Source organism: Methanobrevibacter filiformis (assembly GCF_001639265.1).
Classification (GTDB): Archaea; Methanobacteriota; Methanobacteria; order Methanobacteriales; family Methanobacteriaceae; genus Methanacia; species Methanacia filiformis.
In genome coordinates, this window is record NZ_LWMT01000265.1 from 1 (window position 1) to 40,537 (window position 40,537).

At 27.8% G+C, this 40,537-nt stretch carries 45 protein-coding genes; 40 read left to right on the forward strand and 5 right to left on the reverse strand.

Translation table 11 applies throughout. From position 1 onward, the window contains the following. The first annotated feature begins 360 nt into the window (after positions 1-360). Positions 361-717, forward strand: coding sequence for an OapC/ArvC family zinc-ribbon domain-containing protein (locus MBFIL_RS08320; protein ID WP_066973468.1), 357 nt, complete (start codon positions 361-363; stop codon positions 715-717). A gap of 119 nt (positions 718-836) precedes the next feature. Here the strand turns inward: MBFIL_RS08320 and rqcH are convergent, their stop codons facing one another. After that, the gene (rqcH, locus tag MBFIL_RS08325; protein ID WP_066973470.1) at positions 837-2,933 is read right to left on the reverse strand and encodes a ribosome rescue protein RqcH; all 2,097 of its coding nucleotides are present in this window, start codon (positions 2,931-2,933) and stop codon (positions 837-839) included. A 356-nt stretch (positions 2,934-3,289) separates the two neighbouring features. On the opposite strand from rqcH, the gene MBFIL_RS08330 reads away from it, so the two are divergent. Continuing rightward, positions 3,290-3,580 (forward strand): EMC6-like membrane protein, encoded by a 291-nt coding sequence (locus tag MBFIL_RS08330; protein WP_066973472.1) that lies wholly within the window; start codon positions 3,290-3,292, stop codon positions 3,578-3,580. Between the two features lie 147 nt (positions 3,581-3,727). On the opposite strand, the gene MBFIL_RS08335 is transcribed toward MBFIL_RS08330, so the two are convergent. Next, positions 3,728-5,578 carry a DUF2070 family protein gene (locus tag MBFIL_RS08335; protein ID WP_066973474.1) on the reverse strand — a complete coding sequence of 617 codons (1,851 nt, stop codon included), beginning with the start codon at positions 5,576-5,578 and terminating at the stop codon, positions 3,728-3,730. A 440-nt stretch (positions 5,579-6,018) separates the two neighbouring features. Here MBFIL_RS08335 and MBFIL_RS08340 point away from each other — a divergent pair, with 440 nt between their 5' ends. The 4 genes from MBFIL_RS08340 (at position 6,019) to MBFIL_RS08355 (ending at position 9,351) form a co-directional block, all read left to right on the forward strand. Further along, a complete protein-coding gene (locus MBFIL_RS08340; protein ID WP_066973476.1) occupies positions 6,019-6,594 on the forward strand; it encodes a FumA C-terminus/TtdB family hydratase beta subunit in 576 nt (191 codons plus the stop codon). Between the two features lie 461 nt (positions 6,595-7,055). After that, a complete protein-coding gene (locus MBFIL_RS08345) occupies positions 7,056-7,370 on the forward strand; it encodes a hypothetical protein (protein ID WP_066973478.1) in 315 nt (104 codons plus the stop codon). A gap of 240 nt (positions 7,371-7,610) precedes the next feature. After that, positions 7,611-8,786 (forward strand): TIGR03576 family pyridoxal phosphate-dependent enzyme, encoded by a 1,176-nt coding sequence (locus MBFIL_RS08350; RefSeq protein ID WP_066973480.1) that lies wholly within the window; start codon positions 7,611-7,613, stop codon positions 8,784-8,786. Between the two features lie 235 nt (positions 8,787-9,021). Continuing rightward, positions 9,022-9,351, forward strand: coding sequence for a PRC-barrel domain-containing protein (locus MBFIL_RS08355; protein WP_066973482.1), 330 nt, complete (start codon positions 9,022-9,024; stop codon positions 9,349-9,351). Positions 9,352-9,567: 216 nt separating this feature from the next. Here MBFIL_RS08355 and MBFIL_RS08360 read toward each other — a convergent pair whose 3' ends face one another. After that, positions 9,568-10,479, reverse strand: a complete 912-nt coding sequence (locus MBFIL_RS08360) for a biotin--[acetyl-CoA-carboxylase] ligase (RefSeq protein WP_066973484.1) — start codon at positions 10,477-10,479, stop codon at positions 9,568-9,570. A 309-nt stretch (positions 10,480-10,788) separates the two neighbouring features. Further along, entirely contained in the window at positions 10,789-12,273 is a 1,485-nt protein-coding gene (locus tag MBFIL_RS08365; RefSeq protein ID WP_066973485.1) for an acetyl-CoA carboxylase biotin carboxylase subunit, read from the reverse strand. A 517-nt stretch (positions 12,274-12,790) separates the two neighbouring features. Here MBFIL_RS08365 and MBFIL_RS08370 point away from each other — a divergent pair. The 34 genes from MBFIL_RS08370 to MBFIL_RS08535 all read left to right on the forward strand — a co-directional run bounded on the left by MBFIL_RS08370 (position 12,791) and on the right by MBFIL_RS08535 (position 37,665). Beyond that, the gene (locus tag MBFIL_RS08370) at positions 12,791-13,477 is read left to right on the forward strand and encodes an METTL5 family protein (RefSeq protein ID WP_394328422.1); all 687 of its coding nucleotides are present in this window, start codon (positions 12,791-12,793) and stop codon (positions 13,475-13,477) included. A 293-nt stretch (positions 13,478-13,770) separates the two neighbouring features. Then, positions 13,771-14,589 (forward strand): putative RNA uridine N3 methyltransferase, encoded by an 819-nt coding sequence (locus tag MBFIL_RS08375; protein WP_066973487.1) that lies wholly within the window; start codon positions 13,771-13,773, stop codon positions 14,587-14,589. An 876-nt stretch (positions 14,590-15,465) separates the two neighbouring features. Further along, positions 15,466-16,476: a 50S ribosomal protein L3 gene (gene rpl3p, locus MBFIL_RS08380; protein WP_066973489.1), complete on the forward strand. Its 1,011-nt coding sequence runs from the start codon at positions 15,466-15,468 to the stop codon at positions 16,474-16,476. 18 nt (positions 16,477-16,494) lie between these two features. Then, positions 16,495-17,259, forward strand: a complete 765-nt coding sequence (gene rpl4p, locus MBFIL_RS08385) for a 50S ribosomal protein L4 (protein WP_066973491.1) — start codon at positions 16,495-16,497, stop codon at positions 17,257-17,259. A 27-nt stretch (positions 17,260-17,286) separates the two neighbouring features. Then, on the forward strand, positions 17,287-17,547 hold the full coding sequence (locus tag MBFIL_RS08390; protein WP_066973494.1) for a 50S ribosomal protein L23: 261 nt from the start codon (positions 17,287-17,289) through the stop codon (positions 17,545-17,547). Between the two features lie 12 nt (positions 17,548-17,559). Beyond that, the gene (locus tag MBFIL_RS08395; protein ID WP_066973496.1) at positions 17,560-18,285 is read left to right on the forward strand and encodes a 50S ribosomal protein L2; all 726 of its coding nucleotides are present in this window, start codon (positions 17,560-17,562) and stop codon (positions 18,283-18,285) included. A 21-nt stretch (positions 18,286-18,306) separates the two neighbouring features. Next, on the forward strand, positions 18,307-18,723 hold the full coding sequence (rpsS, locus tag MBFIL_RS08400) for a 30S ribosomal protein S19 (RefSeq protein WP_066973498.1): 417 nt from the start codon (positions 18,307-18,309) through the stop codon (positions 18,721-18,723). 13 nt (positions 18,724-18,736) lie between these two features. Further along, positions 18,737-19,210: a 50S ribosomal protein L22 gene (locus MBFIL_RS08405; RefSeq protein ID WP_066973500.1), complete on the forward strand. Its 474-nt coding sequence runs from the start codon at positions 18,737-18,739 to the stop codon at positions 19,208-19,210. A 2-nt stretch (positions 19,211-19,212) separates the two neighbouring features. After that, on the forward strand, positions 19,213-20,031 hold the full coding sequence (locus MBFIL_RS08410; RefSeq protein WP_066973502.1) for a 30S ribosomal protein S3: 819 nt from the start codon (positions 19,213-19,215) through the stop codon (positions 20,029-20,031). A 127-nt stretch (positions 20,032-20,158) separates the two neighbouring features. Continuing rightward, positions 20,159-20,365 carry a 50S ribosomal protein L29 gene (gene rpmC, locus MBFIL_RS08415; RefSeq protein WP_066973504.1) on the forward strand — a complete coding sequence of 69 codons (207 nt, stop codon included), beginning with the start codon at positions 20,159-20,161 and terminating at the stop codon, positions 20,363-20,365. Then, positions 20,366-20,707: a stress response translation initiation inhibitor YciH gene (yciH, locus tag MBFIL_RS08420; RefSeq protein WP_066973506.1), complete on the forward strand. Its 342-nt coding sequence runs from the start codon at positions 20,366-20,368 to the stop codon at positions 20,705-20,707. It begins immediately after the preceding gene. A gap of 138 nt (positions 20,708-20,845) precedes the next feature. After that, positions 20,846-21,178, forward strand: coding sequence for a ribonuclease P protein component 1 (locus tag MBFIL_RS08425; protein ID WP_066973508.1), 333 nt, complete (start codon positions 20,846-20,848; stop codon positions 21,176-21,178). Between the two features lie 11 nt (positions 21,179-21,189). Continuing rightward, on the forward strand, positions 21,190-21,510 hold the full coding sequence (locus MBFIL_RS08430) for a 30S ribosomal protein S17 (protein WP_066973510.1): 321 nt from the start codon (positions 21,190-21,192) through the stop codon (positions 21,508-21,510). After that, entirely contained in the window at positions 21,510-21,908 is a 399-nt protein-coding gene (locus tag MBFIL_RS08435; RefSeq protein ID WP_066973512.1) for a 50S ribosomal protein L14, read from the forward strand. The genes MBFIL_RS08430 and MBFIL_RS08435 overlap by 1 nt, the downstream gene beginning before the upstream one ends. A gap of 10 nt (positions 21,909-21,918) precedes the next feature. Continuing rightward, entirely contained in the window at positions 21,919-22,272 is a 354-nt protein-coding gene (gene rplX / locus MBFIL_RS08440; RefSeq protein ID WP_066973514.1) for a 50S ribosomal protein L24, read from the forward strand. A gap of 1 nt (position 22,273) precedes the next feature. Continuing rightward, on the forward strand, positions 22,274-23,002 hold the full coding sequence (locus MBFIL_RS08445; protein ID WP_066973516.1) for a 30S ribosomal protein S4e: 729 nt from the start codon (positions 22,274-22,276) through the stop codon (positions 23,000-23,002). Then, on the forward strand, positions 23,003-23,515 hold the full coding sequence (locus MBFIL_RS08450; RefSeq protein WP_066973518.1) for a 50S ribosomal protein L5: 513 nt from the start codon (positions 23,003-23,005) through the stop codon (positions 23,513-23,515). It abuts the gene before it with no gap. Between the two features lie 9 nt (positions 23,516-23,524). Beyond that, on the forward strand, positions 23,525-23,668 hold the full coding sequence (locus MBFIL_RS08455; RefSeq protein ID WP_066973520.1) for a 30S ribosomal protein S14: 144 nt from the start codon (positions 23,525-23,527) through the stop codon (positions 23,666-23,668). 11 nt (positions 23,669-23,679) lie between these two features. Next, the gene (locus MBFIL_RS08460) at positions 23,680-24,072 is read left to right on the forward strand and encodes a 30S ribosomal protein S8 (protein WP_066973522.1); all 393 of its coding nucleotides are present in this window, start codon (positions 23,680-23,682) and stop codon (positions 24,070-24,072) included. Between the two features lie 8 nt (positions 24,073-24,080). After that, a complete protein-coding gene (locus tag MBFIL_RS08465) occupies positions 24,081-24,614 on the forward strand; it encodes a 50S ribosomal protein L6 (RefSeq protein WP_066973524.1) in 534 nt (177 codons plus the stop codon). A 23-nt stretch (positions 24,615-24,637) separates the two neighbouring features. Beyond that, complete coding sequence (locus tag MBFIL_RS08470) at positions 24,638-24,970, forward strand: 50S ribosomal protein L32e (protein ID WP_066973526.1); 333 nt, start codon at positions 24,638-24,640, stop codon at positions 24,968-24,970. Between the two features lie 427 nt (positions 24,971-25,397). After that, complete coding sequence (locus MBFIL_RS08475; RefSeq protein WP_066973528.1) at positions 25,398-25,844, forward strand: 50S ribosomal protein L19e; 447 nt, start codon at positions 25,398-25,400, stop codon at positions 25,842-25,844. Between the two features lie 11 nt (positions 25,845-25,855). Further along, the gene (locus MBFIL_RS08480) at positions 25,856-26,434 is read left to right on the forward strand and encodes a 50S ribosomal protein L18 (RefSeq protein WP_066973530.1); all 579 of its coding nucleotides are present in this window, start codon (positions 25,856-25,858) and stop codon (positions 26,432-26,434) included. Between the two features lie 2 nt (positions 26,435-26,436). Then, positions 26,437-27,081 (forward strand): 30S ribosomal protein S5, encoded by a 645-nt coding sequence (gene rpsE, locus MBFIL_RS08485; RefSeq protein WP_066973533.1) that lies wholly within the window; start codon positions 26,437-26,439, stop codon positions 27,079-27,081. Positions 27,082-27,098: 17 nt separating this feature from the next. Further along, on the forward strand, positions 27,099-27,557 hold the full coding sequence (locus MBFIL_RS08490; protein WP_066973535.1) for a 50S ribosomal protein L30: 459 nt from the start codon (positions 27,099-27,101) through the stop codon (positions 27,555-27,557). Between the two features lie 30 nt (positions 27,558-27,587). Continuing rightward, a complete protein-coding gene (locus MBFIL_RS08495; protein WP_066973538.1) occupies positions 27,588-28,025 on the forward strand; it encodes an uL15m family ribosomal protein in 438 nt (145 codons plus the stop codon). Positions 28,026-28,705: 680 nt separating this feature from the next. Then, on the forward strand, positions 28,706-30,067 hold the full coding sequence (secY, locus tag MBFIL_RS08500) for a preprotein translocase subunit SecY (RefSeq protein ID WP_066973540.1): 1,362 nt from the start codon (positions 28,706-28,708) through the stop codon (positions 30,065-30,067). 426 nt (positions 30,068-30,493) lie between these two features. After that, on the forward strand, positions 30,494-31,054 hold the full coding sequence (locus MBFIL_RS08505; protein WP_066973542.1) for an adenylate kinase: 561 nt from the start codon (positions 30,494-30,496) through the stop codon (positions 31,052-31,054). Positions 31,055-31,347: 293 nt separating this feature from the next. Next, the gene (locus MBFIL_RS08510) at positions 31,348-31,926 is read left to right on the forward strand and encodes an EMC3/TMCO1 family protein (protein WP_066973544.1); all 579 of its coding nucleotides are present in this window, start codon (positions 31,348-31,350) and stop codon (positions 31,924-31,926) included. A gap of 514 nt (positions 31,927-32,440) precedes the next feature. Next, the gene (locus MBFIL_RS08515) at positions 32,441-32,707 is read left to right on the forward strand and encodes a 50S ribosomal protein L34e (RefSeq protein ID WP_066973546.1); all 267 of its coding nucleotides are present in this window, start codon (positions 32,441-32,443) and stop codon (positions 32,705-32,707) included. Continuing rightward, on the forward strand, positions 32,707-33,237 hold the full coding sequence (gene cmk, locus MBFIL_RS08520; protein WP_066973547.1) for a (d)CMP kinase: 531 nt from the start codon (positions 32,707-32,709) through the stop codon (positions 33,235-33,237). The genes MBFIL_RS08515 and cmk overlap by 1 nt, the downstream gene beginning before the upstream one ends. Continuing rightward, on the forward strand, positions 33,237-33,461 hold the full coding sequence (locus MBFIL_RS08525; protein WP_066973549.1) for a 50S ribosomal protein L14e: 225 nt from the start codon (positions 33,237-33,239) through the stop codon (positions 33,459-33,461). The genes cmk and MBFIL_RS08525 overlap by 1 nt, the downstream gene beginning before the upstream one ends. 338 nt (positions 33,462-33,799) lie before the next feature. Next, the gene (locus MBFIL_RS08530; protein WP_066973551.1) at positions 33,800-34,762 is read left to right on the forward strand and encodes an RNA-guided pseudouridylation complex pseudouridine synthase subunit Cbf5; all 963 of its coding nucleotides are present in this window, start codon (positions 33,800-33,802) and stop codon (positions 34,760-34,762) included. A gap of 1,247 nt (positions 34,763-36,009) precedes the next feature. Next, a complete protein-coding gene (locus MBFIL_RS08535; protein WP_066973554.1) occupies positions 36,010-37,665 on the forward strand; it encodes an ATP-binding protein in 1,656 nt (551 codons plus the stop codon). A gap of 162 nt (positions 37,666-37,827) precedes the next feature. On the opposite strand, the gene MBFIL_RS08540 is transcribed toward MBFIL_RS08535, so the two are convergent. Then, positions 37,828-39,267 (reverse strand): ATP-binding protein, encoded by a 1,440-nt coding sequence (locus MBFIL_RS08540; RefSeq protein ID WP_066973559.1) that lies wholly within the window; start codon positions 39,265-39,267, stop codon positions 37,828-37,830. Positions 39,268-40,537: the final 1,270 nt, after the last annotated feature.

Sequence of the window (40,537 nt, forward strand, 5' to 3'; positions counted from 1 at the left end):
ACTATGGAGAACTATGAAAAATATACTACATAGAAACCCCATTCCAGATATTGAATACCTAAAAAAGGAAGTGGTTAAATTATACTACGAATTAGTTGATGAAATATCTTTTGTCGAAAATTGGATAGATGAATATATTGTCAAAAAATAGGTATCATACTATATATTAATTGTTTATTCAATGATTTATCCATAATATGGTTTTTAAATAGATATATTGGATAATATATCTAATCTTTATATAGTATTACAACTAATATAATAAATACTATTCTTTAATGAGCTAATCATTTAATGGTATTTGTTTTATTACTTAAATTTCTTGATAATAATTTGAGCTGCTGAAAACTGGTGATATAATTGAATGTATGTAATAACTGTGGTACGGAGTTACATGGGGAAGATGTTCTTAATGGATGTCCTAAATGTGGCAGTAAATATTTTAAATTTGTAAATAAAGAATCAATAACTAAAACAAAAACAAAGAGTACAATTACTAATAAAATTAATAATAAGGTTAATAAGAGAGAATTAGATGAATTCATTAATGAAAGTTCTATTGAAAGTGTGAAAGTAGAGGATAGGGGAGTTTATCAATTAAACATAAAACACATGTTAGATGGCGAACCTGAAGTATTTTCAGATAGTGAAGGTAATTATGCAATAAATATTAATGCTCTCCTTAAAAAAGGTAGAAAAGACATTAGTGAGAAATAGCTAAATCTATGCAAATTTAAATTAATTTTAATAATTTTTATTTATTAATTTTTTAATATCCTTACTTTATTTACTTTATTTACTTTATTTACTTTATTTACTTTCTTGTGCATGATCTTTTATTTATTTATTCTTTTTTTATATGTTGGTTCCTTAACTATTTCACATTTTCCAGATGGTAGAACTCTTACAACATCATCAAGTGTAAGTATATTATCTTTATTTATTTTATGTAAAATTTCTTTAGCTATTTTTTCTTTTTTATCATAACCAGGTTTTATAATTACATATTCTTCACAATGTTTTTTTATTGCATCAATTGGTCCTGCCATTATTCTCGGTCCTTCGTAATCTACAATTCCAATAGCTATTTTTAAATTTGATCCTCTGATGTAATTTCTTTTTCCTCTAATTATGAATGCACCTTTTGCTACAAACTCTCCACTTTCTGGTGTTTTTGAAACTTGGTCTGGATGAACCCAATATACATCTTGTGTTCCGTAACCTTTTGACCAAGCAGTTGAAAATGATGCTGCAAAGACACAAGATTCTTTAAGAGTATTCTCATCTATTTCATCACCTTGAGTTTTAATAGCTATTGATGGTGCGCCATGTATATCTGCATGCAAATAAATGTCATTATTATCTAAATATTTCCGAACTATGGTTTCATTTGTGTTTGCATCTCGTCCACCAATAACTAAATGGTCATCTGAACTTAAAAACCATCTAAGTTTTTCAAACCATTTTAGTTCTTTTTTAATTCTTTTTTGTGGAACCATAATTTTTTTCATAGCTATTTCTTTTTTAGCTTCCATTTCTGCTAGCTGTTTTTTTGTGTTTTCAATAGCTATTTTCGCACCTTTGATTTTTCTTTTAGCTTTTTTAGCTTTTTCATAAAATAATTCAGCATTTTCTGGAATAGATTTTTTACTATCAATAGCTATTTTAATATCTTCAATATCCAACACCACATTTCCAAGTTTATCTACAGATTCTACAATTTTAGCATCACCTATAGAATCTTTTCTAGCTTTTTTAAATATTCTACCTATTTCTATCCATGAATATTCTTTTAAACGAGCATTATGTATAACATTTAATATATTTTCGACTTGGGAGTAATTAGTATATAATAATTCACCTTTCTTTTTAGAAACCTCAATTGTTTTTCCAAATCCATCTAATGTGTCTGTCTGGAGTTTCAATCGTTTACTATATTTTTTTACTTTTTTATTCCATGTTGTTTCTTGTTCTGATGTAATAACTTTTTTAACTTTTTCTGAGAAAAATTCATCAGCTGCGTGATTGAAATTATCAAAATATTCCTTTTTATATTCAGTGTAAAGTTTTAAATCAATAGGTAATACATCTTTTTCAGCTATTTTATCCTTATCTTCATTATTTTTTTCATTGTCTTCATTATCTTCTTCATTTTCATTATTTTTTTCATCATTTTCAAATTTTTTATCTTCAACAAGTTTTTTATCTTCTAATATAATATTAGGTTTAAATTCATGTTTTTTTAATGGTTCAAATGTATTGATTAGTGATTCATATACAATAACTATTTCATCATCAGTTAATTGTGAGCTTGGTGTTTTTTTATCAATATTTGTTTTTAAAATAATTTCTTCAGAATAAACACTTCCAAATCCATTTTTTGCAAGTGTTCTAACTAAATCCTCCTCTGAATTTTTTAAAAGCTCTTTTAATTCTTCTTTTTCAACTTCAAGAGGATTTATTCCTTTTTTTGGAGGATATTTATATTCTTTTTTAGAACTTATGTCTCTGTCACTCCAATGTTTTCTTTTTAATGGAGAGATTATGTTTTTATCCTGATCCAGAAGTATAATATTTCCTTTTGAGAATAGTTCAATGATTAATGTATATGTTTCTGCCTTTTGCATTGTTATTTCTATGATTCTATCAAAATGATGTTGTTTAATGGATACAACATTAGCTCCTTTTAGTTTCTTTCTAAGAAGCATAGGAAATGATGGTGGAATTGTTGGATTGTCAAGAGGATACTGTGTTGTGTGTGTTCTAATTCCTGCCTGGAAAACTACATCAACTCTTCCAGTTCCAGCTACATGGAATCTCATAATAACAGTGTCTTTAGTTGGTTGGAATGATTTATCCACTCTTGCTCCTTTTAAAAGTTCATTTAATTCATAACATACTGTAAATATATCTACATTGGACATAGTTTTCATTAAAACACCTGTTATTTAAAATAATTAATAATTTATGGGATAATAATAAATTAATAAAGTAGTAATTGTAATAATACATTAATAAAAATAATTTAATTTATATATTATAGTTTTTAAATTACATATATACATAACATTTTTTATTAATTTAAAATGTTGATTTAGAAAAAATAGCGAGAAATCTTCGATTTTTCTGAGCTTAAAAATCAAAGATTTTTAAACTAAAAAATTTTTTCAAAATCCTTTTAACATTAAAGTTGATTATAATTGATTTTGATGAGATTTTGCAAAATTTTTTTATTTTGCGAAATCAATGTCTAAATCATGGATTTATTAGTTAATTATGGAGAATATTTATGGAGACAGGTCTTAAAGTATGTTTAATACATGTTGTAGCAGCTATTTTAGCCTCTATTGCCTCTGCAGCTCTTTCATTAGGGTGGCTTAGCTTTTTTGGAGAAAATATGGTTTTTGCTTCTTTAATAGGATTAGTTGTTTTATATGTTGTTGGGCAGTTGTGTGAAAGGATATTTGGAAAAGAAGAAGTCGGTGGATTTAGAAGATGGTTAAGTGATGGTATAATTCCATTTGGACTTGTATGGTTTGTTGTTTGGACTCTTCTCTTTAATTATTTAGGACCTTTTTAATAACATATCACTAACAATTTATGTATGATGGCATGAAAAATCTTGATTACTTTTTCTTTATTTTTCAATTTTTTCATGTTTACTTTTTCTCTACCTCTTTAATTCATTATATATAATAGCTATTTTCTCTTTAGGATTTAGTTAATCCTATAAATAGAATATCCAAATAAATACTAGTATAATAGCTAATATAAATATTAATGGTGCTGTTATTTTACTTACTGCAACAATAGAACTTATTGTTGAGACAAGTTCAATTGAGTTATTTGGACCGAATGTGTTTATATTTCTTATTCTTTTTACAATTGCTCCTGCTTCGACTGGTTCTAAATCGTCTATAGCTTTTTTTACAGTATCTTTTGTATATTCTATTATTTTATCTTGTTCACTAAGACCTATTGGATTATATCCATTTGAGAGGGTGTTTACTGAATGTGTATCTGTTGTCATGACTTCTACTTCATTTAAATCTAAATCTTCTATTTCTTTTATTATTTTTTCTCTAAATCCTCTTTTCATATTATTTGAGTCAAATAGGATATAACCAGTTCTTTGATTTTGAACTTCGATAACCATAACTTTAACTCCAGTATCTCCAACACCATTATGTTTATTTAATGTTTTCATTAAGTTGCTATGGCACCCTACTTTAATTCCAGAATTTTGTTCTTCTTTTTTAATCTTATTTATTGCATCTAACATTTGAAAGACTTCGGGATTTCCTGGAAGTACTCTTCCGCTTTCTTCATCAAAGGAATTATGACAATCTACAATAATACTATTTTTAACATTATATTTTGCTTTACTTTCAAGCATCATTGATAAACCAATTCCAAATTCAATATCGTCACTACCGTGGGGTGCAAATGTACTTAATAAAATCATACTGTCGTTAAAGAATTGAACTCCTATTTTTGCTTTCTTTTCACTGTATCTTATGAATTTACTTGCATTTTCACTGTATTCAATTTCTTCAATTCCTTCTTTTACAGTAGATTCTATTTTATCGATTTCTTTTGATGAAACAGGATTAAAATCATGGGTGGATGGACCATGGGCAACCATTGTAAAGTTATTAAATCTTTCAGGTAAAATTGATGGCATATTTGCCCCACCAATTACTCCAAGTGGTCCAGGATGGACGCATGGGCTTATAAATAATGTTTTTATTTCATCAGCATTGTTTTTTGTATTTGTGTTTTTTTCTTTATCTTTAACTTTAAAACTAATAATTCCAACTAAAGTATCAATAGGTTCACCGATTTCTTCAAATAATTTTTCAACAGAGTTTGATCCATCGTTAATATGGGCTATAAAAAGACTTAATAGTTCTAAAAGTCCAATTCCTAAATTTTTCTTCAATGGGGATTCTATTACCTTAATAAATGAGAAAATGGCTAAACCAAAAATTATATTAGCTATTATGACCTTTAATAAAAGTGAAATAATTCCAAATTGAGGTATTTTTCCTGCATAGCCTAAAACTGTAATAACAATAAGCATGCATATGGTTAAAATTGGTTGAAAACATGCAACAATTCCTGATTTGAAAAAGCCAATACTTGAAGTACTCCATAAAACAAGTATTATGAATGCATAGATTAAAACAGATCCAAAAATAATAGAGTTTATTATGAGGTCTATTTTAAATATTGCACTTATTATTGCTCCAATAATCATTATTATAGCTAATATTATCATTGAAAGCAGTGAAAGAAACATTGAATGTTTATTTTTAAGATTTATTCCTTTCATTGAACTAACCCATTGTTGAACAATTGCTCCACTCATTATTGAGCTTATGCCTAAAAGTCCAAACCCAAATGTTCCACCATATATTATTTTTTCTAAAAAACTGATTTTTGAAGTAGGATCTATAAGAAACACAATTGTTCCAGCAATAAAACTGATAAATATCATACTGAATGTTGATATTTTTGTATTAGGTAAAGTTTTTAGGTATTTTGACAATCCTGCCACACTACTCATACTTGACATTAATTAACCTCATATATGGCTTAAATAAAAATATGGTTTCACGATTTTAAAAATAAATATTTCATTTTACAATAGAAACAGTTAATATATTTTAAAAACTAACATACTATATAATACATTATATTTTATTATATATTATTATATCTTACTTAATTATCTAAAATTTTCATTTATCTAAAATTTTCATCTAAACTTAGTTTGGAAATTTATAATAATAAAGTTTATAGGAAATAATAACTTTATCTAATTTATTTAACTAATTTTGATACTTAATTAATATTTAATAATGAATTTTAATAATAATTTCATTGATTTATGGGATTATGATATAATTGTAATATACAAATAGTGTAAATCTATATTTATAATATTCAAGTGTGTATTTCATAATATTAATCCATATTACTTATTTAATTATTAGTTATTTAGAAGTGGTTACTATGGGTCGTGAAAATATTAAATATTTAAAAACTCCGCTTGATCATTTAAATGTGATAAATGATTTAAGAGCAGGAGATGTTGTTTTCATATCTGGAAAAATATTCACAGCAAGAGATCAAGCTCATAAACGTATTATTGAAGAAGGATCTCCTTTTGATTTAAAGGGTTCAGCTATTTTTCATGCAGGTCCCATAATAAAGAAAAAAAATTTTATTAACACAGGAACTAATGATAAATTAGATTTTCAAAGTCAATTTAAAGTAGTAGCTATTGGTCCAACAACAAGTATGCGTATGAATCCTTACGAAACTAAAGTTATTGATAATGGAGCTAAAATAATCATTGGTAAAGGTGGTATGGATAATAATGTTGCAGAAGCGTTGAAACGAAATAATGCTGTTTATGCTGTGGCTGTTGGAGGATGTGCTGCACTTTATGTTGATTCTATAAAAAAGATTAATAATGTTTATTGGCTAGATTTGGGTATTCCTGAAGCTATTTGGGATTTAACCGTTGAAAATTTCGGTCCTTTGATAATAGCTATGGATTCTAAAGGTAATAGTCTTTTTAAATAGCTATTTCATTATTTAAGCGAATTTAACTATTTTTCTTACTTGTTTTTTATTATACAGTGATTTCATCTTGAATTTATTTTTAATGTAGTTAAATATTTCAAAACTTAGTGTTCTTTTAATAATTTTATAGATTAATATTAATAAAATTATAAAGATTTATATATGATAGGATATTAAAAGAATTATTGAATTTAAAATTATCTATAATTATCTAAAATACAAATTTATAAACTTCTATTAATTTAAACTTAAAATTCATAACTAATTAAACTAATTAATATTTAAATTAATAATTAAACTAAGTAATAACTTTTTAATACTTAAATAATTAGTTTACTAAAATAATATAGTTTAGATAGTTTATATAATATAATTTATTATATTCATTTGTTTGATGATTTTTTCATTGACGGATTGGCTCGTTGGATTATTTAATGTAAATAAAACATTTTGGTGATAGTATGGCTGGAGATATTAATGAATTAGCAGAAAAGAAATTTAAATCAAGAATAAGAAAACTAAAAAAAGTATTAAAAAGTGAGGAAGAAAAAGAGAAATTTTTTGATCAGCTTGGAGCTTCAGTAGAAATATATTTGCCTTCAAAAAAGCCTGAAGAAGAAGGAGATAGTGTTATATTTTATACTACTATTGAAGGTAAAATTATTGATGCAGAATACTCTTATAATCAAGGGGAAGAAGTTACATCTATTCCTGTATCTGATAAAGATCTTGATGTAATAAGGGATGTTTTTGGAAATGGATTTAAATTAGAATAATTTTCATTATATGGCTTCATTTTTGATTATTCATACATTTTTCTTAATTATTTTAAAACTTTTTATTATTGTAATTTATTTATAAATATTTTTTTAATTTTTTATAAATATTTTTTATTTAATTTTGTTCAATTTTTATTAGTTGTTTTTATATTTTCATGGTTCGTTGTATATTTGTGTTTTTATTGTTAATTTATCATATGTATGTTATAATTTTGTATTATGCTAAAAGTGGATATTATGCTTATTAAAAATTCTCAAGATGAAGTAAAAAAACGCGAATCATCATTTAAAATAATTAAATCAATTTTAAATGAGAAGGGGCGTCGAGATTTGTATGATTTAACTGGTCTGTCTGGAGGATTTATAGCTAGTGAAAATGATTTAAATCTTTTAGAGACTTATGTTGGTCCAGCTATTTTTGAAGAGGAACTTGAAACACTTGGAAAAGAGCATCTTGGAGGTGAAAAAGTATTGGCAGTTAATCGAACAAGTTCGGGGATTCTTGCAACTATTTTATCACTTGTTTGTGAAAATAGCTATATTATTCATTATCTTCCAGAGTTTCCAGCTCATCCTTCAATTACAAGGAGTGCTAAGTTAATAGGGGCAAACTACATCGAATTTGATAATTTAGATGATTTTCATATTCCTGAAAACACTTCTTTAATTATTATAACTGGTTCAACAATGGATCATAAAGTTATAGATGAAGATATTTTTAAAGAAGTAATTAATCGGGCTAAAATGAGAAAAATTCCAGTTTTTGTAGATGATGCTTCTGGAGCACGCCTTAGAACTATATTGTTTAACCAAAAGAAAGCTATCGATCTTGGAGCAGATTTAGTAGTTACAAGTACAGATAAATTAATGTTCGGACCTCGTGGAGGATTAATGGCAGGTAAAAAAGAATTAATAAACAAAATAAAATCTAAAGCTCATCAATTTGGGCTGGAAGCACAACCTCCATCAATACTAGCAATGGTAAATGGGCTCAAATCATTTAATGGTGAAAACATTAAAAATTCCATAGAAAAGAAACAGGAATTAATTAATTTGCTAAACAATAAATCATCAGGAACCTTAGGGAATGTCTTTGAAGAAACACCTACAGGAGTAATGATATCTGAAGAATCCTTAAAAAATGAGTTGAAATCTCATAGGCTCTTGGATAACATATCTTCAAAGGATTGCTGCTTTTTATTAGCTATGAATTTACTTAAAAATGAAGGAATCATTACAATACCTGCAGTTTCAATGCCTGGAGCATCTCCAACTATACGTTTTGATTTATCTTCCCACGATTGTGAAAAATTAAAGATGGAAACACTTGCAGATAAAATATTCAATTCATTTAATAGCTTTTTAGAAATAGTGAATGATTATGATAAATCTGAGGAACTTCTATTTTCATAACCTTTAATTATAAATTTAATAAGGTATTGATTAACTACTAGTTGCAATAATATTAATACTAATTAAATTATATAATATTGCTGATAGTATATTGCTACAACTTTGAATAAAACAATAATATTACTGCAGCTTAAACAATATATTTTACATTAAATAATTTAGTATATAACTCAATTTGGATAAATTATACTTATTTTATTTTTAAACACAAGGAATTTACTAATGGATTGGGAAAATGATTAATATTGATAAACTTAAAGGTTTAGCTATTTACACAGTTGAAGGTACTTATGTTGGTTTAATTAAAGAAATTGTTCTTAATATGCGAACTGGAACAATATCTAAAATTCAGATAAATAATAAACTTATAGAAGAAGAGGAAATTATCAATTTTAGTATTGTGGATGTTTTAAACCATTGGTTCTCTTTGTCAGAAAACTCTATTTCAAAAAATAGTAATTATTTCATTGAATATGATAATATAATAGCTATTGGTGATATAGTTATAGTAGATATTAATAATGTTAAAACAAAAGAAGAAGACTCACAATCAACCTACATATAATATTGCTGATAATGAATATTAATTGAGAAAATAATGCTTAATTTTATAAAATCCTTTTTATCCCAAATTTATTTCATGAAACAAATTGATCAAACTTTTATTTTGTGATGGAAATTTAGAGAAATCTTTAGTTTCTCGTTTTTAAAAGTTTGTCTTGTATGCTTACAAAAAATAGAATTTAGTAAACAACATGATTTCTTATCTGTTGTTTTGTTTTTAGTTTGTTTTTATTGCACATTCTCCAGAAATAACTTTTGTTAGTTCTCCATTTTCTGATTCAATAATAAGTGCTCCACTGTTAGTAATTCCAACAGCATGACCTTTTAAAATCTTTCCAAAAGGCTGTTTTATTTCTACATAACTTCCAATTGTTTGAGTCAATAATCTCCATTCATTAAGTATATCTTCAAACTTTTCTTTCTGGAATTTTTCATACATTAATTCAAATTCATTTAAAAAAGTATAGATGATTTCATTGTCATCAATGTCTTTTTTAAGTTCTTTTTTAAGTGAAGTTGTTCCTTCTTTAATAATTGGAGGTAATATGTCTAGGTTTAAATTTGTATCGATCCCTATTCCCACAATCACATAATCCACGCTTTTGTAATTAGCATGGGCTTCTGTAAGTATTCCACAAACTTTCTTGTTGTTTATCAATATATCATTTGGCCATTTTATTTTAGCATCTACTCCCATAGCTTTTAGGGTTTTTGCTACCACTACTCCTGTTGCTAAGGTTATTAAAGATGCTTTGGATGGTGAAATTTTTGGTTTCAATATAATTGATAGCCAGACTCCTCCAGATGGAGATTCCCATTTTTTACCTCTTCTTCCTTTTCCATTAAGTTGAACTTCTGATAAAACGACTGCACCATCATCAGTTCCATTTTTAGCTAAGAACTTAGCAACTGAATTTGTAGAATTTACTTCTTTAAAATAAAAAATTTCCTTCCCAATTGTTTCAGTTTTTAAACAATCTTTTATATTACTATCTTTTATGGTGTGGATGTTACCTATTTCTTTAATGATTAATGCAACCTCTTTTTCATCAATATCTGAAATAGAATCTGCATATTTAGTTACTTTATCTTCATGTTTAGATAGGATTTCTAACATATCTTTATTCATTTGATCCCTTCATTGGATTATAAATTTCATATGGCTTCAACTTTTATTTGATATTCAGTTATTCAGTATGTTTAAATTTCTTAATTTTTTTTTAATTAATCTTATTTATAATTAAGTATTTAATTTTATTTTTACTTAATCTTTATTTCTAATCTTTGGAAATATCATGATATATATAACATATATTATTAATATCTTAATAATTTATACTAATTAGATGATATTATATTATCTAGATAATATTATGTTAGTTATACTTTATATTGTTTTAATAACAATAAACTTTTAAAGTAATCAATTTGGCTCTACTTATTTTTTATTATTTTGTGCAGTGTTTAAATATGATCCAACTGCTACAGAAATTGCAGCTATTTTCTTTCCAGGCATAAATGTGGATTTTAAACGGTTCATTCGCTCTAAATCTTCATTTCTCACTTGTTCCATTTCATCATCAATTCCTTTTTTATGTTGGTCTACAAAATGGGTATGAAGATCTGCATTTTGGAAATAAGGATTTCTCATAATTGCTTTATGGAAAGGAATTGTTGTTTCAACTCCAAGTATTATGTACTCACTTAAAGCTCGTTTCATTCTACAAATAGCTTCATTTCTATTTTTTCCCCATGTAATTAACTTAGAAATCATAGAATCATAATATGGGGGTATAACATAGTTTGTATGAACTCCACTATCTAAACGAACTCCAGGACCTCCTGGTGAACGGTATGCTGTGATTTTTCCAGGGTCAGGTATAAAATCACTTAAAGGATCTTCGGCATTTATTCTACATTCAATAGCATGACCTCTAACAACCACATCTTTTTGGGTGTAGCTGAGTTCAGCACCAGAAGCTATTTTTATTTGTTCTTTGATTAAATCAATGTTGGTAATAATTTCAGTAATAGGATGCTCTACTTGTATACGTGTGTTCATTTCAAGGAAATAGTATTCTCCTTTATTATATAAGAATTCTACAGTGCCTGCATTTGTATAATTAATATGCTCCGCTGCTTTAATAGCACTGTCACCCATTTCTTTTCTTAATTCTTTGGTCATTATTGGGGATGGGGCTTCTTCAATTAACTTCTGATGTCTTCTTTGGATTGAGCATTCTCTGTCTGCAGCATGAATTGTGTTTCCATGTTCATCACCTATTATCTGAAATTCAATATGTCTTGGTTTTTCAAGATATTTCTCAATATATACTGTGGAATCTCCAAAATTTGTTGAAGCTACTGACTGGGTTGATTTGATTGCTTTTATTAATTCCTCTTCATCATAAGCAGTGCGCATTCCAATTCCACCACCACCTGCTGAAGCTTTAACAATAACTGGATATCCAATATTATCTGCAATTTTAACGCCTTGATCAATATCAGATATTGCTTTATCAGTTCCTTCAACAACAGGAACTCCAGCTTTTCTCATCATTTTCTTTGATGTAATTTTATCTCCCATTGCTTCAATTACAGAACCTTTTGGACCAATTAATGTAATTCCATTTTTTTCACATTCTTTTCCAAATCTGGAATTTTCAGCTAAGAATCCGTATCCTGGATGTATTGCATCAGCTCCAGAGTCAATAGCTATATCAATTATTTTTTCAATGTTTAAATAGCTTTTTGATGGTGAAGGATCTCCTAATGGGTAATGTTCATCAGCATAATTGGTATAGATTGAAGTTTTATCAGCATCAGAATAAATCGCAACACTTTTAACATCTAATTCTCGACATGCTCTCATTATTCTGATAGCTATTTCTCCTCTATTTGCAATTAATATTTTTTCAAACATATAATCCCTCAAGTAAGTTTATTAATATATTATTAAGTTAAATTCATTAATTAGCTACTTTTATTAATTTATATTAAATATAATTAAAATATATCTAGTATTAATTTTATTATAATTAAAATATATCTAGTATTAATTAAAATTAATTATTATTAATAATTAAAATAATATGCAGTATTAATTAAGTATAATTTAGTATTAATTAAAATTAATTTTATAATTAAAATAATATTGCAGTATTAATTAAAATTAATTATTATTATAATTAAAATAATATTGCAGTATTAATTAAAATTAATTATTATTATAATTAAAATAATATGCAGTATTAATTAAATATAAGTTAGTATTAATTAAAGTTAAATTCTATATTGATTAATTTAATAGTATATTATTAATTAATTAAATATTTTATTATATTTTTTGTATTTTACATAGATATTTTAATTAATATTTAAAAGTTAAATATTAGCTTGATTTAATTAAGTTTATATAATTCAATAGGGAGTTTATTTTATTGACGATTTTTAAGAAAAAGCATTTGGAAATAGCTATTCAATCAATACCTCCCCATCCTAAACCTAAAGTTGAGCTTGAACAGTATTCAACTCCTGCTTCAATAGCTGCTGATGTTTTATGGAATGCTTTTAATTTAGGAGATATCGGGGGTAAAAAAATTGCAGATCTTGGGTGTGGGACTGGTATGTTTGCAATCTCTTCACTTCTTCTTGGAGCTAAAAAAGCTGTTGGTGTGGATATAGATGAATATTCTATTGAAATAGCTAAAAAAACAGCTAATATTATGGGTATATCTAATTATCATTTTTTGACTGAAGATGTTAATGTACTGTTGGAAATAATGGATAATGTATTTTCATATTTAAACAATAATTTAAATGAAAACTGTAGCTATTTTAATAATGTTGATACTGTTATTCAAAATCCTCCCTTTGGCTCTCAACTTAAATCTAAAAAAAACCTTGATCGTCCTTTTATGGAATTAGCTAGCTTAATAGCTGAAGTAACTTATTCTTTTCATATGAAATCTAGTGAAAATTTTGTTATTAATTATTTTAATGATTTAGGTGGAGAAATAACTCATAAATTTTATTATAAATTTCCAATACCTAATATATACAAATTTCATGAGATGGAATCTAAAAATATTGACGTGGTATTATTAAGGGTTGAATCTGTAGATTAATGGCACATTATTTGAAATTTTGTCATTTTTTAATCTATGGTCTTTATAATTAATTCAGTATAGTAAGTATAATAGCTTTATAAAAAATATTAGTTTTACAAAAAACAATAGATTTATATATAATTTTATAAATATAATTTATATATAATATAAATTTATATACTATTATTTATATTATTATTTTAATCGTAGCTTGTGCTACCAGTATTATAATTGATATAATGCTGTGTTTGTAATTTAATTAGTGATAGCTATAACAATGTTTATATGTAAATAAATATATACATTTTTAAATGCAAAAACAAACGGTATCAATATTTATTCCTGATTCATTACTTTCGGAAACTAGTGACTATAAACTTAAGACTAATAAAATTGGTCTTATTGGAAGAGCATTAGCTATTTTTAGGGTAAATCAGGTAGTTATTTATAAAGATAATTCTACTAATAAAGATTATTCAAATGAAGGTGATTTCATTGCTGAAATCCTTGATTATATGGATAGTCCTCAATATCTTCGTAAACGAGCTTTTCCGATTAAATCGGAACTTAAGCATGTAGGGATACTTCCTCCTTTAAGAACTCCTCATCATCCAACAGATGTTCCTGAAGTTGGTGATTATAGGCAAGGTTTTACAGTTAAACGAAATAAAAAGGGGACTTATGTAGATATTGGTATTGATGAGTTAGTTTTTTGCAAAGAACAACTTAGTGTCAATAAAATATTTAGTTTTAAGGTTACTAAGTTTGCTAAAGAGATAATTGTCACACCTGATGAACCAGATGACATGTACTGGGGGTATAAGACTTTATCTACCCACAAAACTCTTAAAAATAGCTTAAAATTAATTAAACCTCAACTTGTAATTGAAACTACAAGGTTTGGAGAGGAAATAAATACTATTTTTAATGAATTAAAATCTAAGGTAAAGGATTCTAATAATGTTGCTATATTATTTGGAGGTCCTTATTCAGGTATCGCTGAAAATATGGATGATCCTTCATGGGACTTACTTAGCATAAATTTTGTTCCATTACAAGGGGCTAAAACTGTAAGGACTGAAGAGGCAATTTATTCAACTTTATCTATATTTAACGTCTTAAATCTTTAAATTTATGCTTAATGTTGCTTGAATAATTTATAATTATTTACAATAATTTATAATTATTTACAATAATTTATAATGATCTTATTGTGATATTTATTAGGGTATTGCAGTATTATCATGTTTTTAGCTATTATGATGTAATTTTAATGAGTGATATTGGGTTATATATTTTAATTTGATGTGATTATTTGTAAAATCATTTATAAAGTGTAAATCATTTATAAAATAGTTACAGTGTACTATTACATTCAGTCTCATTGATAATGCTATTATTTTCAATAAATGTTATTTTAAAGGATTTACTTTGAGTTTCATTTAATAATTCATATTTCTATTATTAATTAGCTATTTTATTATAACTTAAATTCTTAATAGATATTTTGATTTAATAGTATTGTTTAATAAGATATGGTTTAATTAAGAGAATATTTAGCAAATAATTGTTAATTTATTGATTATTTTCAATAATTATTTTGTTTAGTTTCTTATGTTACCATATATTTCCTATTCATGTTTGATAATAATTTATTCGCCATGTTATGTCATTTTTTGAACTAACTAATTGGTTAAACATGATTTAAAAATTTAATTCGCATTTAATAGAGTATTTGTATCTATTACGTGTTTAATTTAAATATATATTCTTATTTAAGAAATATATATTCTTATTTAAGAATATCTTTAATTAAACTTGAGAGTTATGAATTTCATGCTAATTTGCATTTAAACTACATTTATATTTAATATTGTATTGATTAAATATTAAATTTCAGTAGTTCAGTGTTTAATTTAGTAGTTTGATTTAATAATTTTGAAGTGTAATTCACATTAATTAATTAATGGAAATTTAATAAATTTAAATAATAAGGAGGTAAATTAATGGCAAGACATCATCAGCCAAGGAAAGGATCAGTTGCATTTAGTCCTAGAAAAAGAGCTGCTAAGGAAACCCCTAGAATTAAATCATGGCCTGTAGAAGATGAGCCAAAGCTTTTAGGTTTTTCTGGATATAAAGTGGGCATGACTCATGTTATGCTTGTGGACAATGATAAAAACTCTCCAACTTTTGGCATGGAAATTTTCACACCTGTAACTGTCTTAGAAGCACCCCCTATTGTGGTAATGGGTGTAAGAGCATACGAAAAAACAACTTATGGATTAAAAGTTATTACTGAGGTTCTTGCAGATAATTTAGATAGTGAACTTTCAAGGAAGATTTCTCTTCCTAAGGATTACGATAAATCTAAAGCTATTGCAAACATACAAGGTGAATTAGAAAATATTGAAGAAGTTAGACTTTTAATTCACACTAATCCAAAGTTAGTCAGTATACCTAAGAAAAAACCTGAAATATTTGAATCTGGTATTGGTGGAAAAACTCCTGAAGAACAATTAAATGCAGCTATTGAACTACTTGGTCAAGAAGTTAAAGCAAATGATGTTTTCTCTGAAGGGCAAGTTGTAGATTCTATTGCTACTACAAAAGGTAAAGGTTTCCAAGGACCAGTTAAACGATTCGGTATTAGAATTCAATATGGTAAAGCTGCTAGAAGTAGTAAAGGAAGACATGTTGGTTCTATTGGACCATGGACTCCATCAAGAACTATGTGGACTGTTGCACAAGCTGGACAAATGGGATATCATAAAAGAACCGAAGTTAATAAGAAAATATTGAAAATCGGGGATGTTTCTGAAGTTGATTTAGTTAATCCAGATGGTGGATTCATAAAGTATGGGCTTGTTAAAAATGATTTCATTTTAGTTAAAGGATCTCTTCCAGGTCCAAGTAAAAGATTAATTATTCTCAGGAAAGCTATTAGGGCACATGGTAAATCTAATGATGCACCTCAAATTAATCACATAAGTACTAAGTCTAAACAAGGCGTTTAAACATAAAAAGTGATTGTAATGAAAGTTAATGTTTATTCAATAAAAGGAGAAGTCAAAGAAGAAGTTGAACTTCCAGCTATTTTCAATGAAGCCTTTAGACCAGATCTTATCAAAAGAGCTGTTATATCTTCACAAACAGCGAGAGTACAACCATGGGGAACTGATCCTATGGCAGGTAAGAGAACTTCTGCTGAATCTTGGGGTTCAGGTAGGGGTGCAGCTATGGTTCCAAGAATTAAAAATGGTTCTAAAGCAGCTTTTATTCCACAAGCTATTGGTGGTAGAAGAGCTCACCCACCTAGAGCTGCGAAAAATCATCATGAAAAAATCAATAAAAAGGAAAGAAGATTCGCTATCAGATCAGCTCTTGCAGCAGTTGTAAATAAAGATATAGTTGCAAAAAGAGGTCATAAAATAGAAAATATTCCTCAAATACCTTTAGTGGTAGATGATGAATTAGCCTCTATTAAAACAGCTAAAGAAACTAGAGAAATCTTCAAAACTTTAGGTATTTATGATGATGTTATTAGAGCAAAAAGTGGAAAGAAAATCAGAGCAGGTAAAGGTAAACTAAGAGGTAGAAAATATAAAACTACTAAAGGACCTTTAATTGTTGTAGCAAAAGATCAGGGTATTGGTTTAGGTGCTAGAAACCATGCTGGTGTTGATATTGTTGCTGCTAATAATTTAAATACTGAATTATTGGCTCCTGGAACTCACCCTGGACGTTTAACTGTTTTTACTAAATCTGCTATTGAGATGTTGGGAGGATTATTCCAATAATCTGGAATGATTTAGAAGGTGAAATTTATGGATCCATATGCAGTTATTATAAAACCTCATGTTACTGAGAAAACTATGAATCTAATTGATCAGAATAATGAACTTGCTTTTGTTGTTCTTAGGCAAAGTAAGAAGGCAGCTATTCAAAGAGCTTTTGAAAAACTTTTTGAAGAAGAAGTTGTTAGAGTAAATACTCATATTACTTCTAAAGGGATTAAAGTTGCTTATATAAAGCTTGCTGAAGAAAACAAAGCTGAAGATATTGCTGTTCGTATAGGAGTATTCTAAGGGGGATTTTTAATGGGAAAACGATTAATACACCAAAGACGTGGTAGAGGAACCCCAACATATCGTAGTGCTTCTCACAGATTTAAAGATAAAATCCAATATAGGGTTTATGATGCTTTAGAAAAAGAAGGAAGCTTAAAAGGAAAAGTTATTGAAATTATTCACGATCCTGGAAGAACTGCACCTATTGCAAATGTTAAATTTGATAATGGTGAGAAAAGGTATATATTAGCTCCAGAAAGTATTCAAGTTGGGGATGATATAGCCTGTGGTATTTCTGCTCCAATTAGCTTTGGAAATACTTTGCCTCTTGCGGAAATTCCTGAAGGTACTCCTGTATACAATATAGAAAACAGACCTGGTGATGGTGGACGATTTGTAAGGTCTTCTGGAACTTATGCTTCTTTAATTACACATGATGTAGGTAAAACAGTTATAGAGTTACCTTCTGGTGAATTAAAAACTTTTAACTCTGCATGCCGTGCAAGTATAGGTGTTGTAGCTGGCGGAGGAAGAAAAGAAAAACCATTCCTTAAAGCAGGTCTTAGATGGCATGCTTTTAAAGCTAAAGGTAAGAAATCAATGACTGTTAGAGGAGTTGCAATGAACGCTATTGATCACCCTCACGGTGGAGGTAATAGACAACACCCTGGTCGACCAACTACTGTTTCAAGACATGCTCCTCCAGGAAGGAAGGTTGGTTCTATTGCAGCAAGAAGAACAGGAAGAAGAAGATAATTTACACTAGGAGGTGACTTATTGGCAAGAAAAATTTTTAAGTATCACGGGTATACAATAGAAGAATTAAAGGAAATGTCTTTAGAAGATTTAATAAAATTATTACCTTCAAGGCAAAGAAGATCTTTAAAAAGAGGATTTTTACCAAGACAACAAATTGTTCTTGATAAAATGAGAAAATTAAAAAAGAATGAGGATAAAAACAAAAGTGGGAAACCTATAGTCATTAAAACTCATTGTAGGGACATGATAGTCCTTCCAGAAATGGTTGGCACTATATTTGGCATATACAATGGTAAAGTGTTTGTTGAAGTAGAGTTTACTCCTGAAATGATAGGTTCTTACTTTGGTGAATTTGCACCTACAAGACAAAAAGTTCAGCATGGAGACCCAGGTATGGGAGCTACAAGATCATCTATGTTCGTACCACTTAAGTAAGGAGATTTTTAAGATGTCAAAAGTTAAATATGCTTATAATGAAAAAGAAAATTCTAAGGAAGATTCTAAAATTGCACGTGCAATGGGCAGATCTCTTGTAATTTCTCCAAAACATTCTTATGAAATTTGTAGAGAATTACGTGGTATGGAAGTAGAAAAAGCTAAAAACTATTTAAATGAAGTAATAGAATTAAAAAAGCCTATTCCATTTAAAAGGCATAACAAAAAAGTAGGTCATAGGAAAGGTCTTAAAGGTACTTCAAGTGGTAGATATCCTGTTAAAGCAGCTACTCAAATTTTAAAAGTTCTTAACAATGCTGAAGCTAATGCTGAATACCATGGTCTAGATTCTGAAAATCTTGTAATATCTCATATATCTAGCCATCGAGGTAAAATCATACCTGGTGGTCGTCCAAGAGCTTTTGGTAGAGCAACTCCATTCAATACTCCTACAACTCATGTACAAATTGTTTTAGGAGAGGATTAATTATGATAGAAAAAGATTTTGTTACAGAAGGTCTTAAAAGAACAAAAATCGATGAATATCTTGAAAGCAAGCTTGAAAGAGCTGGATATGGTGGAATGGATGTTCAAGTTAGTCCTCTTGGAACCATGATTGTTGTATATGCTGAAAGACCAGGAATGGTTATTGGTCGTGGTGGAAAAACAGTTCGTTCTATTACTCAAACTCTTAAAAACAATTTTGATCTTGATAATCCTCAAGTTGAAGTTAAAGAGGTAGATGTTCCTGAACTTAATCCAAAAATCATGGCTTCTAAAATTGCTTCAATGTTACAAAGAGGAATGCATTTTAGAAGAGTAGCATATTCTACTATTCGTAGAATCATGGGTTCTGGAGCACAAGGTGTAGAAGTTACAATATCTGGTAAAATCAGAGGGTCTCGTTCTGCAACAGCAAAATTTGTTGAAGGATACATTAAAAAATGTGGTGAACCTTCAATACGCTTTGTTAAGGAAGGATTTGCTACAGTTCAGTTAAAACCAGGTGTTTTAGGTGTTTTTGTAAGAATTATGCCTCCTGATGCAGTCTTACCTGATAAGGTTGACATCTACCCTCCAGTAATTGAAGAAACATCTGAAGAAGAAACTGTTTCTGAAAATGTAGCTATCTCTGAAGATATAGCTATCTCTGAAGATGTGGAAACTCTAACTGAAGAAATTGAAGATGTTATTGAGGAATTAGACGAAATTGAGGATGAAGCTGAAGAACTTGAAAATCTTGAAGATGCTATTGAAGAAGAAGTTTTAGAAGATTCAAATGATTCTAAAACAGAATCTGAAGAATGATTCAGATTCTTATCATTTATTCATGTCTTAATTTAAATGCATTAATTTAATTTTGCGGAATAATGATATTAATAATTCAAAATAGCTATCTTTGAATTCAATTTAATATAATCAAGGTTGAATAATAATGGCAATTTTAAGAAGTAAAGAACTTTGGGAAATGGAAATTGAGGATATTCGAGAAAAATTGGATGAACTCAAAGTAGAATTGGCTAAAAACGTTTCTAAAAGTGCTGCTGCAGGTGTTAATGAAAACCCTGGCAAAATTAGAGAACTTAAAAGAACTATCGCTCGTGTTTTAACAATTATGAGTCAAAAACAGAAGGAGAACTAAATGAAAATTTGTGATGTATGCGGTCTTCCAGAAGAACTTTGTGTTTGTGAAGAAATTGCAAGAGAAGTTCAAACTGTCAAGGTATTCACAGTTAGAAGACGATTTGGAAAACTTATGACAATTGTAGAAGGTATTGACGAACATGACATTGACATTAAAGAGCTTACTAAAGAATTGAAAGCTCGGTGTGCCTGCGGAGGTACTGCCAAAAAAGGTCAAATTGAACTTCAAGGAGATCATAAACGAAAAGTTAAAGAAGTTTTATCTGATATTGGTTTCTCTTCAGATACTATTGAAATTCGTGATGCTGATAAGAAGTTTAATAGAAGAAAAAGGAGATAATTGTCGTGCTTAGTTAAGTTTCTAGAATGTAATTTTAAGACTCTAAGGATAATTTACATTTATTGAAATATTATCTATGCAATTGTTAAGCTATTCAAATAGCATAATAATCATAAATAATTTTAACCAAAGATTACTATGATAACTTCAGAAAATATTTTTCGCCATGAATTAATTGGATTATATCTTGAAGTTGTTTATAGTAAAAACAACTCCATTATAGGTTTATGTGGATATGTTATAGATGAAACTAAAAAAACCTTAACTATTAAATTAGAGTCTAATTTGAGTTATGGTAAATCTTTAGAGAAAATAATTTCAGGGAAGAGAATAGTTTCAGAAAAAATAATCTCCAAAGATATATCTGTCTTCCATTTTAAACTTCCAAATGGTGAATGGGTTGAAATTGATGGGAAAATTTTAGTTAATCGTCCTGAAGATAGAATAAAAAAGAAATATAAAAAAGTTTAGTTGGTGATAGTATGGTTGGTCTTAATGTCCAAGAACCAGAAACTGAATGTAATGATCCTAACTGCCCTTTTCATGGAAATTTGCCTGTTAGGGGGCAAATTCTTGAAGGAATTGTCTCTAGTAATAAAGCAGAAAGGACAATTACGGTGGAAAGAAGTTTTTACAAGTTCATAAAGAAATATGAAAGATATGAAAAAAGAAAATCAAAAATTAGTGTACATAAACCTGATTGTCTTAGTGTAAATGTGGGAGATACTGTTAAAGTAGCAGAATGTCGACCTTTAAGTAAGACCAAACACTTTGTTTTAGTTGAAGTTAAAGGTGATGAATAATGAAGGCAATAACATCTAATGTTTCTAAAGCATTACCTATTGGAGCTAATTTACAATGTGTTGACAATACTGGAGCTCGTGAAATCGAAATCATATCTGTTAAAGGATTTAAAGGAGTTCGTAGAAGATTGGATGTTGCAGGTGTTGGAGATATCATTGTTGCGTCTGTTAAAAAAGGAACTGCTGATATGAGAAGAGAAGTTGTCAATGCAGTTGTTGTAAGACAAAAAAAAGAATATCGTCGTGCTGATGGATTGCGTGTTAAGTTTGAAGATAATGCTGCAGTTATTATCTCTCCAGAAGGTGTTCTTAAAGGTTCTGAAATAAGGGGTCCTGTTGCTAAGGAAGCAGCAGATAAATGGCCAAGTGTTGGTAGTGCAGCAAGTATCTTGATTTAAAGGTGATTTAATGTCAAAACAACCAAGAAAACAAAGGAAATTTTTATACACTGCACCTAAACATACACGTCGGAAAATGATGGGTGTAAGCTTAAGTGAAAAATTACGAGAAGATTATGGTAGAAGATCTTTACCAATTAAAATTGGAGACACTGTTGAAATTGTTCGTGGTGACTTCAAAGACACTAAAGGTAAAGTAGAAAGTATAGACAGTAAAAACTATAAAGTTTACATTGAAGGAGTAACTATTAATAAAGTTGATAGTACTCCAGTGTTTGTACCTATTCATCCATCTAATCTTGTACTTATTGAAGCAGATATGAAAGACGATATGAGATATAAACTTATTGAGAGGAAGGAATAATATGGCAAATATGGGATCAAGAAAGCATTTAAAAAGATTCAAAGCACCTAGAACCTGGCCAATTCATCCTAAAGTCGATAAATGGACAGTCAAACCTGCTGCAGGTTCTCATGCTATTGAATATTCTTTACCATTGCTTGTGGTTATTAGGGATATTTTAAAATTATCAGATAATTCTAGAGAAGCTAAAAGAATCATAAATACTGGAAATGTTTTAGTTGATGGAAGAGCTCGTAAAGACTATAAATTCCCTGTTGGATTTATGGATGTTATTCAAATTCCAAAAACTGAAGGTACATACAGAGTTCTTCCTGATGCAAAAGGTAGATTAACTCTTCACAATATTCCAGATGAAAATGCAAATTTTAAATTATGTAAAGTTATTAACAAAACAACTATCAAAGAAGGTAAGAATCAATTAAATCTTCATGATGGTCGGAATGTTACTACTGAAGAAGATATATCTGCTGGAGATGTTATTAGTTTAAAAGTTCCAGATCAAGAAATCGCTGAAGTTTATGAATTTAGCAAAGGATCTCTTGTTTTAGTTACTGGTGGTAAACATACTGGTGAAATTGGAAAAATTAATGATATAGTTATTAATGATTCATCTAAACCAAACACTGTTGTAATTGAAAATGATAAGAAAGACACTTTCATTACATTAAAAGATTATGCTTTTGTTATTGGTAGTGATGAACCTGTTATTTCTCTTCCTGGAGGTAAATAGATGAATCCAATGGAACAAGTAACTATAGCGAAAGCTACTTTAAATATTGGTGTTGGTGATGCTGGAGAAAGATTATCTCGTGCAATCAACCTTTTAACTAATTTAACTGGTCAACAACCAGTAAAAACTTTCTCTAAAGTAACTAATCCTGAGTGGGGTATTAGAAAACACCAACCTATTGCATGTAAAGTAACTCTCAGAGGTCAAAAAGCATATGATGCTATAAAATTAGTTTTAGATGGTATTGGTAATCATTTAAATGAAAAACAATTTGATGCTCAAGGAAATGTTTCTTTTGGTATAGCAGAACATATTGATATGCCTGGAATTAAATATGATCCAGATATAGGTATTTTTGGTCTTAATGTTTCTATAACCTTTGAAAAACCAGGGTATAGAATTAAACGTAGAAAAATTCAAAGAAAAAGAATTCCAAGTAAACATACTGTTACTAAAGAAGAAACCATTGGTTTTATGGAAGATACTTTTGAAATTGAAATTGATAAAGAATAAGGTGATATATTGCCAAGAAAATACGGGAAAGCAGCTAAAAAATGTAGTAGGTGTGGTGACCACTCTGCTATGATTAGTAGGTATGGGCTTATGCTTTGCAGACAATGTTTTAGAGAAGTTGCTCCTAAAATAGGATTTAAAAAATATAATTAGAGGTGTTTAATATGACTCTTATGGATCCTCTTGCTAATGCTCTTACAAATATAAGAAATAATGAATTACAGGTCAATGACTCCTGTTACATCAATCCTGCCTCAAATTTAATTGGGGAAGTTTTAAGCACAATGCAAAAAGAAAATTACATTGGTGAGTTTGAATATGTGGATGATGGAAAAGCAGGAAAGTTCTTTGTTGAACTTGGTGGTAACATCAATCAATGTGGTGTTATTAAACCTCGTCATTCTGTTAAGAAAGATGAATTTGAAAAATTCGAGAAAAGATATTTACCAGCAGAAAATTTCGGAATTTTAATCGTGACAACTCCTGAAGGAATCATGACTCATTATGAGGCAAAAGAGAAGGGAATTGGGGGTCGTTTGCTGGCTTACATGTATTAAGTGATATTATGGTTTTAAGTGCTAATATTATTGAAGAAATTGAAGTTCCGGATGATGTTGATGTTATAATTGATAAAGATGTAAAAGTCAAAGGTCCTAAAGGCGAAATTTCCAGGACTTTTAATTATCCAAGTATTTCTCTGGAACAAATCGAAGATAAACTTGTTCTAACCACAAATTTTCCTAAGAAAAAAGATAAATCCATGATTGGTACTACCAGAGCTCATTTAACTAATATGATAACTGGTGTAACTGAAGGATTTACTTATCACATGAAAATTGTCTTTGCTCATTTTCCAATGACTGTTAAAGTAAATGGAAATAAAGTAGTTATTGATAATTTCCTTGGTGAAAGACATCCTAGGACTGCTAATGTTGTAGGTGGTGCTAAAGTTAATGTTAAAGGTGATGAAGTTACCATCACTGGTATTAACAAAGAAGATGTTGGTCAAACAATGGCTAATTTAGAACAAGCTACAAAAATTAAAGGAAGAGACCCAAGAGTATTCCAAGATGGAATATATTTAGTTAGTAAAAACTGATATTTAGCTATTTGGTGATTTATATGAAAAAGAAGTTTAAACGACAAGAATATGCTAGGTATAAAAAACTTGGAGTAAAATGGAGACGTCCAAGAGGAAAAACTAGTAAAATGAGGAGATATGAAGCAGGCAAACCTGATATGCCTTCTATAGGATACAGAACTCCTCGTGATATTAGAGGTCTTCATCCTTCTGGCTATAAAGATATACTAGTATGTAATATGCAAGATTTAGAAAAGTTAGATCCTGCAACTGATGCTGGAAGAATAAGTGCTACTATTGGTAAAAGAAAAAAAGTTGAAATGCTTAAAAAAGCATCTGAACTTGGAATTAAGATATTAAATAAAAATATTTAAATTAAAGTAATTTAGTTAAAATACTTATTAAAGATATTTAAATTAAAGTAATTTAGTTAAAATACTTATTAAAGATATTTAAATTAAAGTAACTTGATTAAAATACTTATTAAATAAAGTTTAATTAAACTTTTATCAATACAATATTTAATAATTACAATAATTTAATAATTAGTATTAATGACAAGAATAAATTATTATTCAAGGGTTTGAAATTTTAGAACATTAAAATGTAATTATGCAATATGTGGTATTTAATTAGTCATTAATATAATATGATAAAATAGCTATTTTAAACAGCTATTATAGAATAGCTATCTGCCTTAAGATGTTATTTATCATAATTTCTGATATATATTACAAAAATATAATATTGGAAATAGGGGACTTGTTTAAAATAAGTTTATTAATTAAATGGAGGTTTATTATGAATCTTACTACTCAAAAAAGATTAGCTGCGAGTGTGCTTAAAGTAGGGGTTAACCGGGTATGGATAGATCCCAATGAATCAGAAGAAGTATCACGAGCTATTACAAGAGGAAATATAAAGCAGCTAATAAATCAAGGTATTATAAAAGCTAAGCCTAAAACTGGTATAAGTAGTTACAGGTCAAAAAAATTAGCTGAGCAGAAGAGAAAAGGGAAAAGAAAAGGTAGAGGTAGTGTTAAAGGAGCTAAAAAGGCTCGTACACCTAAAAAGAAAGCTTGGATGACTACAATCAGAGCTTTAAGGAAAGATTTAAAATCTATGCGTACTAATAATGAAATAGACCCTACCACTTACAGAAAATTGTACAGAATGGCTAAGGGTGGTGCCTTTAGAAGTAAATCATACATGAAAACCTATGCAAGGGATCATGACTTGATTAAATAGGAGTTGATTTAATGGCGCACGGATCAAAATATAAAGTAGCATTTAGAAGAAGAAGAGAAGGAAAAACTAATTATGCTAATAGAATTAAATTAATTGATTTAGATACTTATAGATTAGTTGTTAGACTTTCTAATGCTAATGTTATTGTTCAAATTATAGGTGTTGGAACAAATGGTGATGAAACTCTTGTTTCTGCACATTCAAAAGACTTACAAAAAATAGGATGGTTAGGTGGATTGAAAAATACCAGTGCTGCATATTTAACAGCATACCTTTGTGCTAAAAGAGCTTTAAAACAAGGTATTGAAGATGCAGTTCTTGATATTGGTTTAAAATCTTCCACTAAAGGATCTAAAGTTTTCGCTGCCCTTAAAGGTGCTGTGGATGCAGGATTAAATGTTCCTCATGGCGAATCAGTTCTTCCTGATGAAGATAGGATAACTGGTGTGCATATTGTAGAGTATGCAAAGCTGTTAGATGAAGAAGGACTTAAAAAGCAATTTTCTCAATATTTAAGCAAAGGACTTCAACCTGTAGATTTACCTGATCACTTTGAGACAATAAAAAACAAAATTAATAATGAGGCATAATTATGAGTTTTAATATGGAAGAATGGGAGCCTAAAACAAAGCTTGGTGATCTGGTTAAAGAAGGAAAAATCACAGATATTGATGAGATTTTTGAAAAAGGTCTTCCAGTAATGGAATTAGAAATTATCGATGCTTTACTTCCAGACTTAGAAGAAGAAGTAATGGATGTAAACTTAGTTCAAAGAATGCATAAATCTGGTAGAAAAGTAAACTTCAGAGTAATTGTTGCAGTAGGCAATAAAAATGGATACGTTGGATTAGGTCAAGGTAAAGCTCGTGAAGTAGGTCCAGCTATCAGAAAAGCTGTTGATGATGCTAAATATAACATTATTAAGCTAAGAAGAGGCTGTGGAGATTGGGGTTGTGTTTGTGGAAGAGAACACACAGTTCCATTTAAAGTCGATGGTAAAACTGGAAGTGTTAAAGTCACATTAATGCCAGCTCCTGCAGGAGTTGGTCTTGTTGTTGGTAATGTAGGTAAAACTATAATGAAACTTGCAGGAATTAAAGATGTATGGTCTCAAACAAGTGGTCAGACTCAAACTACTGTTAATTTTGCCAATGCAACTTTTGATGCTTTGAAAAACCTAAGTAAGGTTAAAATTAGTGATAAAAACCTTAAAAAATTAGGTGTATGTTCTAAATAATTAAACTGGTGATTTTAATGTTTTTAGTTATTAGAGTTAGAGGCACTACTGGTGTTAATAGGGACATTGCAGAGACTTTAAAGATGTTGAGGCTTACTAGAATTAATCATGCCGTTCTTATTGAAGAAAATCCAAGTTTTAATGGAATGCTTCAAAAAGCTAAGGATTACATTACTTGGGGAGAAATTGATTCTGAAACTTTAGTTAAAATAATAGCTAAAAGAGGAAGAATTGTTGGTGGAGATAAAATCACTGATGAATACCTCTTAGAAAATTCAGATTATTCTTCAATTGATGAGCTAGCTAATGGACTTTTAAATTCGGAAATTAAAGCTCAAGATATTGATATGAAACCCGTATTTAGATTACATCCTCCAAGAAAAGGTTATGAGTCCATAAGACTTTCTTTTAATGAAGGCGGTTCTTTAGGTTTCAGAGGAGATCTTATTAAAGATCTTGCGAAGAAAATGATTTAATTAATTTTTCACTTAATTCAGGTTGATATTATGATTAGAAGAAAAAGAAAAATCAATAAAATGAGAGGCTCACGATCTATTGGTGGAGGTTGTACTAAAAAACGTCGTGGTGCAGGTCATAAAGGTGGAAAAGGTAAAGCAGGTGGGAAAAAACACCACTGGACATGGATTGTCAAATTCGACCCTGATCACTATGGTAAACATGGTTTTAAAAGACCTCAAAGCATGATTAAAAAATCAAGCCCCGTTAACTTAGATTACCTCCAAGATAAAACAGAACAGCTACTCAAAAAAGGTATTGCTATTAAAGAAGGCGATTCCATTGTAATAGATGTTACTAAATTAGGATTTAATAAAGTTTTAGGTAATGGTAAACTTTTATCTCCTTTAACAATCAAATCTCCTAAATTTTCTGCATCTGCTGAAGAGAAAATCCAATCTGCAGGTGGAGAAGCTATAAAATTGTAATTTATTTAAATTACTTTAAATTTATTTTTTATATTCTTTTTAAACTCTATACAGTCTTTACATTTATTTGCAGTATAAACTTATTTTTTTGATTTAATACAATTTAATATAAATTAATACAATTGATTATATCCTATCAAACTTTTAAAAAATCTGATCAAAACTTATTTTATATAAAATCTTCAATTCATAAATGAGGCTCTTCATCGCCTTTAAATTTAAAAATTCATGACTATATTTTAGTTTAAATATCTAAAGTCCTTATTCATTGACTAAAATAATTATTGCACATGCTCATATATTTATTTAGCAGGTTAATATTTTTAATCATAGTTATATATTTTTTAATTATAGTTATCAATAAAATATTAAATAGTCTATATTTTAAGATTTTAATTTTATATTATATTTATAGTATAACAGTATTATAATATATATTTATATAGTATGGTTCTTATAATATAAGTATAAACTATAATTATATTCTTAATTGTTTATTAATAAATTCATTTTTATATGGATTTATATCATTATCCTATTTTGAAATTTTACTGAAATTGGTTATAAAAGGATTATTCCATTTTAATTTAATAAATAATCTATTATTTATAAATATTGTTTATTTTACATATGTTCTTATAGTTAAATCCAATAATTAATATTTTATTGAGGAAATAGAAATGTTCTTGGAAAAATTAAAACCTTTATACTCTTTATTGCCTGAGGTTAGGGCTCCAACACACAGACAAGGTTTCAAGGAGAAACTTAAGTGGTTAGCTATTGTTTTGGTCTTATATTACTTTTTGGCAGAAATTCCGTTGTATGGATTAAGTCCTAATGCAGTTGATCAATTTGCTCAATTAAGAGCAGTTTTAGCAGGTAGTTTTGGTTCAATTCTGACTTTGGGAATTGGTCCAATTGTAACATCATCAATTGTACTTCAAGTTCTTGTTGGTGCTAAAATACTGAATTTGGATTTATCAAAACATGAACATAAATCATTATTCCAATCTACTCAAAAAGTCTTAGCAATTGTTTTCACAGTTTTTGAAGCAGGAGTTTTAGTATTCACTGGAAGTTTGATTCCTATTGGTCCAGAATATTTAGGAATTATAATGATTCAACTAATTATTGGGGCTATGTTGATATTGTTCCTAGATGAAGTTGTTACTAAATGGGGATTTGGAAGTGGTGTAGGTCTATTTATTGCTGCTGGAGTTGCTCAGTCGATAATTGTAGGAACATTTAATTTCTTACCTTCTAGAGTTCAAGCTGGTGTAATGCCTGGTATGATTCCAGGATTTATTCAATCTGTAGTTGGTGGGGCACCAAATCCTTCACTATTGTTGCCTTTAGTTGCTACGATTATAGTGTTCTTCGTTGCTGTATATGGTGAGAGTATGAAAATTGAAATTCCTATCTCGCAAGGAAGAGCAAGAGGGCATGGAAGAATCAAGGGTGCTGTAGGAAAATTCCCATTAAAATTCATTTATGCAAGTAATATGCCAGTTATTTTAACAAGTGCATTACTTGTTAATGTGTCTCTTGTTGCTAGTGTATTCCAGAAGATAGGTATACCAATTTTAGGGACTGTACAAGGTGGTAAAGCTATTAGTGGACTTGCTTTATACCTTACAACACCACAGCTTGCAACCATTCTCACGAATCCATTCAGGGTTTTAATTTATGCAATTTTCTATTTAGGATTCTGTGTTCTTTTTGCAATTTTATGGGTAGAAATTGGGGGATTAGGTGCTGATAAGGTAGCGAATGATTTGTACACTAATGGGGTTCAAATTCCAGGATTTAGAAGTAGTAAAACTCAACTGTATAAAATTATGAGAAAATATATTCCTCCTTTAACTGTTCTTGGAGGATTGTTTGTAGGTTTACTTGCATTTGGTGCTGATTTAACACAAGCTGTAGGTGGAGGTACTGGTGTACTACTTACAGTAGGTATTGTATACAAATTATATGAAGAAATTGCACAAGAACAACTTATGGATATGCATCCAGCACTTAGAAAGTTCTTAGGTGACTAATCATATTATTAATAACTATTATTAATGGTTGATATTAGTGGCTATAATTTTAATTATAGTTTTACTATATTGATTAGTTATATCTATAATTTTACTATATCAATTAGTTATATCTATAATTTTACTATGGTCTATCTAATTATATTTAATTATTAATTTTTAGCCATTATTTTTGTTTAATAATATTTCATTAATTCTTATTTTTATTATTCATCTTTTTTAACATAGCTATTATTTAATAATTCTATTTTTAATTTTAGCCAGGTCATTTTTGCACATTTTATTATAAGATTGTACATAAAATATTTTAATCAATTTTTATAAATATTTATATTAAAAAGATTAACATTAATCTAATGATATTTTATTTTTATATTTCATACAGATAGAATATTATTAAAATTATTATTTAATTGAGGGGATCATTTGAAATTAGTAGTTATAACTGGTATACCAGGATCTGGGAGTACAACAGTCCTTAATAAAACTTTAGAAGAAGTTGACTTTATTCATATTAATTATGGGGACATGATGATTGAAATAGCTAAAAAGAAAGATATTGCTAATCATAGGGATGATTTAAGGAAATTATCTCCAGATGTTCAAAAAATTATTCAAAAAGAAGCTGCAAAAAAGATAAAGGAAAAGTCTGAATCTGAAAATGTTATTGTAGATACTCATTGTACTATAAGTACTCCTTCAGGATTCCTTCCAGGGCTTCCTAAATGGATTTTAGAGGAGTTAAATCCAAGTAATTTTGTTATTATTGAAGCTTATCCTGATGAGATAATGCTTAGACGTATTTCTGATGAAACTAGAAATAGAGATGCTGATAGAGTTAAAGAAATTGATTTACATCAAGAGATCAATAGATCTACTGCAATGGCATATGCGACTCTTACAGGTGCAACTGTTAAAATCTTAGAAAATCATGATGGTGAACTTGATAAAATAGTCTCACAACTTGTAGAAGTTTTAAATATTTAATTAAAGTTTCAAAAATTAATTTAAAGTTAATTTATATATTAATTAAAGTTTCAAAAATTAATTTAGAGTTAATTTATATATTAATTAAAGTTAATTTATATTTTATTAATTACTTTTAAATATGATAAAATTAAGATTAATTATATTATTTTAATTTAAATAACATTTTCATACATATTAAGTATGTATAATTTATAGATTAATATATCTTTAAATGATGTTTATGATTATATACTTTGATAGCTATTTAACAATGTTTAATCAGAGCATCATTAACTTAAGAGGAAGTAAAAATGGTATTAGAGATAATTTTCGGAGCCTTAAATAGTATTTTCAATCCAATAATAGCTATTGATCCTGATCCAAGTAACCCATTGTTAACTATATTTTTAATATCAACTATAATATCTTTAATAACTACAGTTGCAAATAAACTTTTAGTTAACCATGATGAAATGGATGATATTAGGGAAGAAATGAAAGAATTTCAAAATAGGATGCGTGAAGCACAAAAAAGTGGTGATGCAAAAGCAATTGCAAAAATGCAAAATGAACAAAAAGATTTCATGAAAAAACAATCTGATATGATGAAAATGTCATTTAAGCCTTTAATTGTCACGTTTGTTCCTATATTGCTTATTTTCTATTGGATGGGGCAAGCATCTCTTAATAGTGCTATAGCATCATTCCCTCCATTTGTTTTCTATGTTTTGTTAGTTCCTGTATGGCGTGGTATTTATGCTATATTTACCAATCCTGTTGTAGTTACTACTGTTCCATATGCTGTGGGTTGGTTAGGATGGTATATTTTATGTACATTTACAGTGTCTCAAATCCTTAGAAAAGCTTTTGGATTGAAATCTGGAATGTAACTACAGTTCAAAAATTATAACTCATTTAATTATTCATGTTATTGATAATTGGAATTATTAGTATAATTAATATTTTATTAGTATAATTAACATTTTCAATTTAATATTTTAATTTTCTCCATTTTTACTTTGGGTTTAATCTTAAATGTGTTTAATTATTTTATATGTTGAGCTGATTAATTCAATTAAATAAATAGCTATTTGGGTTTACTGAATTTATTTAAATAATTCTATTTATTTTTGTCGCATGATGTATGGGTATATCTATACATATCTATAGTAATATATATTTTATATTCTACATTTATTGAATACTTTTACTTAATGCAATAAGTGGATAATTTATTAGATTTTTAGAACTAAATTTAAATACTATTAAAACCAAATTTTAATATTCATAATTTACAATTATTATTGATTGTAAGTTTTACCTCTCCATGATTTTTTCATTTCGCTATTTACAAAAAATTATGAACTTTTTTAATACTAATTAATACATATATAGGTGGATTTTATGCCTGCAATGAGATATAGATCTAGATCATACAAAAGAACTTTTAAAAAAACTCCTGGTGGAAAAACTGTATTAAGATACAAGAAGAAAAAACCAAGTAAGCATATTTGTGCTGAATGTGGTCAAGTACTTCATGGAGTTCCAAGAGGAAGACCTTACGAAATAAAAAAATTAGCTAAAAGCAAAAAAAGACCTAATAGACCATTTGGTGGATATTTATGTACTAAGTGTTTACGTAAACATTTCAAAAATGAGGCAAGGTCATAATGATTATAACTGTCGGTGGATTAGCAGGTAGTGGAACTACTACTGCAGCTGAAGTATTATCTAAAAAGCTAAATATTCCTTTCATCTCTGCAGGTGATATATTTAGGCAGATGGCACGTGAATCTGGCATGTCTGTTCTTGAATTTAGCACATTTGCTGAAGGTAATACAGATATAGATATGGAAATCGATAGGAGACAAGAAAAAATAGCTAAAAAATCTAAAGAAGAGTCTAAAAATCTTATTATTGAAGGAAGGCTTTCAGCATATTTTGTTGAAGCAGATATTAAGATATGGATGACAGCTCCATTAGATGTAAGGACTCAAAGGATTTGTAATAGGGAATCCAAGTCTTTAGATTTAGCTGAAAGTGAAATCAAGTTTCGTGAAAAAAGTGAAGCTGTGCGATATCTTGATATTCATAATATAAATATTAATAATTTAGATGTATATGATTTAATACTTAATACTCATAGTTTTAATCCAGATAGTATAGCTGAAATCATATTAACAACATTAAAGGTGATATAATGGCATCAATTGAAGTAGGAAGAGTATGTTTAAAAACTGCTGGAAGAGAAGCAGGAGAAAAGTGTGTAATTATTGAAGTTATTGACGAAAGTTTCGTAGAAGTTGTTGGAGCAAGTGTTAAAAATAGAAGATGTAATATAAGTCATTTAGAACCTCTTGAACAAACTATTGAAGTTTCTGATGATATTGAAACAATTAAAACTTCATTAAGTTCTTTAGAATAATAAACTAAACTTTAAAAATGAGAATCAAATATTTCTCTAAATTTTCATCAGGAAATAAAAGTTTGATCAAAAACTGTTTCGTGAGTTAATCATTTAAGAATGGAATGCTTTTATTAAATGACTGAAGTTTTAAATTTATTTAAATATTTATTAACATTTTAAAATTTATTATTTTATAAGTCTAAACATTATTTTTATATATTCTGTATTAAATAGCTAATAATTAATAGCTATTATCTATTTAATATCTATTTTAATCTTTTTATAATTAATTTTATGATTTACCTGGTACTTATTATCTTTGATTAAATATTATCTGGTTGTGGAAGGCTATTTCAATGGGAAAACTTATTATTAAATCTGAAAGTGAAACTGATCCATCGTATGGTAATGATCCATATAGTAGACCTATTGAAGAACATATATCTAAAGGAATTATAAATTTAGATAAGCCTTCTGGTCCAACATCTCATGAAATTGACTCTTGGGTGAAACATATTCTAAATGTTGAAAAAGCAGGACATGGTGGAACTCTTGATCCTAAAGTAACTGGAATTCTTCCTATTGGAATGGAATCTTCAACAAGAGTTATTCAGCTTTTATTATCAGCTCCAAAAGAATATGTTTGTTTAATGAGGCTACATGATGATATTGATGATGAAATAGTTAGAACTATATTTAAAAAGTTTCATGGAAAGATTTTTCAGATTCCTCCCCTGAATTCTGCAGTTAAAAGGAACTTGCGTGTTCGTACTATTTATTATGCAACAATTTATGAGATTATCGGACGGGATGTTTTATTTAGAATTGGTTGTGAAGCTGGAACATATGTACGAACTTTTTGTCGTGATATTGGAGAAGCTATTGGTTGTGGAGCACACATGGCAGAACTTAGACGTACAAAAGTAGGTTCTTTTACTGAAAAAACTGATTTAATAACTTTACAAAACTTAACTGATGCCTATTATTATTGGGAAGAAGAAAATGAAGAATCTCTTTTAAGAAAATATGTAATGCCAATGGAAAGAGCTGCAGACCATCTTTCAAAGGTCATTATTAAGGATTCTGCAGTTGATGCAATATGTCATGGTGCAAATCTTGCAATTGGTGGTATAGTTAGTTTATTTGAGAATATAAAAAAAGGAGACATTGTAGCTATTGAAACAATTAAAGGAGAACTTGTTGCATCAGCAGAAGCTTTATCTAGTGCTGATGAAATCATTGCTGATGATTCTGGTTTAGTTTTTGATACAAAAAAAGTGTTCATGGATTGTAATACTTATCCAATGATGTGGAAATAACTATTCTTTTATTTAGTAGTGTCGTGACCATTTAATTTTAAATGTTTATATATTATTAATTTCACATTATATAGCTGAATAAAGAAAATTAAAGCTTAATTAAAAAGATAACGAAATATTTAAAACTATAATATTAAATTGTCATTACAGTAGCTATTTTTATTATTTTTTAATTTATTTTTATTTATTCTTTCTACTTATAGTCAACACAAACTTATTGACAAAAACATAATATTTGCTTCATTGAATAAAAATGTCTTTAATCTCAATTTAAAGATTAATGAGAAGTATTTGGACTAATGAAATTTGCCAAAAAATTGGTTTCCTATTATAGTAGCTATTTTTATTAATATGAAACAAACTTTTAAAAAAGTTTGATCAAAAGCTATTTCATAAAATAAACAATATAAGTATGAGAAATGCTTTTATTAATATTAATTTGTTTATTCTTCTTATTTTGCTTGTTTAATTTAAACATTATTTTTTAATTCAATGTATTTTAATAATACTTTTTCATGAATTTTTATCATTGATTTATTATTTTATGCAATATGTGGACATATATATGAAAATATTCAATGAATTGCATTGGTTCTGCAGAATCTTACATCCTGAGAAGATTAGTATTATATTTTACTATAAAATGCATACTAATTATTACTGTATTTAGAGCAGTAATTATGTATATATTTTAAGCATTGGTGATGATTTATATTTATGGGTCTTAAGGCATGTTTTTTCGTTTTAACTAGCTTAGGAATTCTTTTGAATCAAGATATAATACTAACTTTGTTTGAACTTCTGGATCTAATTGTAATACAATTTTTCTTAGGATGTAACAATTTGGTAGAATCATATAAAACAAATATTATTAACAATTTGTGTACAATTTTTTAAGAAATTGTTATTATGAGTTATTTATTCAGGAAATTTGCTACTTAAAATATAAAACTACCACCTTATTCTTCTATGTCTATCATTATTGTGATAATTAAATAGTATTAAATGGAAATATTCAACAAATATATAAACAATTAAAAACAAAGAATATAAATAATCAAGTATAAATGAGATAAAAGAAGATTCAAATATTTACCTAATGGAACACAATCATTTTCAGTTTTAAGGGAAAATAATTACTTCTCAAGTAAATCAAAATATTGATAATATATGGGAAACATAAAATATTTATTAAATAAAAAAATTAATAATTAAAGTCCTATATCTAATTAAAAGAAGGTTATAAAATGGGAACAAATGTTATTGGGCGTTTATCTTTTGATGTCAGCGATTTTAACAAGCTGATAAGTCGAAAGAAGATTTATGTTGATAAAACTAAATTCATAAAACAAATGATGGATGAGGAAGGAACATACTATTTTCTATCACGCCCAAGAAGATTTGGAAAGACATTATTCATTTCAACATTAAAAAATTTCTTTAAAGGAAATAAAAAATTATTTGAAGGTCTCTATATCTATGATAAATGGGATTGGAATGAAAATTATCCTATAATACATTTGGACATGAGCAAAATAGTAAGTAAAGACACGGATTTACTAGAGTTAAGTCTTGCAGATTACATTAATAAATTTGCTAAAGAATATAATATAGAATTAAATGAAAGATTACCAGCGTCTTCCAATTTTTTACAATTAATTGAAGAAATACATGAAATCGCAAATAAAGAAGTTGTAGTTTTAATTGATGAATATGACGCACCAATACTTGACAATATAAACAATGCTGAAATCGCTGATAATAATCGTAGACTTCTACAAGATTTTTATAATGTATTAAAAAGTAGTGAGGAACATCTTAGATTTGTGTTTATAACTGGAATAACCAAATTCACAAAGACTTCAATATTCTCTAAACTAAATAACCTAACAGAACTCACACTAGATGCACGATATTCAACTATATGTGGTATAACTCACCAAGAACTAGAATACTATTATAAAGACCAAATACAAGAATTATCAGAGAAATTAAACTATTCTTATAAAGAAACTTTAAATAAAATTAATTTTTATTATGATGGTTATAGTTGGGATGGAAAAAACAAGGTTTTCAATCCATACTCTACAATTACAGCATTTAAGCAAGAGAGGATTTCAAGCTACTGGTTTAAAAGTGGAACACCAAGTTTCTTAGTAGAAATCTTCAAAAATAAAAGAAGTTCAATTGATTTTTTTAAACCAATTCTTATTAAAGAAACAGAGTTAGATTCAATAAACCCAACAAATATTAATGAATCTGCTTTACTCTTTCAATCAGGGTATTTAACCATAGCTGAAGAACTACTTAAAGATGATTCAATTTATTATATTCTTAAAATACCAAATTTTGAAGTTGAATCTGCTTTTAAAGATAATTTAAAAAATTTATATCTCGAAGATCTTGAAAATGATTTTAATGCATCACATGCTGAATTTTGGAATGAAATCATAAATGGTGGATGTGAAAAGCTATCTGCAAAATTAGAAATCTCAATTGCAAGACTACCTTACTATCTAAAACCAAAGAAAGGAAACAAAGAAAAATGGAAATTTTACTCAATAATATTTGCAATATGGGCGGAATCAATGGGTTTTCAAGTAATTGAAGAAAAAGCAATACAAACAGGACGAATAGACTTTGTACTTGAAAACAGAGAAAAAAACTATGTACTCATAGTTGAAATGAAATACACACAAGACCAATCAATATCATTAGACACATTATTAAGGGAAAGTTTCGAACAAATTCAAAACAGAAAATACTGGAGACCATATAAAGGAAATGAGATAAGATTAATGGCATTGGGACTAAAAGACACAGAAATAGATGATATGATCTTCACAGATGTTAAGTGTAAAATAACTAATGTATCTGTGATAAATGATTCTGTTTCTACTTAAATCAAATATTTAAGATTATTTTTAGCTTTAAAAGTAATGGGCATCTTTCATAATTTATATAGATTCCTACCAATGCCTATTTATATATTTATATATTTATATATTTATATATTTATATGTTTAATGTTAATTGATATAGATTTTGTCGAATAAATAAATTAATTATAAGAAACCAAAGGTCATCAAAGGAATATGAATAATATCTCTATGTTTTTGTATGGTACTATGTCTATTAGATATTAAAACACCATATTTCGCATCATAATTATTAATAGCTCTTGTTAATTGATTTTTAGTCTTTTTTCCAATTCCAACTTCTACTGGGACAATATCATCTAACTTAGTTCTAAGTAAAAAATCACATCCTTTCTTTTCTATTGGATAAAATAAACCCATGAACTTAAATATAGTTTGATTCATTTTGTGTAGTGAGGAAGCTACATAGTTTTCAGCTAATGCACCTAAACATTTTTTATTATCTAAATTAAACCTTCCAATGTCGTAATTAATAGCTGATTTTAAGGATGGACTTAAGAAATAATAATTCCATGGTTTTTTAATTACTGAACCAGCACTACCATAAGGTTTTACTGAAAATATTAATTGGGTTTTTTCTAGTGTATCTAAAATATCATGGACTAATTTTGGAGATATTGATAAGTATTTAGCTATTTTTCCAACAGATGTGGAACCAGGTCTTTGAAGAGCTAAATATGTTATAATTCTTCTAATATTGTTATTTGTAGATGTATTAAATGTTTTAATAGAAGGAATATCATTTTCAATAACTTGGTTTATAACGGCTAAAATTTCATTATAACTTTCTCTTTTTTCATAATTTAAAGTTGAAGCCAAACCATAGGTTTTTAAAAAATTCATAAACTCTATATAAGGATAATTGTTTAAATGGATTAATTGATTATATATTTTTTTCTCACGGGATATTGCTTTTTTAAGATGTTCTTCTCTACCAAAGTATAATAGATATTCTAAATCTTTAGAGAAATTAGGGTCTGTTTTTATGTCATGTTTTAACTGAAGGTAATCTTTAAAATTATTGGGATAAATTATTTGCTTTGAAATTCTCCTGACTATATCTGCATTGATCTCCATTTCAATTGCAGAAGAACCTGTAAAGACTATAAAAATATTATTTGTATTATCATAAATAATTTTTCCAGATAAACCCCATTTTTTATCAAAATGACATTCATCTACAAAAATAAATAATTTTTTATCTAAATATACTTGACTTGTGTTATGTATTTTTTCTAAAAAAATATCTACAAATTTTAGAAAACTTATATCAAAATAAGCAACAACCTGATCCATTGAGATATAAAGAATATCTTCATAGGATATTTTTTTTTCATTAAGTAAATAATCATACAACTGTAATAAAATTGTTGTTTTTCCAACACCTCGAAGACCAGGCATAACAACGACTCTATGGCTATTTATACCGTTTAAAAAATCATCTAAATATTTTCTAATTTGAAAGTAATCTTCTTTATAATTAAAATCTTTAACTTTTTTAATCACATCTGGAGTTTCTTTTTGTTTTAGCTGTATATAATTTGTTATATCATCATCAAAAACCATTTTATCATTTTCCATATACTAATTTCTAAAAACATAGGTAAATATACTTATTATATTTTTTCATATATTTAAATATATGCGCACTTATAAACTTGCATATATTTTAGTATATACATATATAAATAAAAAATATAGTCTCTTTCATTTCCACATTATTATACTGATCGTTTGTGTAAACGTTTTGCCTCTTCTCATTTTCTTTTCAATGTTTTTTATATTCATATCATGATATAGCATTTACATGTTTAATTATTATCTAAAAACTTCTTGAAAAAATTTTTAAATCCATTATTTAAAAAAAAACAAGGCTATAAAATATCCATACAAGCAATTTTACAGTTGAAATGATTAGTAGGAGTTTATTGAAGAGAATTAAATAGGAATATATTGAATACTATAGATTAATTAGACATTTCCTTCATGCAACTCCCTAATCAATTACTCAACTAGAAGTTTCAGGGGAGAAAATCCCTCACAACTGGAATTAAAATAACCATAACAGTTACTTCACTGATTAATTCAAAGAACTGGAGACCCTAGCTTGTCGCACGGCAAAATTTTGACACAAACGGCACATTCAAGTAGATCACTGTTTTGGAAGTTTTTGGTATTACTTTATTAGTATTACTTATGAAAAGTAATGGGCTATGTTTCATAATTCTATAGATTATTAACAGTATATTATTAACAGTATATTATATTATATTATATTATTTATTGATATATTAACATCACGAAAATATATATATACCTTTATTTAGGAGATCTTCCATAATTCATTGATTAGTTAATTGATATTTATTGGTTTATATTGTGATGATGAAGTAATATTAAGTTAAAATAAGGATTATTATTTAGTTTATTGGGTTTTAAGTGGGTTATGTTTGTTGTTTGTTTTCTAGTAAAGTTTATTAATCTTTGTGTTGAAATATGATTTTATGCATTAATGACTTTAATAATCTTTTTTTTATTAAGTTTTTGTGCATTTATTATGAAATTTGTATTAATAAATTAGTGCTTTTGTATGAATTATGTTTTGATAAATGGCATACTGACTAAGAGATACTTATTTAGACATGTATGGTTTTATACTATGTTTATTTATGTTTTTTCTAGTATATTGTGTCTTTTAGATTTCTTGTTCGTATTGTATTGTATATTGCATTTCTGATGTTTATTTCATTAGTTGCAGCTACTTTATTGGAGCCTAAAAGCATTAAAACACCATTACTGCGCTTAAGATAACCATTTATGCCTTCAGTTTGGAACC

Coding starts and splice junctions, on each gene's coding strand:
- MBFIL_RS08480 (WP_066973530.1), top strand. CDS start 25,856: ATGGCGCACGGATCAAAATATAAAGTAGCATTTAGAAGAAGAAGAGAA.
- cmk (WP_066973547.1), top strand. CDS start 32,707: ATGATTATAACTGTCGGTGGATTAGCAGGTAGTGGAACTACTACTGCA.
- rpl4p (WP_066973491.1), top strand. CDS start 16,495: ATGAAAGTTAATGTTTATTCAATAAAAGGAGAAGTCAAAGAAGAAGTT.
- MBFIL_RS08435 (WP_066973512.1), top strand. CDS start 21,510: ATGAAGGCAATAACATCTAATGTTTCTAAAGCATTACCTATTGGAGCT.
- MBFIL_RS08540 (WP_066973559.1), bottom strand. CDS start 39,267: ATGGTTTTTGATGATGATATAACAAATTATATACAGCTAAAACAAAAA.
- MBFIL_RS08350 (WP_066973480.1), top strand. CDS start 7,611: ATGCTTATTAAAAATTCTCAAGATGAAGTAAAAAAACGCGAATCATCA.
- MBFIL_RS08470 (WP_066973526.1), top strand. CDS start 24,638: ATGAAAAAGAAGTTTAAACGACAAGAATATGCTAGGTATAAAAAACTT.
- MBFIL_RS08365 (WP_066973485.1), bottom strand. CDS start 12,273: ATGTTTGAAAAAATATTAATTGCAAATAGAGGAGAAATAGCTATCAGA.
- MBFIL_RS08355 (WP_066973482.1), top strand. CDS start 9,022: ATGATTAATATTGATAAACTTAAAGGTTTAGCTATTTACACAGTTGAA.
- MBFIL_RS08425 (WP_066973508.1), top strand. CDS start 20,846: ATGATAACTTCAGAAAATATTTTTCGCCATGAATTAATTGGATTATAT.
- MBFIL_RS08345 (WP_066973478.1), top strand. CDS start 7,056: ATGGCTGGAGATATTAATGAATTAGCAGAAAAGAAATTTAAATCAAGA.
- MBFIL_RS08375 (WP_066973487.1), top strand. CDS start 13,771: ATGCAAAAACAAACGGTATCAATATTTATTCCTGATTCATTACTTTCG.
- rpl3p (WP_066973489.1), top strand. CDS start 15,466: ATGGCAAGACATCATCAGCCAAGGAAAGGATCAGTTGCATTTAGTCCT.
- MBFIL_RS08465 (WP_066973524.1), top strand. CDS start 24,081: ATGGTTTTAAGTGCTAATATTATTGAAGAAATTGAAGTTCCGGATGAT.
- MBFIL_RS08460 (WP_066973522.1), top strand. CDS start 23,680: ATGACTCTTATGGATCCTCTTGCTAATGCTCTTACAAATATAAGAAAT.
- MBFIL_RS08395 (WP_066973496.1), top strand. CDS start 17,560: ATGGGAAAACGATTAATACACCAAAGACGTGGTAGAGGAACCCCAACA.
- MBFIL_RS08515 (WP_066973546.1), top strand. CDS start 32,441: ATGCCTGCAATGAGATATAGATCTAGATCATACAAAAGAACTTTTAAA.
- rpmC (WP_066973504.1), top strand. CDS start 20,159: ATGGCAATTTTAAGAAGTAAAGAACTTTGGGAAATGGAAATTGAGGAT.
- MBFIL_RS08330 (WP_066973472.1), top strand. CDS start 3,290: ATGGAGACAGGTCTTAAAGTATGTTTAATACATGTTGTAGCAGCTATT.
- MBFIL_RS08340 (WP_066973476.1), top strand. CDS start 6,019: ATGGGTCGTGAAAATATTAAATATTTAAAAACTCCGCTTGATCATTTA.
- MBFIL_RS08475 (WP_066973528.1), top strand. CDS start 25,398: ATGAATCTTACTACTCAAAAAAGATTAGCTGCGAGTGTGCTTAAAGTA.
- MBFIL_RS08405 (WP_066973500.1), top strand. CDS start 18,737: ATGTCAAAAGTTAAATATGCTTATAATGAAAAAGAAAATTCTAAGGAA.
- MBFIL_RS08450 (WP_066973518.1), top strand. CDS start 23,003: ATGAATCCAATGGAACAAGTAACTATAGCGAAAGCTACTTTAAATATT.
- rqcH (WP_066973470.1), bottom strand. CDS start 2,933: ATGAAAACTATGTCCAATGTAGATATATTTACAGTATGTTATGAATTA.
- MBFIL_RS08490 (WP_066973535.1), top strand. CDS start 27,099: ATGTTTTTAGTTATTAGAGTTAGAGGCACTACTGGTGTTAATAGGGAC.
- MBFIL_RS08335 (WP_066973474.1), bottom strand. CDS start 5,578: ATGTCAAGTATGAGTAGTGTGGCAGGATTGTCAAAATACCTAAAAACT.
- MBFIL_RS08525 (WP_066973549.1), top strand. CDS start 33,237: ATGGCATCAATTGAAGTAGGAAGAGTATGTTTAAAAACTGCTGGAAGA.
- MBFIL_RS08495 (WP_066973538.1), top strand. CDS start 27,588: ATGATTAGAAGAAAAAGAAAAATCAATAAAATGAGAGGCTCACGATCT.
- MBFIL_RS08530 (WP_066973551.1), top strand. CDS start 33,800: ATGGGAAAACTTATTATTAAATCTGAAAGTGAAACTGATCCATCGTAT.
- rpsE (WP_066973533.1), top strand. CDS start 26,437: ATGAGTTTTAATATGGAAGAATGGGAGCCTAAAACAAAGCTTGGTGAT.
- MBFIL_RS08510 (WP_066973544.1), top strand. CDS start 31,348: ATGGTATTAGAGATAATTTTCGGAGCCTTAAATAGTATTTTCAATCCA.
- rplX (WP_066973514.1), top strand. CDS start 21,919: ATGTCAAAACAACCAAGAAAACAAAGGAAATTTTTATACACTGCACCT.
- MBFIL_RS08535 (WP_066973554.1), top strand. CDS start 36,010: ATGGGAACAAATGTTATTGGGCGTTTATCTTTTGATGTCAGCGATTTT.
- MBFIL_RS08445 (WP_066973516.1), top strand. CDS start 22,274: ATGGCAAATATGGGATCAAGAAAGCATTTAAAAAGATTCAAAGCACCT.
- MBFIL_RS08410 (WP_066973502.1), top strand. CDS start 19,213: ATGATAGAAAAAGATTTTGTTACAGAAGGTCTTAAAAGAACAAAAATC.
- MBFIL_RS08360 (WP_066973484.1), bottom strand. CDS start 10,479: ATGAATAAAGATATGTTAGAAATCCTATCTAAACATGAAGATAAAGTA.
- yciH (WP_066973506.1), top strand. CDS start 20,366: ATGAAAATTTGTGATGTATGCGGTCTTCCAGAAGAACTTTGTGTTTGT.
- secY (WP_066973540.1), top strand. CDS start 28,706: ATGTTCTTGGAAAAATTAAAACCTTTATACTCTTTATTGCCTGAGGTT.
- MBFIL_RS08390 (WP_066973494.1), top strand. CDS start 17,287: ATGGATCCATATGCAGTTATTATAAAACCTCATGTTACTGAGAAAACT.
- MBFIL_RS08430 (WP_066973510.1), top strand. CDS start 21,190: ATGGTTGGTCTTAATGTCCAAGAACCAGAAACTGAATGTAATGATCCT.